The organism is Companilactobacillus huachuanensis, assembly GCF_005404815.1.
Lineage (GTDB): Bacteria > Bacillota > Bacilli > Lactobacillales > Lactobacillaceae > Companilactobacillus > Companilactobacillus huachuanensis.
The window spans coordinates 1-50,429 of the sequence record NZ_BJDF01000001.1; the positions used below are offsets into that span (position 1 = coordinate 1).

Sequence of the window (50,429 nt, forward strand, 5' to 3'; positions counted from 1 at the left end):
TAATAGATCGAGGACTTAATCGAGTAAAGAGTTTACAGCAGTTCGAAGTGATTCAAAATTTAATTCATTATTCTTAATATCTAGTTTTGAAGGTACGAGCGAAAATAGTGTGGTGGCGATAGTGAGAAGGATACACCTGTTCCCATGCCGAACACAGAAGTTAAGCTTCTCCGCGCCGAAAGTAGTTGGTGGGAAACTACCCGCGAGGATAGGGAGCTGCCACGCTAACATAAAGGGATTGACTTAGGTCAGTTCCTTTTTTCGTATCATTAAATAACTAAAAGAAGAACTGTTTATCTCCCTTCGGGATCATAAACGGTTCTTTTTTTATAACACAATACCCTCTTTCTTCCTATTATATAGACGTAATTTTCATTTTTATAAAGTAAATACATAATTAGTTATGAAAACTATGAAAATAAAAACAATTAGTTCTATAATAAGAAGGTTACTTATCACTTAAAAAGGGGAAATATCGATGGTACATTTTTTGCGTAATAATAAAATTGCTACAGTTATTTTAGCAATTATTAGAATTTACTTAGGTGTTCAATGGACACTTGCAGGTTGGGAAAAGGTTTCTGGCGGAGCAGCTGGAGCAGTTAAGGGTCTTGTAGCTAATGCAGTAAAGAACCCGGTTAAAGGTCCTGAGGGCAATGTTCTTTATCCTTGGTTCAACAGTATGCTTAGTGCCATCTTGCCACATTATAAGGGTATGAGTTTGATGGTTTCATGGGGTGAATTATTAGTTGGATTAGGCTTGATCTTCGGTTGTTTAACAACTGCTGCTGTCTTCTTTGGTTTGATGATGAACTTCTCATACATGTTAGCTGGAGCAATTTCTGTAAATCCACTTTACATTTTTCTTGAATATTTCATTATTATCGGTGGCTTCAATGCTGGTAAGATTGGTTTGGATTATTGGGTAATCCCTTGGATCAGAAAAAATATTTTTAAAAATAAAGCGACAATATAAAATTTTTAGATAAAATTAAAAAGAAACTGAAAAAAATTCAGTTTCTTTTTTTATTTTTATAAAAAAATATTTTTTCCGAATTACGGAACAAGCAGGCACTATACTTATTAAAAATAAAGCGTAAAATAACTTATTGGTATAGATAATAAATTATGTTCATATTTCGATAAATTTTCTGTCTATTTATTTAAGTAATGAAATATGGTAGGTTACTTATATGTAAATTTATTTACTATAATATAATTGTTTTAAAATAAGTTTGAATATATTCTGTTATTATGGAATTAATTGCATCTACGGGGGTGGAGTTCTTGGATAGTTTTACTGACCTATTTTTATCAAAATCAGAGATTGAAAAGATTCAATTATTTAACAAAATTAAATTAATTAGAACGACTCAATTAGCTAGTGCCGATTTAATCGGAACTTATCGTAGTCGTGATATCTTAGTTAAAGATATCAACTTACGTAAGGCTGCTTATCAAATGAATAAGAGTTATGGTAGTGTTTACAATACTTTCTTAGGAATCCAAGATGATTTCAAGAAAATTTTAAACAAAGAAAAATATAGTACTGAAGAAATGTTCAATGTAACACGTGATGCTTATCATGCGTATCTAACGACTAATTCTGACGGCTATCTATTCTTGGATGCCATTGTTAAGGACAAAGAGAGCTCATTTAAGCATTTTTACGAAACATTGGAAAGTAGCAAGGCAACTGTTTTGCGTCACTTAAAACCAATGAGAGGCTATTTAAAACGCTTTGGAGTTCGTATTGCTTATGAACCTATGCGCTTTGTCGGTGATGAAGAATCCATCCGTTTGGCTATCGCAGCATTGTACTGGAATGCTACTAGGGGATATGTCTGGCCATTTGAAGATTTTACGCAAAAAGTGGCTTTCAAAGTTGTTGATATTGCATTGGATAAATATCGTCTCAAACCAACTAACGATATTACTAAGATGTTTTACGCTTATGTAGTTATGTCACACTTATATCGGATCATTGACGGCAATCACGTGCAAAATATGGACGCATTGAATGTTATCAATTATCCTTTCCCTAATATTTTTGAAAGTGCTGGTTCAATGCTTGAAGGTGATACGGGCAGCAAGAAGGTTCGTGAATTGAAGCGTGCTATTAAGGAAGATGTTAGTTACGAAGAGCAAATGTTCCAATCAGCTGACTTTTATATTCTTTTGATGTGTGTTCCCGCAACCTTTGAAGTTTCTGAAGACTATCTTCAATCAGTTTCAAAGCAATTGGTTAGATATAATCCATTATTTGCTAACTTTATTGATGATTTCTTGGAACTTATTCCAATTGATATTGAACAAACTGTTTCAGATATGGCAATGTCACATTCTGAATTTTTGAGATATAAGTATAATTTAACAACATGTATTATCGGAGTGTTGGCACTTGATCATAATTACATTGAAATCTTGAATTTGTATTCTGGATTCGGTGATGCTATTAGTAAACTCAATGATGAAGGCTTAGAGAGTAAAATTTACTCAACGGTTCAACATTTGATGTTACGTGACAAGTATCAATCATTGACTGGCAAATCAAAGCAAATTTCTGAAGCAATTTATGCAATCGCCTATCGTTTCTTCTCACTGTATAACAAGAATATTCAAGTTAAGGTTTATCTGGAACTTGAATCATTCTTCTTGGTTTACTCTGATTTAGCAGTGACTCTTCAATCGTTGCCATATGCAAAAATCGTGAGTGATCCTAAAGAAGCTGATATTGTTGTTACTGCCAATAGCGCCAACCCACCAGAAGATGAAATGAAAAAAGATGTCTGTATTTATCGTTGGATGTATAACGGTGTCGATGGCCAAATGGGTGGCTTATTGAACTTGATTTATAAGATTTGGACTGAAGAAAAGGTTGATGAAAATCCAAATCTTTAATGAAAAGTGTTGCAACTATTTTCAGAATATATTATGATACACATTGTGCGATGAGTCGAGAGCCGTCGAATTTGGACGGCACTTATGAGGTAGGGTATCGAGCACTACTCACCGGATATGTGAGGGATATCTATAGGAAACTGCTGTGAACGGGGACCTATTTGCTCATCTTGAGTACTACCGACAAAAACCATGGATGATTTAAGCCATGGTTTTTTTATTGAAAAAAATACATAGAAGAGGTGAAAAGGATGCGCGCTCAAAGACTTTGGTTACTAATTTTGAATATTACTTTCAACTTAGTGATGGGATTTATTTTACCAGTGAATACAATATTCATTCACAAGAACTTACATGAATCATTAATAACAGCGGGATTTACTTTAATGGTTTATTCGGCCTTTATGATGATCGGTAATGCCCTAGGAGGGATAATGTTTGATCGTTTTTCAAAACGAGGAACATTATACATAGGTTATATTATTTCGATTCTCTCGCTATTAGGCATGTCATTTCACCATATATGGCCAACATATGCGATTATGCTGTTCATTTTAGGGTTCGGTATGGGATTAGTGTATACAGCAGTTAATGCTTATACGGCCTTCATTGCGGAACAAATGTCAGGAAACAGTCGAGTTATTTTTAATAATATGTACTTAGCTGCCAATATTGGAATTGCAATCGGTTCTACAGCCGTTGGATTTATTTTTAAGTGGAGCATCTTTTTCACTTTCTTCATTCCAATGTTACTATTCGTTGTTAGTGGCATTATTTTACTATTTAAAGCTAATTTATTGGATACAGTTCATGAACATGATGATTCTATTGGTAAAAGTTATTTAAGTAGCGATACAGTCGATCCCAAAATTGAGATCGGTGCGAGTCGCTTTAATGTAAATATGATTATTATTTGTGCTTCGATCTTTATCGTTTGGCTTGGTTATTCACAGTGGGACAGTAATTTGTCTGCTTATATGTTGAATCAAGGTTATACAACACGCGAGTATGGTTTGGTTTTCACGATCAATGCGGCTTCACTTTTGATTATTCAGCCAGTTATGAATCGGGTTGTTTCAAGAATTTTCAAATTATTAAAGTATCAAATTTTTATAGGAACAGTTATTATGGGATTATCATTCCTCTTGTTGCCAGGAGCTAAGTCATATCTAGCTTACGTTATGAGTATGTTAGTTTTGACTATCGGTGAGTCCATGGTTTTCCCAACGATTCCAGCTTTGTTGAGCAAAATGTCGACAAACAAGAATCGGGGAACGTTCCAAAGTTTCTATAGTATTTTTGGTTCACTTGGACGTGCCATTGGACCATATGCAGGTAGTTTGGTCGTTACCGCATTGTCATTCTCAAGTTTGTTTGTCGGAATAACAGTCTCAATGATCGTAGTTGCTGTAGCAATGATAGGTGTAAAAGAATTAGTATAAGTGAGGGAATATCATGATAATTATTTTGTTGATATTGTTATTACTAGTCGTTCTAATTCTGAACGCCTTTTTTTTATATGTTCAAAAAAGAGGTTCCAAAGCTTTAGGTTCAGAAGCTCCGAAAGTAAAAATGGATGACGGACTAGCAGAAGCAACGGAGACGTTTGTAAAGAGGCCTAAGCAGGCATGGCAGATTGAATCTAGTAATACGGGTAATCAACTGTATGGTTGGATGACGGACAATAACGATGATGTAACGGTAATCATGGTCCATGGGTTTGGAGTCGATCACACATCGTTAAATGTTCACGCTCAGTTATTCGATAAACTCGGTTGCAACGTTTTACAGATTGATAATCAAGCAGCCGGTAAGAGTGAAGGCAAATATCTAGGCTGGGGGTATTTGGAAAGTTTTGATGTTTTGGATTGGATAAAAAAGCTTTTATCTGAACGTCCAAATGATAAAATTATTCTATTTGGTGCTTCAATGGGAGCAGCGACGGTTATGTTAACATCACAGTATGAATTGCCGAAAAATGTTAAACTAATAATTGAAGATTCTGGGTACACGAGTGCGAATGATATCTTGAGTTATCACTGTCAGAAACGTTACCATATTAAGGGTAAATTACTGATTGGTGGAATTTCATTGATGTCGAAAATACGAGTTGGTTTTTCGTATCGGCAAACAGATTGTCGCGAGGCTTTGAAAAAGAATAAATTGCCAATGATGTTTATGCATGGTAAGAATGATTTGACCGTTCCTTTTGAAATGCGAGACGAGTTATCCACATGTGGACAATTCGAAAAAAGAACGTATGAAAGCCTTGGCATTCACATTCGGAGCTACTACATAGATTCAAAAAACTACCAGATGGCTGTGGAAAACTTTTTAGAAAAATACCTTTAGGAGAATAGTATGAAAATTAAAATTGCTGATTTTATGGAGAAAGTTCAAGAAGGAGAATTCAACCAAACTAGTGTTGATATTAGTAAGGATGATTTGCTGCAAGAAGACCTTTGGTCACTAAATAAAGCCAAGGAACAACTTGAAAAAGACGCTACCGATAATAAACTTTCTCAAATTATGATCCATGTGGCAGATGCTGGGTTCGAAATTGACTTTTATATAGAGACAGGAGTAATCAATTTGCCATTCGCAGATGCCAAGAAAGTCACTCATTTCTTCGATGATGACGCTGAGGCCGAAACAAAAATTTATCTTTCTACTAGTTGCGAATTTTTAAACGCATCCAAATTTCACATTGATTTAATTTCAGAAAATAACTTAAAAAATGATGAAATTAAACACACAATGGATATAATGAAAGAGAACTATGAAACTTCCGTAGAAAATTTTTCTAAGAAAGAGGAAGTAGAAAAAGAGGATAAATAATGAATTCAATGCTACTACTCCTAGTAATGGGAGTTGCAGCTGGAGTTCTTGGTGCAATCTTGGGGATTGGTGGCGGAATGATTATCACTCCGGTACTGACTATCATGATGGGTCTAGATATTAAGTATGCAATTGGTGCTAGTATCATCTCAGTTATTGCAACGAGTTCCGGCTCAACAATTGCTTATTTAAAGGATGATATGCTGAACCTTCGGGTTGCTATGTTTTTGGAAATTGCGACGACGGTTGGTGCTATTATGGGGGCCCTGTTAGTCGGAGTGTTCTCAAGTAATTTCTTATACGTCTTATTTGGATTCTTTTTACTGTATTCTTCATACAATATGATTCGTAAGTTATTCGATAAAAAGGGTGAAACCGTCTATACGGAAACGGGCGAAATCGTTGAAAAATTCAAACTTGCTAGTACCTACTATGACAAGGCTGAGCAAAAGCAAATTGATTATTCAATGAAAAATGTTCCAGGCGGATTCATCATGATGTGGGCTGCTGGTTTAGCTAGCGGTTTATTGGGGATCGGTAGTGGTGCTTTCAAAGTTATTGCTATGGACACTATTATGAAAATGCCTTTGAAACCATCAAGTGCAACAAGTAATTTGATGATGGGTGTTACCGCTGCTGCTAGTGCAACAGTGTACTTCTTCAATGGATCCATTCGACCTGATATTGCTGCACCTTTGGCAATTGGGGTTTTGGCTGGTGCCACAGTGGGTGCCCGTTTGATGCAAGTGTTGAAACCTCGAGTAATCAGAATGATCTTTATTCCTATTATTCTCTATATGGGTCTACAAATGGCTCTTAAAGGATTTGGGGTGACTATCTAATGCAATCACATGAAGAAACTCGAAAAGTTGAGTTAATCATCGGTCAAATTTTACGTATCGGCGTTATAACGTCTGCTATTGTTATCTTGATTGGTATGGGCTTGTACTTTATGAATGGTGCTGGTTATCCAACCGTTGTTCGAAATGGTCACTCAATGATTGATTTCCCACAACGCTTCTCGACAATTTTTGCGGGAATAGCAGAAGGTAAATCTTATGCCGTTATAATGTTGGGTGTCTTCTTATTAATCTTGACACCAGTATTGCGGGTTGTTGTTTCGATATATGCATTTTATAAAGAACACGATACTTTGTACGTTGTTATTACATCGATTGTTTTAGTTATTCTGATGTTTGCGATGTTCTTGGGTTATCGTAGTTAAGTATGCCGTTTCCAGAGCTGAGAGTATTCAATTGCTGCGCGGAACGACCCGGGACAAAGAGCGGACTCGTTCCTCGTGTTGAAGCAATAACGCCACTTTCGCTGCAAATGAATACTCTCAGCTCTTCCAACTAATTTGGTTTTTTAATTGAAGGAATTATAAAATGAAGATTTCTGATTATTTAAATAAATTAGCTCTAGGCCTGTAATAACAATCGTTAGATTAATTTTTCATCTTTCAACCTTCAGTTATAGGTAAACTATATAAAAAATGAGTTGTATCATACTTAAAGAACCGAATAATTAAGTATGATACAACTCATTTTTGTTAGTTTTAATATTTAACTAAAGGTTGAAGGCTTAGTTAGTATGCTGTTTCCAGAACTGAAAGCATTCAATTGTTGCACGGAACAGCCCGAGCCAAAGAGTGGTCTCGAATCTTCCAACTGATTTGGTTTTTTAATTGAAGGAATAATAAAACGAAAACTCTTGATTGTTTAAATAGATTAACGCTAGGTCTGTAACAACAACGGTCATATCACTTTTTCACCTTTTAGTTTTTAGAATTTTAAATGTTGGGAAGTGAATCTAACAGGATCCAATTGATTTTACCCTGATATTGCCCTTCGGGATTACCCTTTTTCATCGACAATAGAATACCGCTGTTGTTAGTCCAAGTATCTGTAATGTTCTTGGTCTGTGGTTCTTCAATATCTTTTGTATGGGTGGCAACACCAGTTGTATTGTTAAGAAGGTTATGGTCTTTTCCAGAAGGCTCACGATAGATTAAATTACCTTTTAATGGCGTTTTACCATTATTATTAAGTGTTAAATTCGTTGCATTAGCTTGTACGGACCAGTTGCTACCCTTTTCACGACTATCGACAACATCAATTTGCCAATTATTTAAACGAGGGATGATTTTATCTTCAAATGAACCATTTGTTGGTTTGAAAAAGACAGTATCTTGAATGTAACCAAAGGCTAATAATCCACCAACGCTTATCTGACGTGAGATGGTATTACTGGTGTTGCCAAGACTATCGGTAACATAGAAGGAGAGTGTGTTGATCTTGCTCAATTGGTCAGCACTGATAGGTAGGTTGAAATTTCCAGTAGAGTCGACAATTGTTCCTAAATTAGTAGTTATTCCATTTAATGTTTGATAAACATTCATTCTACTGTAATTGGGGGGTGAGCCACTACCGATATAAGTGACCTTACCAGGAACGTTAGTATCTTCATGTGGCTTTAAAGTGATTGGATTTGGAGATGAACTTTCCAAACTTAATAGGCGAGCGCGAATTTTAAAAGCCTGTGTATCAGCACCTGTAATCAAGTTGTCACCTTCAAATGACGCGTGAACTGAAGGAACGGTTAATTGAGTAGGTGCCTTGGCAATTGTATGGCCTTTTAATTCAATTTTAGCGTTACGACTATGAGAATCTAATCCTTCTGGTAGTAAGTATTCTAGTTGATTGTTCGTTACGTTTTCAAAAACCTCTGTTGGGATAGGACGGGGGTTTTTGTCGTTTGGAGAGTCAGGGTAGGTCACTGTTCCGCTAGTGAAGGTGACGTTATTAGGAACCTTCATTAATGCATTGATACCGTCCCAAGTTCTGGTCCAACCTTTGTAATTTAAGGAATAGGTGTATCTGATATCAGAGTTTGGATCGACTAACGTATTGCTGTTAGTAACTTCAGCACCACCTTGAGAATCATCATAGACGGCTGGTTTAGCATCAGCATCTACGAATGAGGGGATAGATTCAAAGACAATTAAGTTATTTTGATAATTCTTACCAGTTGATCCTGTGAAGCCCCAGTATAATTTTTTATTCTCGGCTGTTATGCCTAATTGAGTTAAATTAACATTGTAGGATTCCTTAGCTTGGGGTGTCAAAGGAGCGCCTGTTGTAGGATTTTTGTCATTATAAGCATATGACAGATTACCACTAGTATCGTTTACTGGAGTCCATTTAATCGTTATATGGTGCCATGCACTGTCAACTAGATTTGTGGGTGGGTAATTATAACTCGAAAATATATATGGAGATGGGTAATTATCCATAGAGTGATTCATAGTGAAGTAGTTTCTACCATAATTGCCTACTCCGTTAGTATATGTTTTTGGATCGGCAGGGTATCCAGCTGCGATGTGTTGATCAGGACGTTGAATATTTAAAATATTATTGTCAAAAGTATTACCTTCACCGGTAATATTACGTGCCTCAAAATTGGTGAAAGTATCAAATTCTAGAGCCCAGCTGTTTTGGATTGCTGTTTTTGATAATTGATCAGATTGGTTATTTCTAACTTGCCAATCCGCCCCCCAAACACCTAGTGACTGTCCGTTAACAGGAATACCGTCTTTAGAAAGGGCAATGGCATTATCACCGTTAGGATCATTATGAAGAACAAATGCCATGCCATCAGCAGGAGTAACCCCACTAACTTTACCGAAATAAATCCACATAGAGGCTATTTGTTCATGGGTAGTATCGAAGTAATTATCATTGGTCATATTTCCCCAAACAGCCCCAGTTTGCCAAGTGGCATTCGTCATTTGGATGACACTAGTATTGGGATTAACAGGGTTAGTTGATTGAGTTATTTTTGCATTATTAACTCGACTGGCATTTGCAGTTACCAATGAATTACTATTGTTACCAAGATTAGTACCGTTAGCTTTTCGATTCTCAAAAGCTTTAGCAAAGTCAGCAACGGTAAAATCGTCATCTCTCCAAGTTAATCCTTTAGGAGTAGTAGCTAGAGCGTTCTGAAAATCCTGATTGGTATCAGCTGCATAGACTTTGGTAGTCAAATGATTATTGGATAATAAAATTATTCCGAAACAAATAAGTGTTATTTTTTTGAAAATATTAGAATTTTTCATAAAAGCCCCTCATGCGCGCAATTCCTTATACACTTGAAGTTTACCAAATAAAGAGATGGCGTACACGTAATAAAAGAGTTAAGTCCATTGTATTTTTATATAAAATAAATAATAAAATGTTGTAAATATTAATAATTAATATAATGAAGCAAAACTGATTTACTTATTGGGTTGTGCAAAATAGAATAATTTACAATTGAGTTTGAAAAGCATAGAATACATGGTAAATACGGTATTAAAGGAGGCAACAAGATGTTTGTAGATACGAGTCAGCCCCTTCCTTTGGACGATCATTTATGTTTCTCACTTTATGCAACATCACGTGCCATTCAAAAGTTGTATCATGACGGCTTGAGTGCGAATGGCATCACATATCCACAATACCTAGTACTTGTAGCACTGTATCAATATAAAGAATTGTCAGTCAAGCAGATGGGTGAATTATTGGCACTCGATTCGGGTACTTTAACGCCATTATTAAAACGTCTCGAACATGAGAATTTGGTGGTTCGTCAGAGAAGCAAAACAGATGAACGGGTAGTTAATGTTCATTTGACCGAAGAAGGTCTCAAGAAACGAGAAGCAGTGAAGGATTTGCCTAAAGCATTAGTTAGTAAAAGTGGTTTTACGCAAGAAGAATGGGACAGTTTAGAAGGTCTCACTAAAAAGTTGTTTAATAATATCACTAAGTAAATTATGGTTTGAAATTGATTTCTCAGACATTAAGACAAAAAGAGACACTGTAATCCAAAATTGGATGGATTACAGTGTCTCTTTGATTTGATTCCAACAATAGTCTTGTCGCACACTCTGTTTATTAATTGATATTTTTATCAGAATGTCTTGAAAAATTTTTGTCGTAAATTTATTTAACTGCACAATTTATACCTAAAGATATTTCTTAGTCATTGCCAAAAAAAAAAAGATGGTTCTGAATCGAATTTATTCGATTCAAAATCATCTTTTTGAATTGTAGTAAATCAGCTCTACTTCAATTTCTTAACTTTATCAAACAATGAATTACCATCAGGTGTCTTGTTGTCACCAGTACGTCCAATATCATAATCGGAATCCTGCATGGCTTCAACTTTACCCATCAAGTAACCATTACCAACTTGTGAGAAGAAGTCATGGTTACTTGTACCGGTTGAGATACCGTTCATAACGATAGGATTGACATCTTCAGCGTTACCATCAGGGAAGAGCGGCTCTTGACCAAGGTTCATTAGTGCTTTGTTAGCGTTATAACGAAGGAATACTAGGACTTCATCGACCCAGCCAACTTCTTTATACAATTCACGGGTGTATTTCTCTTCATTATCGTAAAGAGTGTAGAGTAAATTGTACATCCAATCTTTCATCTCAGCTTTTTTGTCGTCACTCAATTCGTTAAAACCAAGTTGGAATTTATAACCGATATAAGTTCCATGGACTGATTCATCACGAATGATCAACTTGATGATTTCAGCAACGTTAGCTAATTTGTTGTTACCAAGATAATAGAGTGGTGTATAGAAACCAGAGTAGAATAGGAAACTTTCTAGGAAAACACTGGCAACTTTCTTTTGAAGTGGTTCACCATTTTGATAAATATCATTGATAAACTTAGCTTTCTTTTGCAGATATTCGTTGTGGTCGGTCCAGTCGAATATCTCTTCAATTTCTTCAGCGCTGTTTAAGGTACTAAAAATTGAAGAGTAACTCTTAGCGTGAACTGATTCCATAAATTCAATGTTATTGAAAACAGCAGTTTCGGCCTGGGTACGAGTGTCCTTTAACATTGCTTGAATACCATCTTGTGACTGCAATGTATCCAAGAGTGTTAAACCACCAAAGACGTGTCCGACAACAGTATGCTCAGCAGAATTCAAAGTGCGCCAATCGTCTAAATCGTTTGAAAGAGGGATTCTGGTATCCAACCAAAATTGAGAAGTTAGCTTTTCCCAAGTTTCCTTATCGATTTGGTCTTCTAGTTTATTCCAGTTCATTGATTTGTAATATGTATCAACCATTATAAAAAATTCCTCCTAGATTGAGCAGCTTTCACACTCGTTACTGCCAATTTCATCATTATTCTCAGTAAATGTTCTGACATAATAAAGTGATTTGATACCTTTGTAATAAGCGTAGTTCCGTAAAATACTTAGGTCACGTGTTGTTTGTTTAGTCTCGTCAGCAGCTTTCCATTCGTATAATCCAGCTGGAATTTCAGAGCGCATAAATAAAGTCAAACTCATACCTTGGTCAATGTGTTCTTGAGCTGAAGCGTATGTATCGATAACTTTACGCATATCAGTGTCATAAGCTGATTTGTAATATTTGATTGTGTCGTTACTCAAGAAAGGTGCTGGGAAATATAATTTACCATTTTTCTTTTCTTGTCTTTCTTCAACTAAACGTGTAACAGGTTGCAAGCTGGCACTAGTGTTGTTGATGTAAGAAATTGATCCGGTAGGGGCAACTGCCATTCGATAGGCGTTATAAAGGCCATCCGTCATAACGTTACTCTTTAATTCGGCCCAGTCTTTTTCTTCAGGAATAAAGATGCCATCGAAAAGATCCTTAACATTCTGTAATTTTGGAGCGTAGCTATTTTCGAGATACTTGTCGAAGTAAGTTCCGTCAGCGTATTTAGATTTGTCAAAGTTAGCAAAAGTTTCATGACGATCTTTCGCAATATTATTACTCTCAACCAAAGTCCAGTAATTTAGCAACATGAAGTAGACGTTGATGAATTCAATTGCCTCAGGTGAGCCATATTCGAGATGATGGCAAGCCAAAAAGGTATGTAGTCCCATAGCGCCCAAACCGATTGCGTGGCTCATCTTGTTACCATTAGCAACTGGAGGGACAGATGTGATGTTTGAAGCGTCACTGACAAATGTCAAAGCTCTAGTCATCGAACGAATCGATTGACCAAAATCAGGACTTTGCATCATGTTCAAAATGTTAGTTGAACCGAGATTACAACTGACATCAGTTCCCAATTTAGTATATTCTTGAGCATCATTTAATGCAGAAGGAATTTGAACTTGTTGAATTTCAGTACATAAATTACTCATGATGATCTTACCGTCGATAGGATTGGTGCGGTTAACAGTATCGATATTTAGGACATATGGATAGCCAGATTCTTGTTGAAGCTTACTTATTTCATCTTCAAGTTCACGGGCATCAATCTTGTATTTCTTGATACGATCATCTTTGACCATATTGTCATATTCTTTAGTAATGTCGATGTATGAGAATGGTTTGCCATAAACACGTTCGACTGAATAAGGACTAAATAGATACATTGGTTCATTATTACGAACTAATTCATAATATTTATCTGGTACGATGACACCAAGGGAAAGAGTTTTGACACGAATCTTTTCGTCAGCATTTTCTTTTTTAGCAGATAAGAATTCAATGATATCGGGATGGAAAACATTCAAATAAACGGCACCAGCACCTTGTCTTTGGCCAAGTTGGTTACTGTAACTAAAACTATCTTCCAATAATTTCATAACGGGTAAGACACCAGATGATGAATTGTCGATACCTTTGATTGGTGAACCAGATTCGCGCAAGTTCGATAGGGTAATGCCGACACCACCACCGATACGTGAAAGTTGTAAGGCACTATTAATAGTCCGACCAATACTGTTCATGTCATCAGTAACTTGAAGTAAGAAACAAGAAACATATTCACCACGACGCTTGCGACCGGCATTTAAAAATGATGGTGTAGCGGGTTGATAACGCTGAGCAATCATTTCAGTTGCCAAACTCTTAGCAAGATCTTGGTCACCGTCGGCATATAAAAGGGCATTAAAAAGGATTCTCATCTCATAGTTTTCAAGATAATAGTTACCATCATTAGTTTTTAAGGCATATTGGTTGTAAAACTTATAGGCTGCCATGAATGATTGAAATTCAAAATGTTGGTCTAACAAATGTTGATAAAGACTTTCAATAAATTCAATTTCATACTTGTCGATAACTGATTTTTCAATGAAGTCACCCTTGATCAAATAATCGAGGTGGTCTTGGAAAGTATCAAACTTCATCGTATTAGGTTTCACATTTTCGTTAAAGAACGCTATAACGGCTTCTTTATCTTTGTTTAGTGGAATCCTGTCATCTACGGGGATGTTGATTTCGTTATTTAATTTAAAATAACTAAGCTTAGTTGCATCGAGGTTATTTAATCCCAATTTCATTCACTACTTTCTGAAAGTTTTCGACATCTTTTTGGGTACCATTGAATTCGAATTCAAAGACAACAGGCACATTTAAACCAGCGGCGATATCCTTAGCCGTATGATTATAGAGCGTATTGAAGTTACGATTGCCACCACCGGCGATACCGACACAGTTCTTGGCATTATCTTCATATTGTAGAAAATCAATTACAGGGTCCATCATATCGTCGTCATAAGCAGGCACAATAAGAATAAATGGCCGACCCATTTGATAAAAAGGATCGGCATCGGTAATTTCATATCCATCTATTCCAAGCTTATTAACAAAACGCTTGGTTTGACCAGTAATTGAATAATAAGCTAACTCTTTCATATTAGTCTACGAGCTCCTTTAGACTATCTGGACGAAAACCGACGATTGGGTCCATAGCTGAATTCATAACGACAGGGACACTTTGGAATCCTTGTTGTTTAAGAGTAGATAGATATTCAGGGTCTTGATTGATATTTCTTTCTTCAAAAGGAACGTTGTGTTCTTTAAGATATCTCTTAGTCATTTTGCATTGCATGCAGTTATTTTTGCTATATACGATTACGTTGTTCATGTTATTACTTCCTCTCAAGTGCTATTCTCAATTAGTATAATCATTTGAAATCTGAAACACAATATATTGTATTCGATGTAACGGTCAATACACGATATAGCGTGGTTATGCTATCATTATAAAAAGCCGACAAACGTATGTACCCACACATTTTTTGGCGTATCGCATCTCAATTTTAAATAATTTTTCGATTCGTGGTAAAATTAGCGTAATAACTATTATAGAGTTATGAAGTGTTTAAGACAATTAATTTTAGTTGGGAGAAAACTATGAGTTCTTGGAATTTTGTGGGAATTATTGCATGGGTTATTGTAATTGCATTATTGGTCTTCGTAGTATTTAATATTAGAAATCGTCATTTAAAAATCTTAGTAGTAAAAAAAGGGAAAATCACAGGAACAACTGTTTTATTGGATTTCGTTGAGATCTTAGTCGTTATCTTTGCTGTCAGTGGCTTATTATATACAAGCTTGTTTACGAAGGTTGATTTGACCGATAAAAGTGAAGTTGTTGTGTCATATAAGTACAATCCAATGATTGTTCAGACAACTAATGACGGTCAAGGGTACTATGTCAAGATTGATAAGAAAGAATCCAATACAGCGACAGATGTCTATCAATATTGGGTAAATAATTCGACGTATACAGTTTCAAGTCAAAATGCCACAATTTCAGATGCGACATTGCCATTTACTGTATCTGGCTTGCATTTGAATTGGCCTATGAAGAAAATTAAAAAGTATGATAATAAGTATCAAGATGCTTATGTTATTACTGTTCATGCTAAATATAAGAACAACTTTATCAATGGGTTAGGATTAAAAGCTAATCATTATGCAATGGAATATCGAGTTTTAAGAGTTCCAGCACGTTCGTTTATTAATGTTGAAAAATAAAGTTCCTCTCTGTGATTAGGGATTGGATTGGCCGTTTCCAGAGCTGAGAGTATTCAATTGCTGCGCGGAACGGCCCGAGCCAGAAAGCGGTCTCGGACCTCGGTTGAAGCCTCGCAAAACCCGCGAGTCTTCAACACGCCCGGTGGTGTAATTGCTGAAGCAATAACGCCACTTTCGCTGCAAATGAATACTCTCAGCTCTTCCAACTAGTTTATTTCTTTAATGGTGGGAACAATGAAACGAATACTTATGATTATTTAAATCTGGCTTTAAATAATTAAACCATAGTCTTAAAAATGTAGCCGTATTTTAAGTGATGTTTTTGAAATAAACTGACATCTGTAGGTTGCATTATATATGTATAAAACAAAAGAAGCTGATCACTTTATATGACCAGCTTCTTTTTATGAAATTATTTAGCTTTTTTGATTTTCTTGATACTTACAACGATTTTGTTATTTAATTCTGTTTTATTAGTATTGTCTTTAGGATCGTTTTGGACAATTTCCATCAAAGCTGAATGTTCGTAAATTTTTTCAACTTTTCCTTGGAATGGGTAATCCATATCTTCATCAACGGAGCAATCGTAAACAGTACCAACTTGTAAGTCTTCTATTTTCATAGTTAAATTCTCCTCGGATTAATTACTTAACAGACTAGTATAATAATATAGTAGAAGAAATATTTCAAACATAGGAGTCCTATAATGGATAAAAAAATTATTGTTATCACTGGAGCAAGTGGAACTGGGAAAACAACAATTAGTAAATATTTGCAAGATACCTATCATATACCGAGTGTTATAACTCATACTACTAGATTACCACGTGTGGGCGAAAAAGATGGCAAAGACTATCATTTTGAGACGAAAGATAGCTTTTTAAAGAATCATTATCTTGAACGGGTTGAGTTTAGTGGTAACTGGTATGGATCTTCTGAAGAAAGTCTCAATAAAACTTGGGAAAAATATGATGCTGCAAGTATTGTTGTCGATACTAAGGGAGCAATTTCTTATAAAGAGAAGTATGGTGACCAGGCTGTTGTCATTTTTCTGGAAGTAGATTTGGATACTGTGACGAAACGTTTAGCTGGTCGCGGGGATGATATCAATCGATTAAAAGCTCGAATTAATAGTGATGAATTCCATCGAGATCTCAATATTCCGAGTGAATTAAGGGGTAAATGTTATAAAATTACTAATAATAACATAGAAATAACTAAGGAAAGCGTTAACAAAATACTGAATATTGAAAAAATCAATTAAAATGACTTTTCACAATAAAGCTCTAACTGCTGGTATATATGCAGTTAGAGCTTTATTACTTTGTGAACTACAAAGTGTAACATTCTTATACAATTGCTGTAACATTTCTGCAATATTCAGAGAGTAATATAGTCAACGTTGAGTGATAAGAAATTAATAATTAAGAAAAATTTAAAAAATAAAAAAAACAAACCACTACGGGGGATTTCAATTTTGAATACTAACGTTAAAAAGAGTCTTATTTCATTTACAGCTGCTGCTGCTTTGGCAGTTACAGGTTTAGGTCTATCAAACGCTTCTACAACAAAGGCTGCTTCACAAGTTCTATCTGATGCACCTTCAGCTGTACGTACAAAGACAACTGCAGCACTTTACGCAACACCATCATCAGATAGCAAAAATTCTGGTCGTGCATTGTCAGCTAATACAGCTTGGGCTGTTGGCCAAGCAGTTAAGGATGATCAAGGCAACACATGGTATCTTGTAGGTGCAAGTGAATGGGTTAACGCTAGTGACGTTACAGATATGGCTGCTGTTACAGAATCAGCTTCATCATCAGATACTGCCGCAACTTCTGACAGTGTTATCAGTACTGCTAAACAATACTTAGGTACACCATATGTATGGGGTGGTAAGACACCTTCAGGCTTTGACTGTTCAGGTTTCACATCATACGTATACAAAGAAGCAACTGGTAAGAGCATTGGTTCATATACAGTAGCTCAAGAAAGTGCCGGTACACAAGAAGCAGTTTCTCAAGCATCAGCTGGAGATCTATTATTCTGGGGTAGCAAAGGTTCAACTTACCATGTAGGTATCTACTTAGGTAACAACCAATACATCGCTGCACCACAACCAGGCGAATCAGTTAAGATTTCAACAATCTCAGGTTACTTCATGCCTTCATTCGCTGTTAAAGTTCTATAATACACATTCAAAATTAAAATCATTCACGTTGGACTGTCCGAAAGAAAAGGGCAGTCCTTTTTTTGTTTGTATTTTTAAAAATGCCGCTTCCGGGTGACAGTTATGGAGTCGCTATGGGACCGGTTCGAGCCTGGGGTGCGGTCTCGAACCTCGATTTTGAGCCGAAAACCGCGTCTCAAAAGTCGTCCTGTGGAGTAAGAACGAGAAAAGCGCTCGTCCTAACTCCACCTTCATAGCAGACTCCATAACTGTCACCCGGAAGCTAGGTTGTAAAATGATTTTGTCCTTTGACCTTCTTTAATGTATCTGATGGAATTTAAGGATATTTGTATATATCTTTGAACGCATAAGGTCAATATGATTCAATTAGTTTAAGTAAATATAAGGACTATTTTTATACACTGCAACTAAAAATGAGTCGGAGGAACTGGGGACAAGGATTCGCCTGCTGTGGGTGTGGCGTTAGAGCTTTAGCTCTTACGCCACCGGGCGAGTTTGGAGACTTACCGTATGGTAAGGCTTCAAACCGAGATTCGAGACCGTACCTCAGGCTCGAATCGGTCCGCATAGCAGGTGAATACTTGTTCCCAGTTTCGGAGAAGAAAACCGAATTCACCAATTCTTCATAATTTGTTATAAATTAATTCGTATTTTAACGTTATTATTTAAACATAGTCAAAGAGAGGAAGAGGTGAATCAATGAAAAGATAAAGCCCCAAATAGAGACAACCCTTTAAAAAGATAATTATTGAAAACAATGAATAGAAATAACCCCCTTAAAACATATATACAAATAAAATTTAATCCCCTATAAATAAACTTAAACTTCATATATCTCCCCCCTAATAGATAAAGAAGTTAAATGAAAGATAACTACTCCCCCGTAGTTGATCTTAAAAAAGAAAGAAGTTGATATTTATCATACTATTAAATATCGCATCAGCCTGCTTACTAGCGGGCTTTTTTGTTGTCTAAAATTTGATAGAATAGTGAATAGAGGTAAAACTATGCAAAATATAATTGATATCATTTATAATAAATTACCAAGAATGTCTAAGACTGATAGAAAAATTGCTCAAGTTGTCTTAATACAACCTAAGGCCGTAGTTGATTTTACGATTTCTCAACTTGCACAGACAGCTGCTGTAAGTGAAGCATCTGTTTCACGCTTTTGTAAAAATTTGGATATTAATGGCTTTCACCAGTTAAAAACTCGATTAGCGCAGGTTTCAACAAATGAAAAAGCAGAAGTGACAATTGATAATGATGTACAAAAAAATTTGAATAATATTGCATATAATAAGAATATTGAAATTAATAATACTTTAAAGAGATTAGATACTGACGAACTTAATCATGTATTGAAGGTTATTAAGAAGGCTCGTTTGATTCAGGTGGTTGCAGAAGGGAATACTTATCCAGTTGCAATTGATGCGGTTTATAAATTCAATCAAATTGGATTATTAGCGATTAGTGATGCAACTTTTGAAACGTCATTAGCCCAAACTTTAAATATGGATCAACAAGATATTTTAATTATTATTTCTAATTCAGGTGAATCTAGATCCTTGATGAAACAATTAGAAGTCGCCCAGAAGCAACAAATCAAGGTTATAGCAATTACTAATCGTGAAGATTCACCTATTGCTCAAAAGGCCGATTTTCATCTAAAAACCTATGTCCGTGAACAAATCTTTCAATCAGAATATTATTTCTCCAGAATAGCTGCCTCAACTTTGATTGAAGCAATTTTTCTACTACTTATTGGTAAAGATAGCCACACTTTAGACAAAATAGCTCGTCATGAAGAATTAATTTCTGATCGTAAAATTTAGTATCCTGCTTGACAGGATATTTTTTTTGTCTTATTATGAAAATGAATTTCAGATAATTAATAAATATGAAAATATATTTCTTATGAGGACGCAAACATGGAAAAATTAATCGAATCGGCGATAACAATGATCAAACCTGGGATGACTGTTAGTTTTGGTGGCGGTAGAACAGTTGGGCGTTTGATTCATGCTTTGGATACGTCAGCTATTAGGGTGTCAAGTCCTTCGGAACAGACTATAGGGCTTTGTCAGGAACTGAATATCCCTGTTGTACCTTTGGAACAAGTAACAAAATTTGATTTGGCTTTTGACGGCTGTGACAGTATCGACCAGAATTTAAATGTATTGAAGAGCAATGGTGGGATTCATACTTTTGAAAGACTATATGCTAACTTGGCGGATCGTTACATCATCATGGCTCCGATGGAACGTTTTACGACAGAATTAAACCCTCAAGTGCAGTTAGCACTGGAAGTTTTGGAGTTGGCTATTCCGCAAGTTATAAGGGTAGTTGAACAATTAGGAGGCCAAGCTAAAATTCGCCAGTCACAAGATATGGCTGGCATGGTCCGTACACCTAATGGCAATGGATTAGTTGATTGTAATTTTGAAAGCTGGTCAGAAATTGATTCAATAAATGAGAGATTGGCAATAATGACAGGAGTTTTGGGAACATCATATTTCAAAGATGTAGTAACCGATGTTCTTTTAGCAACAGATGCGGATGTAAAACATATTAAGAAAGAAGATTTGTAATTATGACAAAATATAATTGGGGAATGATTGGAACAGGTTGGATTGCACATGAAATGGCTGATGCTTTGAACGTGGTCAACGGTGAAATTTATGGTGTATCTGATATGAATGCTGAACAAATGGCCAAATTTGCTGCTGAAAAAGGTATCAAACATCAATTTACGGACCCAAGTGAGATGATCAATGATCCAGATATTGACGTAATTTATATTGCAACACCACATACTTATCATTATCAATACATTAAAGAGGCTCTAAACGCAGGGAAAAATGTCTTCTGTGAAAAAGCTATCACGGTCAACGCTGAACAATTCGATGAAGTTCAAGCTTTAGCCGCTAAAAAACACTTGGTTTTAACCGAAGGTTTTACCTTATTACACATGCCCCTTTATGCTCAAGTTAAGCAGATGGTTGCTGATGGTAAAATTGGTCAAGTCAAATTAGTTCAAGTAAACTTTGGCAGCTTGAAAGATTATGATCCCAAAAATCGCTTCTTCAATAAAGAATTAGCTGGTGGGGCATTGCTGGATATTGGTGGTTATGCAACGGCCTTTGCCAGAAGTTTTTTAAGTAAACAACCAACCAATATTTTGACAACTGTAAAGTATTTTGAAACAGGAGTTGATGAGCAATCTGGGATTATTTTGAAAAACGATGACGAACAGATGGCAGTTATGGCTTTGTCAATGAGAGCCAAACAACCAAAACGAGGTGTTATCTCTGGAACTAAGGGTTATATTGAAATTAGCAATTATCCAAGAGCAACTGAAGCTGATATAACGTACACTATTGATGCTCATACCCAAACTACTGATAAGATTGTTGCTGGTGACGATAAGAAGGCTCTCCAATATGAGGTTAGCGACATGCAAAGATATATTGATAACGGGCATGATGATGGACAGTTGGCCTTATCGCATGATGTTGCACATATTTTGAATGATGTCAGAAATGATTGGGGCATGAAATATCCATTCGAATAGGCAATAGGCCGTCTCCAGGGCTGAGAATATTCACTTGCTATGCGGACCGATCCGAGCCTTAGAAGCGGTCTCGAATCTCGGTTTGGAGACTTTCCATAGACCGGAAAGTCTCCAAACACGCCCGGTGGTGTAACGGCTAAAGCCGTGACGCCACACCCACAGCAAGTAAATATTCTCAGCCCTTCCGACTAATTTTATTAGTCAGAATTATTTCTGATGAAGTCAGATTTTTAAATTTTGATTATAGGAAAATTACAGACAAAAAGAGTTGTATCACACTTAAAGAACCAAATAATTAGGGGCTAGGTGTGATACAACTCTTTTTTGTTAGTTTTAATATTTAGCTATTGACACAAATATTTTAAAAATAATTGTTGAAATACTTCTATCTTCTTGAGTGAAAAAATGACTTCTTTTTCTAATTATTCGTTGTCGCGTTTATGATGCCACTGGTTGATATATTCCAACCGTTGCTTGAATAATTTTTCTTTACCTTGTTCAGTTGGATGGTAGTACTGGCTATCCTTGATTTCTTCGGGAATAGTTTTCATGTTCGTTAATTTATCTTCATAGTTATGAGCTAATTCATAATCTTTACCATAACCAAGGTTTTTCATCAGCTTAGTTGGAGCATTTCTAATTTGTAATGGTACTGGTAAGTTGCCGTACTTTTTAATGTCTTTTTCGGCGGCCAGGACGGATTTATAAACTGCATTCGATTTAGGAGCAACTGACAAATAGATAACTGTTTCCACTAAATGGACATTGCATTCGGGCATTCCCAGAAATTGGCAAGCTTGAAAGGCATTGATAGCAACGTTTAGAGCGTTAGTATCGGCTAAACCAATATCTTCACTGGCAAATCTGACTAGGCGACGTGCGATATAGAGTGGATCTTCGCCACCATCAAGCATTCTCATGACCCAATAGATGGCCGAATCGGTATCACTGTTACGCATTGATTTATGTAAAGCTGAGATGATGTTGTAATGCTCTTCACCATTTTTGTCATAACGAAGAGATTTTGTATTTAATAATGGCCGGACGTCGTCGGATTTTACTTGAGCGACTTTGTCCTTTGTTTCCGAGTTAATAACGGCCATTTCTAATGTATTTAGAGCCACACGGGCATCGCCATTGGCATAAGCTGCAATCAATTCCAACGTATCTTTATCTAGTTCAACTTTTAATTTTGGAAAGGCTTTGGGATTCTTTAACGTATTTTGTATTAACTGGACTAGATCTTCAGTTGTTAGAGATTTGAGAACAAAAACTTTGCAACGGGATAAGAGGGCTGAATTGATTTCAAAGGATGGATTCTCAGTGGTTGCCCCAATTAGGGTGATACTACCTTTTTCAACGAATGGTAAAAAAGCGTCCTGTTGTGCCTTATTGAACCGATGGATTTCATCGATAAAGACAATTGTCTTTTGTCCCATCTCTCGATTCATTTCAGCCTCTTTCATGACTTTCTTAATATCATTGATACCGCTAGTGACAGCACTAAAAGTGATGAAATTAGATTTAGTTTTTTTGGCGATGATTTCGGCCAAGGTAGTTTTACCGACCCCCGGAGGTCCCCAAAAAACTAATGAAGGAATATTATCTTGATCAATGATGTCACGAAGAATTTTATCCTTGCCAATTAAGTGTTGTTGGCCGACAAAATCCTCTAGTGTCGTGGGACGAACCCGATTAGCTAGAGGTGAATTGTCATCGTTATTTTGATTTGCAAAAAGCGATTCTTGTTGCATTTTAAACCTTCTTTACGAAATAGCTTCTTTAATTTTAGTTTCATTATATCCCAAAAGAATTAAGAACATGATGACGTATAAAACTAAGGGGATTAATGCGTAATTTAAATTAATGGCGGCAATAGTTTGAGCTGATTGGGTCTTATTGGAGACATAACCTGACATCTGGAGTGATTCGGCAGTGATCAGACCACCTAATCCTAGTCCTAAGTTAACGCCAAAGTCATCAGTTGAAGCAAGCACACCTTCAGCTTGAATACCCATAGCAGTACCATAACGAATCGTGTCAGCAATCATAATTGAAACTAGTCCGATAATAAATCCGCCACCGATACAGTTGATAAAGATACCTGTAAATAAAACTGGTAAGTTTTCTGTATAAGCCGCAAAGGTAATGATTATTTGACCGATGAAAGCTGTCACGATGCCTAAAAGCATGGTATTTTTCTTACCTAATTTAGCCGAGACGAAGTAGATTGCTACGACACCAATTAAAGCCGTTAATGTAAAACTATTGGCTAGTGAAACGAGTCCTTCATTGTGAATAATATATTTGAAATAGTAAATCGTTGTTTGATTTTTAATAGCAGTCGTTAACCAATATAGGAAGATAACGATGGAAATGACGATCCAAGGTTTATTTTGCCGCAACATTTTCCAAACTTCAGAAAGTGGTTGATGACTGATTTCTTTATTCGTATAGCGTTCACGAACATGGAAGAAAGTATTCAGTATCAAAATGAGTGAAATGATACTGAAGAGGATGATAGTTCCTAAGAATCCTTTTTGCTGATCACCTTTACCAAATAAGCCTACTAGAGGGATGGTAAAGACTGCCACGATAATTTGAACAGAACTACCAAAGAATTGCCTGATAACGCCCAGGAGAGTTGTTTCCTGTTCATTGTCAGTCATAGTGGGTAGAATCGATGTGATTGGTAAGTTAACAGCGGTGTAGAAGAATCCCAGACCTAGGTAAGTGACATAGGCCCAAAGTAATTTCCCTGAGTGTGGTAGGAAATTGGGAGTGACAAAGGTTAAGACAGCAAAAATTACGTAAGGAAATGAATACCATAAGAAAAATGGTCGACTTTTACCCCATTTAGAATGAGTATTGTCGATCATAATTCCAATAAGTAAGCTTTCAAAAACATCGGCGGTTCTGGCTACAACAAAAAGAATTGCAACTTCACTAGCCGTCAGACCGAAAACGTCGGTGTAGAAGAAAAGTAGATAAGTGGTCATCATTTGGAAAACTAAATTGTCTGCCGCGTCGCTTAGTCCATAACTGATTCGTTCAGTTAACGAGGTTTTCCATCTATTCATTAGTAGGAAGACCTATTTTTGCGTAGTTAAACGGCGATAGAGTTCACGTCCAACGATATCGTTTGTCCACATCCAAGCGATATGACCGAGAGCTTCAGAAATGTGTTCTTCAGTAGGTTGATCTTTAGCAGATGGGACTGTCTTCATCATTGGCATGATTCCAATATGAAAGGCGACCCAAATTGCTAGACCGAAAATGGCACCAGAACCCTTTCGGATAAATGGTGCGTATTCTGAAAGGACCTCATAGATAATAGCAAAAGAAGTTGAAAAGCCAAAATGCATCAAAAAGCTGGCCCAAGGCATTTGGTGACCAGAGTAAGTGTAAGTTCCACGAGTGATTTTTTTAGGAATCCCTGCTTGTTCCATCAAAGTCTGTGGAGGATTTACAGCATCACGTTCTGGAGTCCGAGGAGGCAAAACATTTTCCCAACCTAATTTAACAAAACCTGAGATGATACCAGCGGCCGTTCCAGCCACAAGTGCTGCCTTCAAATCGACCTTTTGATCTTTAGTTAATTTCATAATATGACGCCTCTCTTTTGATAAATTTACTAATTAAAGTATAAGCCAGAATTAATTCTAATTCAGGTAATTAGTCTTAGGTGGGAGTGCGGGATATGCCGCAGATTCATTATGATCTGCATACTTGCTATGATGGAGACGGTAAGTCATAGTTTCTTCATACATTGTTATTAATTACTTCGTACTTTGGAAACTATATATTCATAATTTCCCGTTATTATATAACCATAGTCAAATAACAAAGGAACAAAGAGGTGACCGGATGAACAAACAATTCATTTCCAAATTGAATAACATGAATTAATTTAATCCCTTAAAATATTGAAATCCCTTATTAAAAAACTAAAAAATATATCTCCCCCCTAATAGATATATATAAAAGAATTTATTTGAAAGAAGTGACCCTATGAAATTGGAAACCCCCGTAAGAAATTATTTTCTTAGATAACACTCACTTTACACATGAATAGAAATAAACCCCTATATAAATAATCTATTTTTAAATGTTTAACCCCCTTATAAACACATAAATGAAACTTTCATATCTCCCCCCTATAGATATAAAGTTAATTTCCTAAAAACAGTTCGATATTTATTCCCCGTAAATATCCTAAAAATAAAAATCTACTTTAATTAGTAGATTTTTTTGTTGTTTTCTAAAGGTTGAAGGTTTAGTTAATTATGCCGTTTCCAGAGCTGAAAGTATTCATATGCTGCGCGGTACGATCCGAGCCAAAAGGCGGTCTCGAATCTCGGTTGAAGCCTCGCAAAACCCGCGAGTCTTCAACGCGCCCGGTGGTGTAATTGCTGAAGCAATTACACCACATTCGCTGCAAATGAATACTTTCAGCTCTTCCAACTAGTTTTTTAATAATAAGAATGTCCAATTGTAATCTTTTTGCTATTTAAATAAATTGAATTTATGACTGTAACAACAATAGCTATATCACTTTTTCACCTTTCAACATTCAGTTAATAATTGATTAACTGGTATCGACCCATAATGATACATATGTTAAGTGAAGTGAAAATTGTAATATTTATTATATATGAGATTTTAAATAATAAGATAGCCAAAGGTTTAGAGGAAGAAAGCCCGCAGTGAAAGTGCTGTTATGGCTTTAGCCATTACAGCACAGGACGTATTTTGAGACGAGGTTTTCGGCTCAAAATCGAGGGTCGAGACCGCACCCCAGGCTCGAGCCGGTCCCACAGCAGGCTTTCTTCCTCTAAACCTTCGGCGGCAGTGAACACAACAGATAACAATTTTTCTTCACATTTAATTAGTAATTCTTTCGAAGTTTCCAAACGATTACTTCATATTTTCCCGTTATTATATAAGCATAGTCAAGAAACGAAGAGGTAACTCGGAAGGCTATAAAAGCACCATTTTAAATCGATAATAAAAATTTAAAAGATAAAACAGATTTTTTCAAATATATCTCCTTCCCCCCTGATATATAAAAGAATTTTAAATGAATAAAAAAGGAAGAATAGCTTATGAAAGAGACAAATACAAAAAGAGCTGGCCGCAAGGCTAGCTCTTTTCTTATGTAAAATAATATTTATTTGGTATTGGATTTGGATTTGTCAGACGTAATAGAATCAGGCAATGTCTGCACGCATCACCAGGGTTCTATTTTTTATATGTAGCCGCTTCTTCATTGCTGCAATAAAGGAAGTGGCCAGGTAGTACTTCTTGTAGTCGTTGATCATCTTTGAAGGGACTCTTGTGATCAAAATCAATTCTGGTACGTCTCTTTTCAATCTCTGGATCAGGGACCGGAATAGCTGATAAGAGACTTTGAGTATAGGCGTGCAAGGGATTATTGTAAATCTCATTGGAATCTGCCAACTCAACAATTTTTCCACGATACATAACAGCGATACGATCACTGATGTATTTAACCATGGAAAGGTCATGGGCGATGAATAAGTAAGTCAAACCTTGTTTCTTTTGGATATCTTGCATCAAGTTAACAACTTGAGCCTGAATAGAAACATCAAGGGCTGAGATAGGTTCATCGGCGATAATAAATTGGGGATCAACTGCCAAAGCACGGGCAATTCCGATACGTTGACGTTGGCCACCAGAGAATTCATAAGGGTAACGTGTCATATGTTCAGGATTCAAGTTAACCATGTCGAGCAATTCGCGGACTCTAGCATCACGCTCTTGGTCGTTCTTAACTAAACCATGAACATCAAGGCCTTCAGCAATAATATCCTTAACTTTCATTCTAGGGTTCAATGAGGCATAAGGATCTTGGAAAATCATCTGCATTTCACGACGGAATTCCTTCATTTTAGGCCCATGAGCTTTAATTTTACTAATATCTTGGCCATTGAAGAAGATATGACCATCAGTTGGATTATAAAGTCTGATAATACTACGTCCAGTAGTACTCTTACCAGAACCAGATTCACCAACTAGTCCAAAAGTTTCGCCTTTATAAATATCAAAGGAAACATCATCGACAGCTTTGACTTCGTTAGGTTTACCAATGTTGAAATATTGTTTGAGATTTTTTACGGATACGATTACTTCTCTTTCATCTGCCATTATTTAGCATTGCCTCCTAACTGTTCAAATTTTTTGAAACGATTGAGAATCGCTGCGGGTGGTGTAACTTTTGGTGCATCTGGATGAAGCAACCAAGTGGCTGCAAAGTGGTTCTTTGAGACCTTAAAGAAAGGAGGCTGTTGTTCTTCATCAATTTGCATAGCGTAAGCGTTACGTGGTGCAAAGGCATCACCCTTTGGTGGATCCAATAGGTTTGGTGGTGTACCAGGAATTGAATTCAAACGCGCATCTTCATTAGTGTCAAGAGTAGGCATTGAATCCAAAAGTCCCCAAGTGTATGGATGTTGAGGATTATAGAAGATATCTTCAACTGAACCATATTCAACGAAACGACCAGCATACATTACAGCTACACGGTCAGCGATACCAGCAACAACACCCAAATCATGGGTGATAAAGATAATGGCAGTACCGATTTTTTGTTGTAATTCTCTTAAAAGATCAATGATTTCTGCTTGAACTGTAACATCCAAGGCAGTTGTAGGTTCATCGGCGATAAGAATTTCAGGGTAATCAACAATAGCAATTGCAATAACGATACGTTGACGTTGACCACCAGAAAATTGGTGGGGGTAGTCCTTCATTCTGGCAGCTGGATTAGGAATACCAACTAAGCGAAGCACTTCCTCAGCACGTTTCATGGCATCTTTTTTGGAAACGTTGTTGTGAATCAAGAGTGGTTCAGCAACTTGTTTTCCGATTGTCATTGTAGGGTCAAGCGAAGTCATGGGATCTTGGAAAATCATGGAAATTTTGTTTCCACGAATATTATTCATTTCTTTTTCACTCTTTTGTAAAAGATCGTCCCCGTGATAGAGGATTTCACCTTTAGAAATAGTGGCATTTGAAGCTAATAATTGTAAGATTGAACGAACTGTGATGGACTTACCAGAACCAGATTCACCGACAATAGCTAAGGTTTCACCGGCATTTAAATGGAAGCTAACACCACGAATTGCATGGACGGTACCATTATAGGTATCAAAGTCGACATGTAAATCTTTTACTTCTAGAATTTTATCCATTTCGATTTCTCCTTAGTTAATGATCAGATGATTGTGGGTCAAAGGCATCACGTAGACCATCACCAAGTAAGTTAGTGGCAATCATGATAATACTCAAGATAATAGCTGGAGCCCACATCTGATATGGTAAGAATCTGAAGGCTTTTTGACCATCTGATAAAAGTGTACCTAATGATGCATTTGGTGCAGGAATACCAATACCAATGAAACTTAAGAAAGCTTCGAAGAAAATGGCATTCGGAATTGTAAACATTGTTTGAATAATAATTGTTGAAGACAAGTTAGGAATCAAGTGTTTTGTAGCAATTTTCATTGAAGGTTCGCCCAAAGTTCTAGCAGCTAAAATATATTCTTGCTCTTTTAACTGGAAGGTTTGCGCTCTGACCAGCCGGGCCATTGTAACCCAACCAGTAATGGCAATCGCAATAACAATTGATGTCAAACCTGGTTTTAGAACGATCATCATTAAGATAACCACGATCAAGTTAGGGATTGAAGAAACGATTTCAACGATACGTTGCATGAATGTATCAGTTTTGCCGCCTTTCCAACCAGAAACGATACCATAAGGTACTCCAATTAGAAGGTCAACTAGAGTAGCAAGTACAGCAACGACTAGTGATAGACGAGTACCGTAGATAATTCTTGAAAGTAGATCACGTCCAAGGTAGTCAGTACCAAGAATGAATGATGTTCCTTTAGGGGCACCTGCTTGTTTGTAAGCATCAACCATCTTGCCACCCATATTTTGATAACCATTCATACCAGGGATATTTAAGTTACCTAATTTAGGAGGTAGGTTAGACAATGTAACTTGTTGTGCGTTGGGATCGTGTGGTGCGATAACAGGGGCAAAGATTGAGATTAAAACAATAATTGAAAGTAGGGTCAAACAAACGACCGCAACTTTATTTTTGAACAGACGACGACGAACATCTTGCATATATGTCAATGAAGGTGTACTGATCTTTTCTTGTTCAGCATTGTTTTCATCATGAACTAATTTAAATTTTTCCTTCGGAATTTGAGGGATTTGTTCCATTATTCTTTACCTCCGTTTCCTAGTCTAATTCTTGGATCGATTAGTCCGTAAAGGATATCGACAATCAAGTAAACTATGATTAATAAGAATGAATAGAAGATTGTAAGTCCCATGATAGTAGGGTAATCGTTAGTTGTAATCGACTTAACGAACTGTTCACCAATACCAGGAATCGAGAAAATATTTTCAACAACCATTGAACCAGTCATAACTGAAACAGCCATAGGACCGATGATTGTAACAACTGGAATCAAAGAGTTACGTAGCGCATGTTTAGCAACGACTCTCCAACTTGAATTACCCTTTGATTTGGCTAATTCGATGTAATCACTACTCATAACATCAACCATCTCGGTTCTCATAAACCGGGCGACAGTACCTAGAGGTAAAGCCGATAGAGCTAATGTTGGTAGGATACTTGATTGGAAGTTGTCCCAAAGAGCAACTGGGTAAATCTTCCATTTATAAGCTAGGTAGAACTGTAATAGAACAGCTAGAACGAAAGATGGAATTGATAAACCGAGAATAGAGATGAATGTTGCAAGAGTATCAACCCATGTGTTTTTACGAATAGCGGCAACGGCACCAAGTAAGATACCAAAGACCGTACCAACAATCATTGCTTGAGCACCAATTTGCATTGATGGAGCAAGTCTTTGACCGATTAAAGCTGTAACAGGTTCATTGTTGAATTGGAAGGATGTACCTAAGTTACCATGTAACAAACCGACCATATAACGAACATATTGAACACCTACTGATTGATCCAATCCATACTGTGCTTTAACAATCTTCAATTGATCTGCCGACATACGGTTCTGGTTAGAGAACGGTGTACCAGGAAGCATTTTCATTAAGAAGAATGTTAAGGAAGCGATGATGAACAGGGTCAAGAATAAATAAAGTATTCTTTTGAGAATATATTTAGTCATTATTTAATCTCCCTCACCTATGATTATTTTTTATAAACAGTAACTAAGTTGTAACTACCGTTTGGAGTCATTTGATAATTCTTGATGTTAGATCTAGTTAAGTTAGCTTGATATGACTGATACAAAGGAATAGCTCCTTGATCGTCAGTTAAAATCTTAGTTGCTTGCAAGAGATCTTGCCATCTGGCGTCTTCATCAGTCGCATCAGTAGTTTTAGATTTCTCAATTAAAGCATCGTAAGCAGGATTTGAGTACTTACCATTATTTTGTGAATTACCAGTTGTAAAGATATCCAAGAATGTAACAGGATCTGGATAATCGGCGTTCCAACCAGTAACAACGATATCGAATTGACCTGATGTTGATTTGTCTAGACGTGATTTAAATGGCACGTTTGATAAAGTAATCTTCAAACCAGGTAAATTCTTTTCGAGTTGACCTTGAATGTATTCGTTTTGCTTCTTAGCATTGTCTGTATCATCACCTAGAAGTGTGAAACTCAAGTTCTTTTGACCGGTTTCTTTAATACCTTCGGCCCAAAGCTTTTTAGCTTCAGTTGGATTGTATTCAGTGTACTTGTTAGAAGCTTGGAGAACTTTTTCTTTAGTGAAATCAGTTTTCGTTGTTGGATTATATGACATACCAACTGGGACAAGTGTGTGTTCAATACCACCAGTTTTACCAAGGACGTTATTTGTTAATTGATTACGATTGATAGCCATTGAAATAGCTTGTCTGATTTTTTCATTTTGGAAGAATTTATATTTCTTTTGGTTAAGTTCAAGATAGAAATTAGCTGTTTGCTTATCAAGTGAGAAAGTCTTGTAGTTGGATACTTGACGAGCTGTGTCACCACCGAGTTTTTCAAGACGGTTGATTCGGTTAGTGTCGTAAAGGTTAAGACCAGTATTGGCATCCTTAACAACGTAATATTTGACTGTCTGTAATTTAACAGCTTTGGCATTCCAGTAAGACTTGTTCTTAACTTCAGTCCAGCTGTTGTTTGAAACATTCCAGTTAACCAGTTTGAAAGGTCCGTTAAAGACCATGCCGGCACTCTTTAATCCGTATTGTTTACCTGCAGCTTCAACTGAAGGTTTGTATTGAGGGAAGAAGGTTGAACTGGCCATCAATGTATTGAAGTAAGGAATAGCATCCTCCAAAGTAACTTGGAGAGTGTATTTGTCCAAAGCTTTAATACCTAAAGTATTAACTGGCTTCTTACCGGCGTTGATCTTGTCAGCATTTTTGATACCAGTATAGATATAGGCATATTGTGAGGCTGTCTTAGGATCAACGGTTCTGCGCCATGCATAAACGAAATCATTAGCTGTAACAGGCTTGCCATTAGACCACTTAGTTTTTCTTAAATGGAATGTATAAGTTTTACCATTATTAGTTGGCTTAACAATTTCTTTGGCAATGGCAGGCTTTAATTCTTTACCATCGTAACGGTAGAGACCTTCCATTGTGTTGGTAATATTTTGAGCACCGATAACATCAGTGTTCATTGATGAATCCATTGTGGCGATAACATCACTAGAACTAATAGAAATAGTATCATTACTATCTTTTTCTGTTGATGAACCACAACCACTCAGAACTAATGCAAATAGAAATATCGGTAACAATGCAAAGAAATACTTCTTCTTGAAATTCATTGTTCATCCTCCCTAAAATAATTATTCTTAGAATACACTAATGAATATTAAAAGTGAATACCCTTAATTAGAAAAATTCTAATGTTTATAAAATGATAATACATTCTGTACAAAAATGCAAAGAAAAACAGAGATATCTGCTTAATCAGATACCTCTGTTTGGATGTATTTATTAAATCTTTCTAATTCTTCAGGGCTTAGATTAGCGCTGATCAAGGAACCGTCATTGGTAAACTCTTTTTTGATTACTTGAGAATTTTTCAATATTTCTTCAGCGACCTTCTGATCACTGTATGGAATCAATAGTTCGGCTTGTTTGTAATGATTGAAAACTTTTATTTTAATTAGATCAACTAATTTTTCAATCGATTCCTTATCGATGGCTGAATAATAAATATTATCGCCTTCGATAACAGGGAATTGTTGGCCAGGTTTGAGGTCGGCTTTGTTGAAAGCGTAAATCATAGGTTTATCAACGACACCAACTTCCTTCAAAGTCTTCTCAGTAACTTCAATCATGTTTTGCCAATGTTCATCGGCAACGTCAATAACTTGAATCAACAAGTCGGCGTTTTGAGCTTCCTGCAAAGTAGTCTTAAATGATTCAACTAGGTTGTGGGGAAGTTTGCTAACAAAACCAACCGTATCAGTCAGTAAGAAACTTGAATTATCTTCCAAGTCAATTCGACGAACGCTGGTATCAAGTGTAGCAAAGAGCATATCCCTTTCAAAAACCTTGCGATCTTGTGAGTCGTCCTTGTTAAAATTCAAGATTCCATTCATGGTCGTTGATTTACCAGCATTGGTGTAGCCGACTAGTGAAACCAATGGAAGGGATGTGTTAGTACGACGTCTACTTTGGACATCAATTGTTTGATCGACCGTTTTGAGTTCGTTACGTAAAGCAGTGATACGTTTTCTGATCACACGTCTATCTAATTCCAATTTAGATTCACCAGCACCACGGTTAGCTAAACCGCCTGATGATGATTGTTGATCCAGCGGATTACCAGATGGGTGAATTCTAGGTAGTTGATATTGCATTTTGGCAATTTCAACTTGAAGTTTAGCTTGTTTAGTTTGAGCTCGGTTTGAGAAAACTTGGAGGATCAATTCTGTTCGATCCATAAAAATCAATTTTGTTTCTTTTTCCAAGTTTCTGATTTGTGAAGGTGTCAATTCATCATTTAAAACGATAATTTGCACATCGTCAGCGTTGGCAATCTCTTTGATTTCGGTGACTTTACCAGAACCGAAGTAGGTTTTGCCACTGACGCTGTTGACGTTTTGGATAATTGTATCAGCCACTTCCATGTTGTTAGCCTCTACTAAAGCGGCTAGTTCTTGCATCGTATATTCAAAGTCAGGCTGTAGGTGGCTAACTCCGGCAACGATAACGCGCGTTTTTTCATATGTTAATTTAGATTCTGTCATAAACTCTCCTGGTGGCACTAATTACCCCAGGGTAACAATGCCAATTTATTATTTATTGGTTGAAATGATATCAGTCTTTAAGCGCATGATTGCGAATACCATCCTTTCGATAAGCTGTATAAATAATACCATGGAAGAGCTTTTTGCGCTATATAATAGGTAGAAAACGATTTCTTGAGCTTGGGGATTGGAAATATGCCACCATCAGTCGGAGGCTAGTTTGTCTTTTTAACTAAAGGTTGAAAGTTTAGTTAAGTATGCCGTTTCCAGAGCTGAGAGTATTCAATTGCTGCGCGGAACGGCCCGAGCCTGGGAAGCGGTCTCGAACCTCGGTTGAAGCCTCGCAAAACCCGCGAGTCTTCAACACGTCCGGTGGTGTAATTGCTGAAGCAATAACGCCACTTTCGCTGCAAATGAATACTCTCAGCTCTTCCAACTTGTTGGTTTTTTTAATGAAAGGAATAATAAAGCAAAACTCCTGATTATTTATATAAATTAACTCTAGGTCGGTAACAACAATGGTTATATTAGTTTTTCACCTTTCAATCTTTACTTTTTTATTCAATTATTTCTTTATTATATGAGTTCAGGACTTAATAATAGTGTGTTCAAGATATATTGATTCTTGTAAGAGTGACATTTAGTAGTATTGTGATAATAAATGATACGAGGCAATATTATGGATAAAAATGAATTGATGAAATTAATTGATAATGCCGCTCAGGATGAAACTGTTAAGAGCGACCAAGGATTGTTCAACGCTTTGATGTTAGCTTACAAAGATTTGGATAATGATGAAGAAGAAATTAGATGCGTTGTTCGAAAATTAGGTGGTGTTGTTTCTACTTACTTGATGACACATCAATATAAAGCTCCACAGGATCTTATGTTATTGGCAAAGGCTATTCAAAAGGATGACCAGAGCTTCTGGAAAGGCACTGGAATTAGTCATTTATTCTGGTAATGAATAAGCAGTTAATCTTAGGTATTTCTGAGATTAACTGCTTTTTGTTTTATAAAAATCAGAAGGTCGAATGTCTGAAATGTGTTTAGTCATATCAGTGCGTCTGGAAGTACTTGTTAAAAAAGCGGAAAATTATTAACGTTCTAATTAAATTAAAAAATTGTTTTTTTTGTTCATTGAATTATAATCTACACATGGTTTGGTTATCACAAAACGCTGATTTAATCAGAGCCGTTGATCGAACTTTAAAATTAGAGAAAAGTTAGAATGCTTTATTGTCTGCAAATTTATTTTGGCGAATCAGTACTAACTTTATACGAAAAGGGTCCTTATTATGGGGAAACAAGTAAAATCGGGAGTTCAAATATCTTTAGCGACAAGTAGTTTATTTATAGGATCCTTTGTTAGTGAACTTTTTACGTTTGCTTTGGGGATGTACGTGCTCAAGTTTTATAAATCCAGTATCCTATTCTCATTGATAATTTTTATTGGTCCATTTTTATCATTTATTTTTAGCCCATTCATCGGACACTTGGTTGACCACTTTGATCACAAAAGGATTGTTATTATTGCGCAGATCTCCAGTACTTTAGTCTTATCGATTGCCACATATTTTCTATTTGTTGTTGGAAATAAGACGTATTTTCCAGCGATTATTGTAGTTTTGGCAGGGTTGTTGGAACTTTGTGATTCGTTTCAATCCACAGCTTATAAGGCCTCGACCACTGGAGTTGTATTGCCAGCTGATCAGCAGAAATTAATTGCGCTGGAGCAAGGTGTAAATATTATTGCAAGTTTGGTGAGTCCAATTCTTGGCGGAAGTTTGTTCGCTGTTATTCCAGTGATTTCTTTCTTTATCCTGGATATTATTGGAGAAATCGTGGCTTTAATTTTGATATTATTTCTTGATTTTAATTTTGCCGGAGTTGTTAAGGTCAATGAGAAACCCGTGGAACAATCGATACTTTTGGACTCAAAAGAAGCTTTGTCATTTATTAAGAGTGACAAAATATTGACTTCAATGGCAATTTTCGGTATCCTAGCCAATTTCAGTATGGCGGCAATTAACGTTGGTATACCTTATGTGTTAGTTACTTTGTTTAATATGAAGACAACACTCTTTGGTATAGTTCAAGCATTGTCAGCAGTGGGGATGTTGACGGCTAGCATTCTGTGGAGTGTAAAGCATGTCAAAACCAGTTTAACCAGAATGACAGGGATATTTGGATTATTGACGACAGCAAGTTTTATTTTGTTCTGTTTACCGCTTTTCACAAAATTGAATATTTTTTTCGTATACGCAATTTCGATGTTAATTTTAGGAATGTCTGTTACTTCAATAAATATGCCAGTCTCAATATATATCAGAACGAAAATCCCGTTTGAAATTCAAGGACGAGTAAATGCTTTTTTCAATTCAGCTGTAAGTGTCCTGACACCAGTTGGAACAGCAGTTTTTGGCATACTATTCAACAAAGTTTCGCCGATTATATTGTTTGGAATCACCGGTGCAATTTTATTGATACTTTCCATCTTCATGTTGTCCGTTGGAACTGAAAAAAAAACGACCAAAACCCTATAGAATAGGATTTTGATCGTCATCTTTTTTAGGCTTAGGTTTGCGGAAAAGGCTAAGTAGTAAGAAAACAATACCGGAAATGAAAAAAATGGCATCAACTAATATCCAAGTTGATTTAATAGAATGAGCGGTAAAAACGATGCCAACAACGAACATAGCGACAGCGTACCAAAAGTTAATGGTCTTATAAAACAATTTATTCATATATATAATCTCCAAAGTAATAAAAATGTATACGTTTTATTATACACCTAAAGGTTGGAAGTTTAGTTAAGTATGCCGTTTCCAGAGCTGAGAGTATTCAATTGCTGCGCGGAATGATCTGAGTCAAAATGTGATCTCGAACTTCAGTTGAGGCAGAGCAAAATCCGCGGGCCTTCAATACTCTGGATGGAGTAAGGACTAAGGTCCTAACACCACTTTTGCTACAAACGAATACTCTCAGATTTTCCAACGAAGTTATTTTTTTAATGGCAGGAACAATAAAACAAAGACCACTTAATTAAATAAATTGGCCCTAGGCTTATAACAACAATGGTTATATTAATTTTTTCTCGCGACTGGAGGCGGCAGATATAGAGAAAAGTGAGCTAAAGCATATCTATTATTAAGGAAATCAGTTATATTTATATACGGGTGAAAAGACAAATGGAATATTCTAAACAGAAGTTATTGCTATCGATATTGATGAATTTCGATGAATCATTTAACAAACAGATTAATGAATCAGCGATTAATCAAGAGATGGGGCAATTTATCAAGCTATCTGTCCAAGAACTCTCGGAGAAACAATATCGTGGTTCGCTTTTTGATAAGAAAATTGATCAACTCATTAGTAAGGTCAATCATGAGCGTAATACGAATAAATTGATTTTCAATGATTATACAGGTCGACTTTGGGACCAAATCTTACAAATAAAACAACGGACAACTAGCTTTGAAACAGCCTATTCTTTGATAGATATCCTAAGTACAAAAAATGCCTCTCTTAAATTATAAGAGAAGCATTTCTTTGTTAAAATTATTAAAAGTATGCCGTTTCCAGAGCTGAAAGTATTCATATGCTGCGCGGTACAATTCGAGCCAAAAGGCGGTCTCGAATCTCGGTTGAAGACTTACCCAGAACCGGTAAGTCTCCAACACGCCCGGTGGTGTAAGAGTAAAGTTCTAACGCCACTTTCGCTGCAAATGAATACTTTCAGCTCTTCCAACTAGTTTTTTAATAATAAGAATGTCCAATTGTAATCTTTGCGATTGTAATCTTTTACTATTTTTACTATTTAAATAAATTGGTAAATAAATTGAATTTAGAACTTTCACAGCAATGGGCACATCAATTTTTAATCTTTCAATCTTTCGCTATAAGGATAAAAATTTATTATTATTCAATCAGGAACACTAAAAAAGCAGTTGCTTTTCACTTGGTGAAATATTTCCGAGTAAATAACAACTGCTAATTTTTATCATCAGTTAAAGCTGATTTTATGGTTCGGGTAATTGATGATTTTAATTTGAGCATCATCGAGGCTGTCGAAGAATTGATTTAATTTTTCGATAGTTTTTTTACTGCCGTAAGCATAATCGCGAGAAACACTTAATTTAATAGTTTGACCATCTTTCATGATTAATTCCAAGTCAATCGGATTTTTTATCATCGAAAGTATTGGCGTCAAAATGGCGTAGTAAGCTGTAACTTGTAGAGGAACAGTTATTTCTGCAGGATTAGCGATTTTACCAGTGACAGTAATTGATTGGATATCCTGTTTATTGATAGTTGTTAATTGATTTTTAAATGGGAAAAGCATCATTTGAAGTCGATTTGAGATTTTGTGAGTATCGTTATAACGGATCATATCGTGGTCAGCTTCCCAATAATTGAACGTCATAGGCAAAGTTGATAAGTAATAAACGAAGAAAATAACACTGAAAACTAGGATACTAAGTAAATAAGCAGTGAGCCAATTAAATTTAATCGCCGCACTAAGTGGAATTAACGTAAAGAATATACTAACAAGTAGTGGTCTATAAGTAACTTTCTTACCGAATTTTAACATGATAATTACCTTCCTTTTTTGAAGTATGCATTCATGAATGGTTTCCTTGTTTACAACTAAATTATAGGAATCATGAGGGTAATAATGCACGCACTTATCGGTTGCAAGTATGTCTGAGACCGTTATAACGATAAGAATCAGACGGTAGGAGTTGAAAGATGTTTTCTATCTTCAGGTATCTTTGCTTTTACGGGAATAGTTCCCAGACTTTTGAAGAAAGCATCAAGTTTATCAAGCGTATCGTCACGACTATAAGCATAATCACGAGCAACACTCAATTCAATTGTTGAATTATCTTTTAGAGTCAAGACGACACTATCTGGATGATGAATCATGGATAGAACTGGTGAAAGAACTGCTGGCCCGGCTCCGAAAGGAATCGCCATGGGCATTTCATAATTGGTACTCAGATCACCAATTACCGTTGCTAATTTAATGTCGCTTTTTTTGATAGTCACCATTTTAGCAGCGAATGGATCCACCATACCTAAGAGACGATATTTCCAGGTCTGAATGTCACAATATTTAATCTCATCGGTATCAGATGTCCAATATACGAATAAAGTCGGTATATTCGGGAAATAATAGGCAAAGAAAACATATAGAAAAAATGGTAGTCCGATTAATAGTCCTAAAAAAAACGATTTAAAAGAGTCTCCTGCTGCAACTGCTGGTAATGCAGCGATTAGTAGGCTGATAAGTAGTGGTCTGTAATTTATTTTCTTGCCGAATTTCAACATAATAATGGCCCTCTTTGAATTAAATTATTCTGATTACACCTATAATCTAGCATTAGGTGAGGTCACAGGAATGAAGATATCTTGAAATAGGGTGGATTTGTTCCTGAATGGAATTAAAGTGTTTCTTGGATGATATTTTTGAGCTTTTTAGATTTACCAATAGAAAATTTTTGGGTCGTGCCGTCATTGAAGCCAACTTCTCGAATTGCAAAGTCCACGTGATGAATGTTCTCAGGATTGATCAAACAAGAACGACTAATTCTAAATAAAAACGGATATTTCTTTTCTAATTCAGTTAATTTGCCATAGAATTCAAATTTGCCGTTGGTTGAATCTAGGTTCAAACGGTGTGGAATATCTGAAGCTTCAAGAAAGATAACTTCGGACTTGTCTAAATTGTAAACTTGGCTGCCGACCTCAAATGAGAACCCCTTCTTTTGAACCGAACGAGTTTCGTCGATAATTTGCTTGGCATAGTCTAAAGTGTCGTAAATTTCTTGACGATAATCGTCTAAAGGCTGGTCTTTTTCAATAAAATCTAGAGCAGCCACTTTTCGTTTCAAAGTTAATGGAGCAAGTTCATCGTGAGTCGTAACGAAAATGATTTCAGCTTGAACATCTTTTTTTCGAATAATTGCCGCTAATTGGATACCATCAATTTCGGCTTGTAAATCAATATCAAGAAAATAAATTCCATTCTTAGGTTCAAACTTGTCCAAATAATCAATGACTTGCTGTGGGTCAGCAGTCTCCAGCGCTACTTTGAAGAGGTCACTGTGAAATATCATATAATTCTCAACCAATTTATCCAACTGTTGCAGTTGAATTTGATTGTCTTCGCACATGATGATTGGGTAACTCATTTTTTATCCTCCTGGGTGATTAATGTGATGTGGAATCGAAACCACTTAGCATTTTTACTGTGTTGAATAAAGACATTGGAATTTTTTTTCTTTAATTCTTTGACATGAAGTAGGTCTAAATAGTCTTGTTCCCGTTCAGTAGTTGGTAAATTGGCTAATGTGTTATTGATCAAAAATGCCAGTTGATTATTCTCCTGAGTGATAGCCAATTTGATTTTGCCGTGTTCTTGCTGTTCGGTAAAATGAATTGCGTTGTCGATAGCTTGATCTAATAGGCGTATAAGGTCAAAAATATTAATCGGTAAATTATCCACCTGATCGGTACAATTGAAAAAACAGACGATATTCTTTTGATTGATGGTATTTAATTTGCTGATCAGGAGACTCTTCAAATAAGGATTTTTAACATTCTTGAGATCGTGATATAAATCCATCGATAAATTATTCAAATAATCATCAGAATAATTTTCGAGATTATCCAGGGCTTGATTCATGGCAAAATAATCTTCTTGATCGGCTACAGTTTTTAAACTGAAAAGTAAGTTTTTATAATCGTGTTTAAAATGACGCAATTTTAATTGATCTCGTTCCAATTGATCAGTGTATAGTTTCAGATTTTTCACTTGTTCTTCAGAGAAACGATCCCGATAGACTTTACGTTGACGACGTCTAGCAAAACTGAAGATCAAAATAATGAAAATACATTGGATGACTATAAAAATAAAAACACCAGTAATTAATCCGGCATATGCTCGGAAATGTTGAGTTAGCTTGAGAAACATGAAAAGGATAATGTAGACGTAACCGAGTACGATACAGGTCATCGGATTTTGGCGTGATTGAAAGAAATTATTTAGTTTGAAGTAATTATAGAAATAAACAAATGTAATTGAGAAGATGAATTCTATCAAATTGATTGTCAGATTGAAACCATATGAGACCACATCTGGATTGGGGAAAAAATTCATCAGAATTGGGCTAGGAATGATAATAGCGAGAAATTTGATGAGAAAACTCAATAAAATAATATTGATGAGGTAATAATCGATTTTCTTATTGGACCAGAGTACAAAATAAATAATTATCGCAATGAGTAAATTAGCGTAACCGGATAAAAAGATATTTAGGGTAATAGAAATTAACAAAAGTGCCCCATAACTGAGTGTTTTGCGTTGGATAGAAAATTTAGAATGATAAATTAAACTGAATGTATAGTAGAAAATTGTCCAGGCAAAGCAGATTCGCATTAAGTGCGGCCCGGTAAGAAATAACGTCATATATACTCCCCAAATTATTTAATAATTACAAGATTTAGATTAAACCACGTGTCATTTTTACGGTACTGAACAAACAAGTTTGGATACTTCTTTTTGATATCTTGAACATTGACCATACCTAACCCCGAGTGCTGCTGCTTAGTAGTAAAACCTTCTTGCATCATGTCAGAAATATCGATTTTTTCCTCAATCGTGTTATTAATGACAAATGATAGTTGTGTCACTTCTTGAATAATTGCAATTTGAATTTCGCCATTACTTTGGTCCTTAGTGGCCTCAATTGCGTTGTCGATTGAAATTCCCAAAAGTCGAACGAGATCAAAAATATTTATTAGACCATCGTTAACGGCATCGCGACATTCGAAATGACAAGTGATGTTATTTTGATTAATTAGTGTGAGTTTACTGATTAAAAGGCTCTTTAGATAGGGGTTCTGGACGTTGTTGAGGTCCTTAAACAGTTGCATCGAAATATTGTCGAAGTAACTGTTGGAATAATCTTCCAAGTTCCCTAAAGAAGTCCTCATCTCTTGGTAATCGCCAATTTTAGCAATTTTTCTTAAACTAGAAATCGTACCTTTATAGTTTCTTTCAAAGCCACGAAGTTTAATCTGGTCGGTTTCCAGTTGATCAGTATACATTTTGAGATTTTTTAGTTGTTCTTTAGTCAGCTCACGAGTATAAGTTTCAGCCTGAGTTTGGCTGCCTTTGAGAAAGACAATAACGATGAAGAAACATTGAATCAGAATGAAGAGCATGATTCCGGAGATTAAGTCTGAATAAGCTCGATAGTGCTGAATTATTCGCATGAAAAAGAAGATAACTATGAATAAATAGGCAATTAAAAGGCCAAATAGAGCTGAGTGAGCAATGTTCCAATTCTCTTCGATATTAAAATGTTTATATAAAACAACGAAAATTACGGAAATGACAAGCTGAATTAGAAGAGTTCCAGAAACGAATAGTATGCTGCCCCAGAGTGTTTTAGTCGAAATTCTTTCAACAGTGAAGAAGAGTGCGGTCGTATTAGCCAATGTTTCGGCCAGCAGTTGAATCAGGGAACTTAAGAGAATTGTATTAATTAGTAGCAGTTTAGATTTCTGCTGCCATTGAAAAATTAAATACAGCACTATGGCATCAATGAAATAGGCGTAATTGGGAAGGAAGAAGGCCGTTATAACGATTAAACAAGAAGATATTAGAAGAAGATAATTTTTTTGAGGTCGATAGATGCTGCTAAAGACGCAGAAAAAAATTAGTCCTGACAATACGTGACCAATGACGTTAATCGTCGGATCTATATAAATCATCGAATCCCCCCTACCTATATCAATAGATTAATTATCACATATAATTAATCACTAAAAATAAAGATATCATGAAATGGGGAAATTTATTCCTGAATTCATTCAGGAATAAAAAATATGGTATTCAAGATATTTTGATTCAGGACAATTCTTGGGATGCTATCTTGGAGTCAAGGAGCAAGAAGGGAAGCGTCTAAAATGATTTGGAATTATGTCTTTGGTATTTTAGCAGTTTCATTTGGGATGTATCAGATGTTTAATTCAATTAAGTACGTTAAAGTGATTCAACACAACGGTAATAAGACGACATCTAATTTTTCGGCTTTAACGGTTTGGTATAGTTTGCTATTTGGATTATTTTTCATAATCGGCGGCGTAGTCTTGTTTGTAATAAAGAGTCCATTGTTTTAAGGAGAAAATATGATGAAAAAAAATCTTGAAATTAGAGAAACAGCTAAGGAAAACATTCGAATTTTGTATGATTCACTTATGAAACGTTCTGAAAAATCGAGCCATTTGTTAAATATTACTGATGTCTTAAAACAAGTTTATGTAAAAATTGATAATGCTAAGGATCCCTCAGTTTTGATCAGTCGGCTAGTAAAATATATTTATGTGGAGGGTTTTAGCCGAGTTGTTTTATCAAAGGATGAAGAAAGGGCATTGATGGAATTGGGAGATTTGTCGAAGGGCGCCAGCTGGAATGGTATGAATAGTGGAGATTTCAACGACAAATCACAATTTTATAGTTTTACTGAACCGATTCCACAGAGATAAGCATATAAATGATTTTTGAATAAACGAAGAAGGTTACTTTGAATTAATATCATTGTAATCTTCTTCTTTTTTTAATTTGACTAAAGGTTGAAAGTTCTTCCAACTATTTTAAAATGAAAATTTTGCAAAATAAAAAAGATTTCTGATTATTTAAATAAATTAGTTCTAGGCCTGTAACGACAATGTCATATTAACTTTGGTAATTTGAGTAAATTTTCAGTTTCACCAGATAGTTCTAAAATTTTGGGATTAAATTCCTTGAGAAAAATTCGGAGTTTACCCAATGTTTCGTGCGGATGTCTAACATAGTCTCGGGAAATATCCAAGTCGATCGTATTGCCATTTTTCATGATCAATCGTACTTTAACAGGTTCATTTACCATTAGAAATAAGTTATACATTAATCCACCTTCCTCCGATAAAATCAGTTCCGATGCTAAAGATGTGTCATGTTTGGGTAGCCCAACAACGGATATATGACGAATATCACTTTTAACAATTACGGTAACTGGAGAATGATTTGGTAATAAAATAGCAATTAATCTTTTTCGAAACGGCTTTATATCGTTATAACGAATAAACTTGCTGTCGGAAACCCAATAATTGAAGATTACCGGTAACACGAAAAGATAATGTCCAAAATACATTATCAAAGAGATAATGATGGCAATTTTTATTCCTAAGGTTACGGAAATGTTGATCCCGAAAAGAAGACCGATAGCTACACCTGTGACACCGCTGATTATTAACGGTCGATAATTAACTTTTTTTCCAAATTTGAGCACGATACATCAGTTCTTTCAATTGATTCCAATTGTTGCCCTAAATATAACATCACCGTAGAAACGTGGCCGTTAAAGGGAATGGACATATTGTCAAAAATAAAAATAAAAATCGTTGATAATCAATTGCTTTTTTTCAGCATCCGTTGTACTGTATTAGTGTAGTAGAACAGTAAGAGGGTGAAATGATGGAATATATTGATAACATACCTATTTACCTCCAAATCAAGGATATTTTGTATCGCAAAATTATTAGCAATCAGTATGAATTAGGATCACAGCTGCCTTCAGTTAGACAGTTGGCTGTCCAATTCTCCGCTAATTCAAATACCGTTCAAAAATCACTGAAGGAAATGACTGAAGAAGATGTCGTTATACCTCAACGTGGTAAAGGTAATTTTGTGACTGAGGATACCGGAATTGTGGAAAAATTAAAAACGCATATCGTTACGGAGATGTTTGATGCAACGTACGATAAATTACATTCATTAAATATGAATGATACAGAGATTATGAATAGTTTTAATAATTATGTTAAACAGCGGGAGGTCAACCATGAGCAAGGTATTGGAAATTAACAAATTGAATTATAAAAAGAACAATAAGTTAATTTTAAACGATATTAATCTTAGTCTAGATAATGGCAAGATTATCGGATTACTCGGTGCCAATGGGGCTGGAAAGACGACTCTTATGCGTTTGATCACCGGTGTGAATGCCAAAAGTTCTGGTCAAATCAGTGTTGCTGGAGTCGAGAATAAAGCGGCTCGAAAGTCATGTGTCAGTGCAACTTATTCGTTAGATGGGTTTAGCAAGAGTTTCGGAGAGAAGAATGCTAAGGTCAGAGATGTTTTGAAATTTTACATCGACATTTATCCGGACTTTTCATTTGAAAAATATCAAGAGATGGCCAAATATTTAGAAATTTCTTGTGATGATAAACTAGTTGATCTTTCAACTGGTACGAAAGAAAAGTTAGTGATTGCTTTGACTTTAGCACGTCAAGTACCACTTTATTTATTAGATGAACCGTTGAACGGAGTCGATATTATGGCCCGTAAGAAAATTATCAAAAGTATCATCCAGTGGAAAGGTGACGATTCAACCATTATCATCAGTTCACACTATGTTAAGGAGATTTCGAGTCTCTTGGATGATGTCGTAATTCTAAAGGATCAGAAAGTATATCAAGTTAGTCCAGTGGAAGAAATTCAAAGCAAATACCACTTGGGAATTGAAGAGTATTACGAAAAAGTTTATGAAGGGGGACTGAATGATGAGTAGTTTAGGACGTGTTAGCAAAGGCTTACTAAAGAATAGATTTAAATTGATTAGCCTGATTTTTGGAGTTCAGATTCTCATCTTGCTAGTTGTTCAATTATGGAAGTTCTTTACTCACGTATCAAAAATAACCAGTTTTACAGGATACGTTTTCATAGCGATGGTTGTTGGAATTGTGATGATAGCTATCGCAAATGAACGAGTTTACCTAACTGATAAATATCGTCTGATACCGATTAATGATGGCACCCTCTATTCCAGCAACATGTTAACATCATTTTTATCATTGATTTATTTAATAGTTGGTGAATTGCTGTTTTATATTGCTGCCAACGCATTTTTCCCCAATGATTATGATCAATTTATGATCAGAAGTTTTAATTCAACTCAACAGTATCTCTTCAAATCTGAAGTTCTGTTAACCTTTATATTGGGTGTTCTGGTCGTTTGGACTGGAGTAACGGCGTTACATTTATTGATCAATTGGGTCAATGATTTTCTGCCATTTAGAAATCAAAATTTCGTCAAAGCTATTGTTGCCGTGATTGTCGTTTGGTTATTTATGATACCTTTCAATTATATTACCAGTAATGTTCTAAGAATCATGGGTATTAATGGAATGGATAACAGCTTTGCGGCGGTCACTCGAGTTATGTACTTAAGTATGGCAATGATGGTTATCTGGATTGCGATTTTCACAGTTATTAATCTCTATTTATTGAATAAAAAGTCAGAAACAACTAATTAGGAAAGGGGCGTCATGATGACAGACTTGTTAAAAGTTAATAATTTGAATTATAAGAAGAATAACAAAGCAATTTTAAAAGACGTCAATTTGAACTTAACCAGTGGTAAAATTATTGGTTTGCTTGGTGAGAATGGTGCCGGAAAGACTACTTTGATGCGCTTGATTGCGGGAGTGAATTCAATCCCTGAAGGCGTTATAACGGTTAACAATGTTAGTAAGAAAAGTGAAATTAAACAAAATGTCAGTTTTAGTGATCAGTTAAATGGTTTTGGTAAGAATACAAAGATTGGCGATATCGTTAAATTCTATAAAAATGTTTATCCGGACTTTTCAAAGGAAAAGTATTTGGAAATCGCTGATTATCTTGGATTGGAAGAAGATAAACGAATATCATCTCTTTCGACCGGAACACGAGGGAAACTGATTATTGCTTTGACTTTGTCTCGTGAAACTAAGCTCTATTTATTAGATGAGCCTTTGAGCGGAATCGATAGTATGTCCAGAAAGAAGATCATCAGTAGTATTATTCGTTGGAAGACAGAAGATTCAACTATCATTATTAGTGACCATTATGTTACCGAGATAGCAAGTTTATTAGATGATGTAATTATCATTAAAGATGAAACTATTTATCAAGTGAGTTCAGTTGAAGACATTCAAGAGAAATATCACTTGGGTGTTGAAGAGTATTATGAGCAGGTTTACGAAGGAAGTGTTACAAAATGACCGAATTTATGGGTTTAACTAGAAATCTAATTAGTGACAAGTGGCGGATGATGAATTGGATCATTATTGTAGATTTGATTTTTCTAGTTGTCATTGATGTATTAAGAATTTTCACTGGTGGTTGGGATGGACAAATTATCCCCAGTTATTTCTTCGCAACATTTGTGTTTAGTATGAGTATGGCGAATTTCGTTGGATTTATCTTGTTAGCAAGGAATAATGAACGAGTTTTTACAAGCAACAATTATCGGTTAATTCCAACATCCGACACCAAACTTTATTTCAGCAACATTTTGACAACTTTTGCAGCTTTCATCTATCTTCAAATTTTGGAAGTTGTGACTGGAACAATTTTGTACTTTATTAGTGGTCAAAGTGATTTTGATTTAACCTCTGGTCAACCAACAGGTTCGATGGGAATTGTCTTATTAGTTCTTCTATTATTGGTCTTAACAATTATTTTAGTTTGGTCGGGTATAACTGCAGTTCATTTCGTAATCAATTGGATCAGTGGATTTTTACCATTTGCTCGTCAAAAATTTGTTAATTTTATTCTATATCTAGTCGTTGCTGTAATTGGAATAATGATTTTTAACTTTACAACTGGAAAAGTTTTTTCTGGAATTTACAGTAGCTCACAAGGAATCACGACATTAGGCCAATTTACAAATGTTATTTGGATAAGTATTGGTATTACCGCAATTTGGATTGCAATATTTACCGCATTAAATATCTATCTATTGAAGAGATGGACAGAAACGATTCGTTAGAACAACTACAAAATAAAGACTATGGGATGGTCCATTAATATGAGTAGCTTACTGGGTGTAAGTAAAGAATTAATCTGGAGTAAATTCAAACTCATCAATTTGATTTTGCTTATTAATATTGTTGAAGTTGCCGTCATAATTGGGATGGATAAATTGAATGTACAGTTGGATCGAAACTATCCAATTGGAATTATGATAATTAGTGCTACGGCATTTTTCATTATCGGTATCGTTTTATTAGTTCGTGCCAATGAGCAAGTTTTTTCCAGTAATCGTTATCGGTCGGTAACGATATCTGAAAGTAAGTTATACTTTAGCAATTTATTGACAACTTGTTTGATTTATTTTTACTTTGGCTTGATTGAATCGGCAATTTTTCTAGGATCACTGTACTATTACATGCGAAATGATGTTTTTTTTCATACCATTATTTCCGATAATATTCGCGTGGAATTATTGTTGAAAGACTTAGCCTTAATTATATTAGCAGTCTTGTTGATTTGGACAGGAAGTACTTTGGTTCATTTAGCAATGAATTATATTAGTGATTTTTTATCATTTAAAAATAAAAAAGTAATTGCGACAATTTTCAATCTATTGATTTTGGGATCAGCGGTATCAATTATGTTTTGGACTTTGACGGAAATGTCTAAAGTGGGTATGTATCGTTATGCCGATGTGCCAAACAATATTTTTCCAATAGCATGCCTAATTGATGCAATCGGAATTTTTATTTCAATCGGTGTTGGTCTATATCTTTTGAAAAATCAAGCTGAAACTGACCAATAATCGACGTTCATGAGCGAAAAACGTACGTTGATGATTAAGTTGGCACAAAAATATCTTTAGGGAGTATTATCAATTTAATAAAAAGAGTAAGGAAGGGGAACCATTGTGAGATTCAATAGTGATTTTTATAAAGGAAAATACTTTTGGATAGGCATCTTAGGGCTAGCATTTTTGGCCGATTTCCCGTGGAATGATGTCTGCACGATTCAAGGTATTATTTCCCTGATAATGGTAGTTATCGGTACTGTTTCATTGATTGGTTCAATGTTCAATTTTTCAAGGTATTTTTCTTAGTGGTTTTATGTGATTGCTCAAATGTGCCGTCTCCAGAGCTGAGAAATATTCACTTGCTGTGCGGACCGGTCCGAGCCTGAGGAGCGGTCTCGAACCTCGGTTTGAAGCCTTGACACATTTCGTCAAGTCTCCAAACACGCCCGGTGATGTAATGGCTAAAGCCATAACATCACTCCCACTGCCCATAAATATTTCTCAGCTCTTCCGACGGGGTTTCCGTTATTAAATAAGTTATAAGAACCACTTAAATATGCTTATTAATTAAGAACTTTTCAAAATAGATTGTTATTTAATTAGAAACAAAGAAGAGAAGCTATTTTTTACCTAGGAGGTATTTCCTGGTAGAAAATGGCTTCTTTTTTGTCATCAATTGCTGAAATAAGCATAAATCATAGATAGCTCGCATATTTCGTTGAAACATTTCAATATGTGAAGAATACTCAGCTCTGGATACGGCTACATAAACGATTCCGAGAGAACACCAGACAGTATGTCTATGGTCGAATCTTTTCTTATAAATTAGTTGACACTATTATTTAGTTAATATGAAGAAAGAAGTGATCAGTATGGCTGATTTCCTTGCTTTAATCGCGTTGGTTTTTGGATGTATCGAGATTTTTTTGACGGTAAAGTCGTTTTGCCAAATTAGAAAAGAACCGAAAAATAAATTCCCTAAAACTGCGAGATGGTTGCTTTTAGTTGGTTCCACTTTTGGTATCGGATTAGTCTTTCTTAGTTTCGACCTTATTTTCAAATGGATGTAATACTGTTGAAAATAAGCTTATGATTAGGAAAAAGGGGGCACCAATATGGGAATAGAATTAATTGGAATTGTGGTTATTTTAATGGGAATTTATCAAATCTACGTTGGTCGTAAAATGTATTTCAATATCAAAAAGAATGTCAAAAATCCTCAACCATACGTATTTATGGGTGTCTATTCGTCGTTAATCATTGGTGTTATCTGCTTAGTTGTTGGGGCGTTCATGATTAAATGAGCGTTATATAACGCCGCAAGCAGAAAGTGCGTGCATTTTCCTTAATTTAGTACCTATAATTTAGGTATAGGGAAGTGAAAACGATGGCATTAGCAGATAATATTGTTAAATATCGAAATAATAATCACCTGTCACAAGAACAATTGGCTGAAGCATTGAGTATTTCTCGGCAATCAATTTCAAAGTGGGAAACTGGGGAAAATTTACCTAGTATCGATAATTTGATTTCGCTGAGTGGCTTGCTGGATATTTCATTGGATGAGTTGATTACTGGTGAACCTTACCTGCATTTCCCATTCAATTATGGAAAACCCAAAAATCGATGGCCAGTGGTTTTTTTGGTGGCGATGATTATTTTGGGTGGACTGATTTTCTCAGGATTTCATCGATTTTATGTGCCCTTTTTAGGAGCGTTTGCAGCCTATATGATGGCAATATTGTTTTATCCATTTGATTTCAAACGCTACTACACGTATTGGACTCTGGAGAAGACAGGAATCACTTATGTGGCTAATGATAAGGACGTTTATAACAGTTTGGATGAGGTATTAATTCCTATCAAAACTCTATTTCATGCTCGCAAAACTGAGTTTATTTCCTATCAAGATATGCAAAAGGTTGAAGTAAAATTAGATCTATTAAAAGTTAATCCCAACGCTACGATAACGACCCATGGTGGGTATGCGTCATCTCGTGGTCAATATATGAATGAGGGATTTCATCTGATAATTACGACAAAAACTAATCAAGTGGTCTATCTAGATTTGCGTCAGTATTATTGGCCAAAATCTAAAGAACGTCAGATGCTATCAACGATAATTTCATTTATGAAGCGAAAAAACATTGAATTTATTGATAAACAAAATATTGCTGAAATGGTAAAAG

At 35.7% G+C, this 50,429-nt stretch carries 50 protein-coding genes and 1 rRNA gene; 29 read left to right on the forward strand and 22 right to left on the reverse strand.

Features of this window, described 5'->3' with window-relative positions:
• Positions 1-108 precede the first annotated feature (108 nt).
• The 8 genes from rrf to FFM71_RS00040 all read left to right on the forward strand — a co-directional run bounded on the left by rrf (position 109) and on the right by FFM71_RS00040 (position 6,964).
• Positions 109-225, forward strand: a 5S ribosomal RNA gene (gene rrf, locus FFM71_RS00005).
• A 253-nt stretch (positions 226-478) separates the two neighbouring features.
• Entirely contained in the window at positions 479-976 is a 498-nt protein-coding gene (locus tag FFM71_RS00010) for a DoxX family protein (protein WP_137610130.1), read from the forward strand.
• Between the two features lie 302 nt (positions 977-1,278).
• A complete protein-coding gene (locus FFM71_RS00015) occupies positions 1,279-2,901 on the forward strand; it encodes a helix-turn-helix domain-containing protein (RefSeq protein WP_223876449.1) in 1,623 nt (540 codons plus the stop codon).
• 251 nt (positions 2,902-3,152) lie between these two features.
• On the forward strand, positions 3,153-4,343 hold the full coding sequence (locus FFM71_RS00020) for an MFS transporter (protein WP_137610132.1): 1,191 nt from the start codon (positions 3,153-3,155) through the stop codon (positions 4,341-4,343).
• A 13-nt stretch (positions 4,344-4,356) separates the two neighbouring features.
• Positions 4,357-5,253 (forward strand): alpha/beta hydrolase, encoded by an 897-nt coding sequence (locus FFM71_RS00025; RefSeq protein ID WP_137610133.1) that lies wholly within the window; start codon positions 4,357-4,359, stop codon positions 5,251-5,253.
• 9 nt (positions 5,254-5,262) lie between these two features.
• Positions 5,263-5,739 carry a hypothetical protein gene (locus FFM71_RS00030; RefSeq protein ID WP_137610134.1) on the forward strand — a complete coding sequence of 159 codons (477 nt, stop codon included), beginning with the start codon at positions 5,263-5,265 and terminating at the stop codon, positions 5,737-5,739.
• Positions 5,736-6,581, forward strand: a complete 846-nt coding sequence (locus FFM71_RS00035; protein WP_171000428.1) for a sulfite exporter TauE/SafE family protein — start codon at positions 5,736-5,738, stop codon at positions 6,579-6,581. The genes FFM71_RS00030 and FFM71_RS00035 overlap by 4 nt, the downstream gene beginning before the upstream one ends.
• Complete coding sequence (locus tag FFM71_RS00040) at positions 6,581-6,964, forward strand: DUF1634 domain-containing protein (RefSeq protein WP_137610136.1); 384 nt, start codon at positions 6,581-6,583, stop codon at positions 6,962-6,964. The genes FFM71_RS00035 and FFM71_RS00040 overlap by 1 nt, the downstream gene beginning before the upstream one ends.
• A gap of 567 nt (positions 6,965-7,531) precedes the next feature.
• On the opposite strand, the gene FFM71_RS00045 is transcribed toward FFM71_RS00040, so the two are convergent.
• Positions 7,532-9,859 (reverse strand): L-type lectin family protein, encoded by a 2,328-nt coding sequence (locus FFM71_RS00045; RefSeq protein ID WP_137610137.1) that lies wholly within the window; start codon positions 9,857-9,859, stop codon positions 7,532-7,534.
• Positions 9,860-10,111: 252 nt separating this feature from the next.
• Here FFM71_RS00045 and FFM71_RS00050 point away from each other — a divergent pair, with 252 nt between their 5' ends.
• Positions 10,112-10,552 carry a MarR family winged helix-turn-helix transcriptional regulator gene (locus FFM71_RS00050; RefSeq protein WP_137610138.1) on the forward strand — a complete coding sequence of 147 codons (441 nt, stop codon included), beginning with the start codon at positions 10,112-10,114 and terminating at the stop codon, positions 10,550-10,552.
• 293 nt (positions 10,553-10,845) lie between these two features.
• Here the strand turns inward: FFM71_RS00050 and nrdF are convergent, their stop codons facing one another.
• The 4 genes from nrdF to nrdH are packed head-to-tail and all read right to left on the reverse strand — an operon-like array spanning position 10,846 to position 14,651.
• The gene (gene nrdF / locus FFM71_RS00055) at positions 10,846-11,871 is read right to left on the reverse strand and encodes a class 1b ribonucleoside-diphosphate reductase subunit beta (RefSeq protein WP_137610139.1); all 1,026 of its coding nucleotides are present in this window, start codon (positions 11,869-11,871) and stop codon (positions 10,846-10,848) included.
• Between the two features lie 15 nt (positions 11,872-11,886).
• Positions 11,887-14,058 carry a class 1b ribonucleoside-diphosphate reductase subunit alpha gene (gene nrdE, locus FFM71_RS00060; protein ID WP_137610345.1) on the reverse strand — a complete coding sequence of 724 codons (2,172 nt, stop codon included), beginning with the start codon at positions 14,056-14,058 and terminating at the stop codon, positions 11,887-11,889.
• Positions 14,045-14,419 carry a class Ib ribonucleoside-diphosphate reductase assembly flavoprotein NrdI gene (gene nrdI, locus FFM71_RS00065; protein ID WP_137610140.1) on the reverse strand — a complete coding sequence of 125 codons (375 nt, stop codon included), beginning with the start codon at positions 14,417-14,419 and terminating at the stop codon, positions 14,045-14,047. The genes nrdE and nrdI overlap by 14 nt, the downstream gene beginning before the upstream one ends.
• Before the next feature lies 1 nt (position 14,420).
• Positions 14,421-14,651 carry a glutaredoxin-like protein NrdH gene (gene nrdH, locus FFM71_RS00070; protein WP_137610141.1) on the reverse strand — a complete coding sequence of 77 codons (231 nt, stop codon included), beginning with the start codon at positions 14,649-14,651 and terminating at the stop codon, positions 14,421-14,423.
• 269 nt (positions 14,652-14,920) lie between these two features.
• Between nrdH and FFM71_RS00075 the strand changes: the two genes are divergently transcribed.
• Positions 14,921-15,547 carry an LVIS_2131 family protein gene (locus tag FFM71_RS00075; RefSeq protein ID WP_137610142.1) on the forward strand — a complete coding sequence of 209 codons (627 nt, stop codon included), beginning with the start codon at positions 14,921-14,923 and terminating at the stop codon, positions 15,545-15,547.
• A 412-nt stretch (positions 15,548-15,959) separates the two neighbouring features.
• On the opposite strand, the gene FFM71_RS00080 is transcribed toward FFM71_RS00075, so the two are convergent.
• Positions 15,960-16,169, reverse strand: a complete 210-nt coding sequence (locus FFM71_RS00080; RefSeq protein WP_137610143.1) for a DUF2187 domain-containing protein — start codon at positions 16,167-16,169, stop codon at positions 15,960-15,962.
• Positions 16,170-16,253: 84 nt separating this feature from the next.
• Between FFM71_RS00080 and FFM71_RS00085 the strand changes: the two genes are divergently transcribed.
• The 5 genes from FFM71_RS00085 to FFM71_RS00105 all read left to right on the forward strand — a co-directional run bounded on the left by FFM71_RS00085 (position 16,254) and on the right by FFM71_RS00105 (position 21,312).
• Positions 16,254-16,811, forward strand: a complete 558-nt coding sequence (locus FFM71_RS00085; protein WP_137610144.1) for a guanylate kinase — start codon at positions 16,254-16,256, stop codon at positions 16,809-16,811.
• A 213-nt stretch (positions 16,812-17,024) separates the two neighbouring features.
• Positions 17,025-17,738: a C40 family peptidase gene (locus FFM71_RS13535; protein ID WP_223876437.1), complete on the forward strand. Its 714-nt coding sequence runs from the start codon at positions 17,025-17,027 to the stop codon at positions 17,736-17,738.
• A 1,007-nt stretch (positions 17,739-18,745) separates the two neighbouring features.
• Positions 18,746-19,573, forward strand: a complete 828-nt coding sequence (locus FFM71_RS00095; RefSeq protein WP_137610145.1) for a MurR/RpiR family transcriptional regulator — start codon at positions 18,746-18,748, stop codon at positions 19,571-19,573.
• A gap of 96 nt (positions 19,574-19,669) precedes the next feature.
• Positions 19,670-20,329: a ribose-5-phosphate isomerase A gene (locus tag FFM71_RS00100; RefSeq protein ID WP_137610146.1), complete on the forward strand. Its 660-nt coding sequence runs from the start codon at positions 19,670-19,672 to the stop codon at positions 20,327-20,329.
• A gap of 2 nt (positions 20,330-20,331) precedes the next feature.
• Positions 20,332-21,312: a Gfo/Idh/MocA family protein gene (locus FFM71_RS00105; RefSeq protein WP_137610147.1), complete on the forward strand. Its 981-nt coding sequence runs from the start codon at positions 20,332-20,334 to the stop codon at positions 21,310-21,312.
• 422 nt (positions 21,313-21,734) lie between these two features.
• Here the strand turns inward: FFM71_RS00105 and FFM71_RS00110 are convergent, their stop codons facing one another.
• The 9 genes from FFM71_RS00110 to hflX all read right to left on the reverse strand — a co-directional run bounded on the left by FFM71_RS00110 (position 21,735) and on the right by hflX (position 33,595).
• Positions 21,735-23,066: a replication-associated recombination protein A gene (locus FFM71_RS00110; RefSeq protein WP_137610148.1), complete on the reverse strand. Its 1,332-nt coding sequence runs from the start codon at positions 23,064-23,066 to the stop codon at positions 21,735-21,737.
• A 12-nt stretch (positions 23,067-23,078) separates the two neighbouring features.
• A complete protein-coding gene (locus tag FFM71_RS00115; protein WP_137610149.1) occupies positions 23,079-24,392 on the reverse strand; it encodes an MFS transporter in 1,314 nt (437 codons plus the stop codon).
• A gap of 12 nt (positions 24,393-24,404) precedes the next feature.
• Positions 24,405-24,917, reverse strand: a complete 513-nt coding sequence (locus tag FFM71_RS00120; RefSeq protein WP_137610150.1) for a DUF1440 domain-containing protein — start codon at positions 24,915-24,917, stop codon at positions 24,405-24,407.
• Positions 24,918-26,553: 1,636 nt separating this feature from the next.
• Positions 26,554-27,480: an ABC transporter ATP-binding protein gene (locus FFM71_RS00125; protein WP_137610151.1), complete on the reverse strand. Its 927-nt coding sequence runs from the start codon at positions 27,478-27,480 to the stop codon at positions 26,554-26,556.
• Positions 27,480-28,526 (reverse strand): ABC transporter ATP-binding protein, encoded by a 1,047-nt coding sequence (locus FFM71_RS00130; protein ID WP_137610152.1) that lies wholly within the window; start codon positions 28,524-28,526, stop codon positions 27,480-27,482. The genes FFM71_RS00125 and FFM71_RS00130 overlap by 1 nt, the downstream gene beginning before the upstream one ends.
• Before the next feature lie 16 nt (positions 28,527-28,542).
• Positions 28,543-29,568, reverse strand: coding sequence for an ABC transporter permease (locus FFM71_RS00135; RefSeq protein WP_137610153.1), 1,026 nt, complete (start codon positions 29,566-29,568; stop codon positions 28,543-28,545).
• The gene (gene opp3b, locus FFM71_RS00140) at positions 29,568-30,500 is read right to left on the reverse strand and encodes an oligopeptide ABC transporter permease (protein WP_137610154.1); all 933 of its coding nucleotides are present in this window, start codon (positions 30,498-30,500) and stop codon (positions 29,568-29,570) included. The genes FFM71_RS00135 and opp3b overlap by 1 nt, the downstream gene beginning before the upstream one ends.
• 23 nt (positions 30,501-30,523) lie before the next feature.
• Complete coding sequence (locus FFM71_RS00145) at positions 30,524-32,161, reverse strand: peptide ABC transporter substrate-binding protein (RefSeq protein WP_137610155.1); 1,638 nt, start codon at positions 32,159-32,161, stop codon at positions 30,524-30,526.
• 141 nt (positions 32,162-32,302) lie between these two features.
• Positions 32,303-33,595, reverse strand: coding sequence for a GTPase HflX (hflX, locus tag FFM71_RS00150; protein WP_137610156.1), 1,293 nt, complete (start codon positions 33,593-33,595; stop codon positions 32,303-32,305).
• A gap of 679 nt (positions 33,596-34,274) precedes the next feature.
• Here hflX and FFM71_RS00155 point away from each other — a divergent pair.
• Entirely contained in the window at positions 34,275-34,559 is a 285-nt protein-coding gene (locus FFM71_RS00155; RefSeq protein ID WP_171000419.1) for a bacteriocin immunity protein, read from the forward strand.
• A 334-nt stretch (positions 34,560-34,893) separates the two neighbouring features.
• Complete coding sequence (locus tag FFM71_RS00160; RefSeq protein ID WP_137610158.1) at positions 34,894-36,141, forward strand: MFS transporter; 1,248 nt, start codon at positions 34,894-34,896, stop codon at positions 36,139-36,141.
• Here FFM71_RS00160 and FFM71_RS00165 read toward each other — a convergent pair.
• On the reverse strand, positions 36,136-36,342 hold the full coding sequence (locus FFM71_RS00165; protein WP_137610159.1) for a hypothetical protein: 207 nt from the start codon (positions 36,340-36,342) through the stop codon (positions 36,136-36,138). The two genes, FFM71_RS00160 and FFM71_RS00165, sit on opposite strands and share 6 nt — an antisense overlap.
• A gap of 444 nt (positions 36,343-36,786) precedes the next feature.
• Here FFM71_RS00165 and FFM71_RS00170 point away from each other — a divergent pair, with 444 nt between their 5' ends.
• Positions 36,787-37,137: a hypothetical protein gene (locus tag FFM71_RS00170; protein ID WP_137610160.1), complete on the forward strand. Its 351-nt coding sequence runs from the start codon at positions 36,787-36,789 to the stop codon at positions 37,135-37,137.
• Between the two features lie 467 nt (positions 37,138-37,604).
• Here the strand turns inward: FFM71_RS00170 and FFM71_RS00175 are convergent, their stop codons facing one another.
• The 5 genes from FFM71_RS00175 to FFM71_RS00195 form a co-directional block, all read right to left on the reverse strand.
• Positions 37,605-38,192 (reverse strand): hypothetical protein, encoded by a 588-nt coding sequence (locus tag FFM71_RS00175; protein ID WP_137610161.1) that lies wholly within the window; start codon positions 38,190-38,192, stop codon positions 37,605-37,607.
• Positions 38,193-38,329: 137 nt separating this feature from the next.
• A complete protein-coding gene (locus FFM71_RS00180) occupies positions 38,330-38,932 on the reverse strand; it encodes a hypothetical protein (protein ID WP_137610162.1) in 603 nt (200 codons plus the stop codon).
• Between the two features lie 113 nt (positions 38,933-39,045).
• Positions 39,046-39,795 carry a response regulator transcription factor gene (locus FFM71_RS00185; RefSeq protein ID WP_137610163.1) on the reverse strand — a complete coding sequence of 250 codons (750 nt, stop codon included), beginning with the start codon at positions 39,793-39,795 and terminating at the stop codon, positions 39,046-39,048.
• Complete coding sequence (locus tag FFM71_RS00190) at positions 39,792-40,940, reverse strand: GHKL domain-containing protein (RefSeq protein ID WP_223876438.1); 1,149 nt, start codon at positions 40,938-40,940, stop codon at positions 39,792-39,794. The genes FFM71_RS00185 and FFM71_RS00190 overlap by 4 nt, the downstream gene beginning before the upstream one ends.
• A 146-nt stretch (positions 40,941-41,086) precedes the next feature.
• Positions 41,087-42,382, reverse strand: a complete 1,296-nt coding sequence (locus FFM71_RS00195) for a GHKL domain-containing protein (RefSeq protein WP_137610165.1) — start codon at positions 42,380-42,382, stop codon at positions 41,087-41,089.
• Positions 42,383-42,577: 195 nt separating this feature from the next.
• Here FFM71_RS00195 and FFM71_RS00200 point away from each other — a divergent pair, with 195 nt between their 5' ends.
• On the forward strand, positions 42,578-42,790 hold the full coding sequence (locus FFM71_RS00200) for a hypothetical protein (protein WP_137610166.1): 213 nt from the start codon (positions 42,578-42,580) through the stop codon (positions 42,788-42,790).
• Positions 42,791-42,799: 9 nt separating this feature from the next.
• The gene (locus FFM71_RS00205; RefSeq protein WP_223876439.1) at positions 42,800-43,156 is read left to right on the forward strand and encodes a bacteriocin immunity protein; all 357 of its coding nucleotides are present in this window, start codon (positions 42,800-42,802) and stop codon (positions 43,154-43,156) included.
• A 185-nt stretch (positions 43,157-43,341) separates the two neighbouring features.
• Here the strand turns inward: FFM71_RS00205 and FFM71_RS00210 are convergent, their stop codons facing one another.
• A complete protein-coding gene (locus FFM71_RS00210) occupies positions 43,342-43,941 on the reverse strand; it encodes a hypothetical protein (RefSeq protein ID WP_137610167.1) in 600 nt (199 codons plus the stop codon).
• A 182-nt stretch (positions 43,942-44,123) separates the two neighbouring features.
• Here FFM71_RS00210 and FFM71_RS00215 point away from each other — a divergent pair, with 182 nt between their 5' ends.
• The 9 genes from FFM71_RS00215 to FFM71_RS00255 all read left to right on the forward strand — a co-directional run.
• Complete coding sequence (locus FFM71_RS00215) at positions 44,124-44,516, forward strand: GntR family transcriptional regulator (protein WP_223876440.1); 393 nt, start codon at positions 44,124-44,126, stop codon at positions 44,514-44,516.
• Entirely contained in the window at positions 44,494-45,222 is a 729-nt protein-coding gene (locus tag FFM71_RS00220) for an ATP-binding cassette domain-containing protein (RefSeq protein ID WP_137610168.1), read from the forward strand. Before FFM71_RS00215 ends, FFM71_RS00220 begins: the two co-directional genes overlap by 23 nt.
• Positions 45,212-45,967 (forward strand): hypothetical protein, encoded by a 756-nt coding sequence (locus FFM71_RS00225; protein ID WP_137610169.1) that lies wholly within the window; start codon positions 45,212-45,214, stop codon positions 45,965-45,967. Before FFM71_RS00220 ends, FFM71_RS00225 begins: the two co-directional genes overlap by 11 nt.
• Before the next feature lie 15 nt (positions 45,968-45,982).
• Positions 45,983-46,693: an ATP-binding cassette domain-containing protein gene (locus FFM71_RS00230; RefSeq protein ID WP_137610349.1), complete on the forward strand. Its 711-nt coding sequence runs from the start codon at positions 45,983-45,985 to the stop codon at positions 46,691-46,693.
• Positions 46,690-47,463, forward strand: coding sequence for a hypothetical protein (locus tag FFM71_RS00235; protein WP_137610170.1), 774 nt, complete (start codon positions 46,690-46,692; stop codon positions 47,461-47,463). Before FFM71_RS00230 ends, FFM71_RS00235 begins: the two co-directional genes overlap by 4 nt.
• A 39-nt stretch (positions 47,464-47,502) precedes the next feature.
• Positions 47,503-48,252, forward strand: a complete 750-nt coding sequence (locus FFM71_RS00240; protein WP_137610171.1) for a hypothetical protein — start codon at positions 47,503-47,505, stop codon at positions 48,250-48,252.
• A gap of 105 nt (positions 48,253-48,357) precedes the next feature.
• Positions 48,358-48,546, forward strand: coding sequence for a hypothetical protein (locus FFM71_RS00245; RefSeq protein ID WP_137610172.1), 189 nt, complete (start codon positions 48,358-48,360; stop codon positions 48,544-48,546).
• Positions 48,547-49,355: 809 nt separating this feature from the next.
• Entirely contained in the window at positions 49,356-49,544 is a 189-nt protein-coding gene (locus FFM71_RS00250; protein ID WP_041500953.1) for a hypothetical protein, read from the forward strand.
• A gap of 83 nt (positions 49,545-49,627) precedes the next feature.
• Positions 49,628-50,429: helix-turn-helix domain-containing protein (locus tag FFM71_RS00255; protein WP_137610350.1), on the forward strand; the 802-nt coding region annotated here is incomplete at its 3' end.

What these genes read in the sequence shown, in the direction of transcription:
- FFM71_RS00010 (WP_137610130.1), top strand. Translation starts at nt 479, where the DNA reads ATGGTACATTTTTTGCGTAATAATAAAATTGCTACAGTTATTTTAGCA.
- FFM71_RS00020 (WP_137610132.1), top strand. Translation starts at nt 3,153, where the DNA reads ATGCGCGCTCAAAGACTTTGGTTACTAATTTTGAATATTACTTTCAAC.
- FFM71_RS00025 (WP_137610133.1), top strand. Translation starts at nt 4,357, where the DNA reads ATGATAATTATTTTGTTGATATTGTTATTACTAGTCGTTCTAATTCTG.
- FFM71_RS00030 (WP_137610134.1), top strand. Translation starts at nt 5,263, where the DNA reads ATGAAAATTAAAATTGCTGATTTTATGGAGAAAGTTCAAGAAGGAGAA.
- FFM71_RS00040 (WP_137610136.1), top strand. Translation starts at nt 6,581, where the DNA reads ATGCAATCACATGAAGAAACTCGAAAAGTTGAGTTAATCATCGGTCAA.
- FFM71_RS00045 (WP_137610137.1), bottom strand. Translation starts at nt 9,859, where the DNA reads ATGAAAAATTCTAATATTTTCAAAAAAATAACACTTATTTGTTTCGGA.
- FFM71_RS00050 (WP_137610138.1), top strand. Translation starts at nt 10,112, where the DNA reads ATGTTTGTAGATACGAGTCAGCCCCTTCCTTTGGACGATCATTTATGT.
- nrdF (WP_137610139.1), bottom strand. Translation starts at nt 11,871, where the DNA reads ATGGTTGATACATATTACAAATCAATGAACTGGAATAAACTAGAAGAC.
- nrdI (WP_137610140.1), bottom strand. Translation starts at nt 14,419, where the DNA reads ATGAAAGAGTTAGCTTATTATTCAATTACTGGTCAAACCAAGCGTTTT.
- nrdH (WP_137610141.1), bottom strand. Translation starts at nt 14,651, where the DNA reads ATGAACAACGTAATCGTATATAGCAAAAATAACTGCATGCAATGCAAA.
- FFM71_RS00075 (WP_137610142.1), top strand. Translation starts at nt 14,921, where the DNA reads ATGAGTTCTTGGAATTTTGTGGGAATTATTGCATGGGTTATTGTAATT.
- FFM71_RS00080 (WP_137610143.1), bottom strand. Translation starts at nt 16,169, where the DNA reads ATGAAAATAGAAGACTTACAAGTTGGTACTGTTTACGATTGCTCCGTT.
- FFM71_RS00085 (WP_137610144.1), top strand. Translation starts at nt 16,254, where the DNA reads ATGGATAAAAAAATTATTGTTATCACTGGAGCAAGTGGAACTGGGAAA.
- FFM71_RS00095 (WP_137610145.1), top strand. Translation starts at nt 18,746, where the DNA reads ATGCAAAATATAATTGATATCATTTATAATAAATTACCAAGAATGTCT.
- FFM71_RS00100 (WP_137610146.1), top strand. Translation starts at nt 19,670, where the DNA reads ATGGAAAAATTAATCGAATCGGCGATAACAATGATCAAACCTGGGATG.
- FFM71_RS00105 (WP_137610147.1), top strand. Translation starts at nt 20,332, where the DNA reads ATGACAAAATATAATTGGGGAATGATTGGAACAGGTTGGATTGCACAT.
- FFM71_RS00110 (WP_137610148.1), bottom strand. Translation starts at nt 23,066, where the DNA reads ATGCAACAAGAATCGCTTTTTGCAAATCAAAATAACGATGACAATTCA.
- FFM71_RS00115 (WP_137610149.1), bottom strand. Translation starts at nt 24,392, where the DNA reads ATGAATAGATGGAAAACCTCGTTAACTGAACGAATCAGTTATGGACTA.
- FFM71_RS00120 (WP_137610150.1), bottom strand. Translation starts at nt 24,917, where the DNA reads ATGAAATTAACTAAAGATCAAAAGGTCGATTTGAAGGCAGCACTTGTG.
- FFM71_RS00125 (WP_137610151.1), bottom strand. Translation starts at nt 27,480, where the DNA reads ATGGCAGATGAAAGAGAAGTAATCGTATCCGTAAAAAATCTCAAACAA.
- FFM71_RS00130 (WP_137610152.1), bottom strand. Translation starts at nt 28,526, where the DNA reads ATGGATAAAATTCTAGAAGTAAAAGATTTACATGTCGACTTTGATACC.
- FFM71_RS00135 (WP_137610153.1), bottom strand. Translation starts at nt 29,568, where the DNA reads ATGGAACAAATCCCTCAAATTCCGAAGGAAAAATTTAAATTAGTTCAT.
- opp3b (WP_137610154.1), bottom strand. Translation starts at nt 30,500, where the DNA reads ATGACTAAATATATTCTCAAAAGAATACTTTATTTATTCTTGACCCTG.
- FFM71_RS00145 (WP_137610155.1), bottom strand. Translation starts at nt 32,161, where the DNA reads ATGAATTTCAAGAAGAAGTATTTCTTTGCATTGTTACCGATATTTCTA.
- hflX (WP_137610156.1), bottom strand. Translation starts at nt 33,595, where the DNA reads ATGACAGAATCTAAATTAACATATGAAAAAACGCGCGTTATCGTTGCC.
- FFM71_RS00155 (WP_171000419.1), top strand. Translation starts at nt 34,275, where the DNA reads ATGGATAAAAATGAATTGATGAAATTAATTGATAATGCCGCTCAGGAT.
- FFM71_RS00160 (WP_137610158.1), top strand. Translation starts at nt 34,894, where the DNA reads ATGGGGAAACAAGTAAAATCGGGAGTTCAAATATCTTTAGCGACAAGT.
- FFM71_RS00165 (WP_137610159.1), bottom strand. Translation starts at nt 36,342, where the DNA reads ATGAATAAATTGTTTTATAAGACCATTAACTTTTGGTACGCTGTCGCT.
- FFM71_RS00170 (WP_137610160.1), top strand. Translation starts at nt 36,787, where the DNA reads ATGGAATATTCTAAACAGAAGTTATTGCTATCGATATTGATGAATTTC.
- FFM71_RS00175 (WP_137610161.1), bottom strand. Translation starts at nt 38,192, where the DNA reads ATGTTAAAATTCGGTAAGAAAGTTACTTATAGACCACTACTTGTTAGT.
- FFM71_RS00180 (WP_137610162.1), bottom strand. Translation starts at nt 38,932, where the DNA reads ATGTTGAAATTCGGCAAGAAAATAAATTACAGACCACTACTTATCAGC.
- FFM71_RS00185 (WP_137610163.1), bottom strand. Translation starts at nt 39,795, where the DNA reads ATGAGTTACCCAATCATCATGTGCGAAGACAATCAAATTCAACTGCAA.
- FFM71_RS00195 (WP_137610165.1), bottom strand. Translation starts at nt 42,382, where the DNA reads ATGATTTATATAGATCCGACGATTAACGTCATTGGTCACGTATTGTCA.
- FFM71_RS00200 (WP_137610166.1), top strand. Translation starts at nt 42,578, where the DNA reads ATGATTTGGAATTATGTCTTTGGTATTTTAGCAGTTTCATTTGGGATG.
- FFM71_RS00205 (WP_223876439.1), top strand. Translation starts at nt 42,800, where the DNA reads ATGATGAAAAAAAATCTTGAAATTAGAGAAACAGCTAAGGAAAACATT.
- FFM71_RS00215 (WP_223876440.1), top strand. Translation starts at nt 44,124, where the DNA reads ATGATGGAATATATTGATAACATACCTATTTACCTCCAAATCAAGGAT.
- FFM71_RS00220 (WP_137610168.1), top strand. Translation starts at nt 44,494, where the DNA reads ATGAGCAAGGTATTGGAAATTAACAAATTGAATTATAAAAAGAACAAT.
- FFM71_RS00225 (WP_137610169.1), top strand. Translation starts at nt 45,212, where the DNA reads ATGATGAGTAGTTTAGGACGTGTTAGCAAAGGCTTACTAAAGAATAGA.
- FFM71_RS00230 (WP_137610349.1), top strand. Translation starts at nt 45,983, where the DNA reads ATGACAGACTTGTTAAAAGTTAATAATTTGAATTATAAGAAGAATAAC.
- FFM71_RS00235 (WP_137610170.1), top strand. Translation starts at nt 46,690, where the DNA reads ATGACCGAATTTATGGGTTTAACTAGAAATCTAATTAGTGACAAGTGG.
- FFM71_RS00240 (WP_137610171.1), top strand. Translation starts at nt 47,503, where the DNA reads ATGAGTAGCTTACTGGGTGTAAGTAAAGAATTAATCTGGAGTAAATTC.
- FFM71_RS00250 (WP_041500953.1), top strand. Translation starts at nt 49,356, where the DNA reads ATGGGAATAGAATTAATTGGAATTGTGGTTATTTTAATGGGAATTTAT.